Source organism: Xanthomonas sp. D-36-1 (assembly GCF_017746155.1).
Lineage (GTDB): Bacteria > Pseudomonadota > Gammaproteobacteria > Xanthomonadales > Xanthomonadaceae > Xanthomonas > Xanthomonas cissicola.
Map to the genome: position 1 here is coordinate 1 of NZ_JAGHWR010000069.1, position 57,671 is coordinate 57,671.

The window sequence follows — 57,671 nt, forward strand, 5'->3', positions numbered from 1 at the left end:
TGTGAACCGGGAAATTCCCGCGGAAAGCGCCAGAAATGGCGAAATTCCGAAGTTCCAAAAGCCACTCTTCGGAACGACGCCACCTTCCGCCCTGTCAGGTCTCGTTGTTCAGACCTTCCTTAAAAGTGCTGGTGACAACAGGGCAGCGTTCGCATCTACGCGCCAGCTGGTTTCATGGAGCACGCAGTTTCGGAGAACGTCTATGCGGGCAATGCGATGACCCGCCGTGCCCAGTACATGTACGGCGCATTGCTACCCAAGAGCGCACAAGGCCAGGTGGGTGCTGGACTGGGCAAAACGACTTCGCGCGGGACCGTGGGGTTGATTGCACCAACCAACATCATTGGCTCCGGCACGCAGGCTGTGGAAAGCGTAATGATCGATGGCTTGCAATTCGACTTCCAGCTGACGCCGGGAACAGAGGCGCCGGCGGAGATGAATTTCTATGTGCCGAAGTATCGCGCTCTAGGCAATCGCAGAAAATGCAACTAGAACTCAGCATAACGTCCTCACCATACGAGGCGCGCAAGTTCGTGACCCCAAGGTGTGGTCCGAATATCTTGACCAGACCATCAGCCGCTACGCTGCACGTTCAGACGTGATGTTCGCCCAGCACCACTGGCCCACCTGGGGCAGTGCGGAGATCTCCACTTTCCTGTCCGACCAGCGGGACATGTACCGGTATATCCACGATCAGACCCTACGGCTGGCCAATCGTGGCCTGACGCCACTTGAAATTTCCGACACCCTGAAGGAGTTGCCCGAGCCATTGGGCAAGCGCTGGTACAGCCGCGGATATTACGGGACGCTTTCCCACAACGTCAGAGCCGTTTACCAGCGCTATCTGGGTTACTACGACGGTAACCCTGCCAACCTCAACCCGCTGCCTCCCGCGGACGTCGCGCGACGCTACGTTGATTTCATGGGGGGGGAAACAGCGGTGCTGGAGAAGGCCCGCCGCTCCTACGATGCAGGTGATTACCGCTGGGTTGCCGAAGTGGCCAAACATATTGTGTTCGCCAACCCGGATTCACGTGAAGGCCGAGCGCTTCTGGCCGACGCATTGGAACAGATGGGATACCAAAGTGAGGCGGGTACGTGGCGCAATGCCATGTTGATGGGAGCACTTGAGTTGCGCGACGGCGTGCCAAAGGGCGGCGCCACGACGGCCTCACCCGATGTGTTGCAGGCAATGACGGTTGGCATGCTGTTTGATTACCTTGCCATCCGCCTGGATGGACCTGCCGCGGCGAAGGCAGGAGATGCCACCGTCGCCTGGGTCATCCCAGAATCCCGGGAGAGCTATCTCGTCACGCTGCGCTCTGGTGCGCTCTCTTACCGCCCGCTCACCGATCAGGACCGGGCAGACGCGACGGTGGAGTTGCCACGAAGCGCGCTCAACCAACTTGTCATGGGCGTGACGCCGGCACGCGAGTTGTTCGGCGGGTCGACAGTAAAGCTGCGGGGTAAGCGGGCTGCCGTAGAGAAGCTGTTTGCGAACGTGGAATCTTTCGATGTCATGTTTAACATCGTCACTCCATGAGCAGGCTTACCCATCGTCCGGCCATGCTCGCCGTTGCGCTCATAGCTGCCGGGCTGCCCGGCCATGCCTGCGCCGATGGAGCGCGTGACTGGGAGAACGTTCCGGTGGATACCACGCTGTTGTTCGTCTACTACACTTACTCCCGCAACGAGATCGCATTCGATCCCTCACTTCCGGTCGATGGCGCGCAGATCGAGTCCCAACTTGGCCTCTTGCGTTACGCACGTACTTTCGCCATGGGCGATCGCATTGCAGGTGTGCAGCTCCTGGCCCCGTACGGCGAGGTGAGCGGCAAGATAGGCGGCACACCGCTGCGTACGTCCGCGTCCGGGATGGGCGATGTCACCGGTGTCTTCCTGGTCAACGTCTTCGGCGCACCTGCGCTCACTGCGCAGGAATTCCGGACATGGGAAGCGGGCGCCTACCTGACCGCGTCACTTGCGGTCACTGGCCCCACCGGCTCCTATGACCGGGATGCGATCCTCAACCTGGGGAAGAACCGCTGGTCCTACAAACCCCAGTTGGCATACGGAGTGCCATTGGCTGAGGGAACGCTTCTGGCCGTCAACGGCAACATTCAATTCTACGGTGATGCCGACAATCCGGGAGAGTCTGCGCTGGAGCAGAAACCGCTTTATGGTTTGGACATGCACCTGAGCACGAATGTAGGCAGCCGGATGTGGCTGTCGATAGACGCGAACTACGCGCATGGCGGAAGGTCGGGCTCCGGCGGCATTTGGAAGGACAACGGACAACGCACGCTAAAGATGGGCGTGAGTGGCAACTATGCGTTTTCGCCGAGGGTGGGTCTGAGCGTTTCAGCCAGTCGCACCGTTGTCAGACGAGATGTCACTCCGGCAGCGACCAATGTGTCGGTCAACTGCAGCGTTGTTTTTTGAAGCTGCGCTCGTCTCCTAGCCGGTGAAGGGTGTTGCAGATCCGCTTATAGGTTGGAAGACCAGGGCACGCTTACAGCAACACGTCAGGCAGCCGTTGAGGTGAAGAAGCCGCCCAAGCGGGCGGCTTCAGGTCACACAAGTGCGCTGCGCGCTCAGCCGCGATAGCGGCAGCCGGAGGTGCAGGTCTCGTGCACCACGATCTCGCTCAGCTGCGGCAGCGCCGGCTTGAGCTGCTGCCAGATCCAGATCGCCAGGCGCTCGCTGGTGGGGTTTTCCAGTCCCTCGATCTCGTTGAGGTAATGGTGGTCCAGGCGGTCGTAGATCGGCTGGAAAGCGGCCTTGATGTCGCCGAAATCCATGATCCAGCCGGTTTCGGCGCCGGGTTCGCCGCTGACATGCAGCTCGACGCGAAACGAATGGCCGTGCAGGCGCGCGCATTTATGCCCAGGGGGCACGTTGGGAAGCCGGTGCGCGGCTTCGAGGGTGAAGACTTTGAAGATATCCATGCGCGACATTGTAAGTGGGCCGGGCCGTATGGAGCCCACGCCACGCGCAACGCTGCAGTACTTTTCGCATTTTCAAGCGATGGCGACCGCTTGCACGCGATAGTTCAGGGCAGCACCGGGCCAGCTCCGATGCGCTGGCAAGCGTCTCCGTGTGTCAGCGTGTGTCACCGTAACGCATATCTGTATGCAGATATGTAATTTTTGTTAGTAAAGCGTACATGGCCCACTGCACGGCCCCCTGTTCATGGATGCCGTGCGTGAAGCGCCCTATGCCTTATCTGCTGTCTGTTGCCGTGTTTTCGGTGCTGATTCCGCTTGCACATGCCGACGAGGCAACACCCGCCACCGGCAAGACCCTGGCCACCGTCAGCGTCACCGGTTCCAACATCAAGCGCAGCGACAGCGAAGGCCCGAACCCGGTGCAGGTGATCGACCGCCAGCAACTGGAGCAGTCCGGCAAGGTCACCGTGGCCGACGCGCTGCGTTCCATCTCGGCCAACACCGGCAACGCCACCAACGAGACCACCAACAACGGCTGGGCGTCGGGCTCGGCGGGCATCGGCCTGCGCGGGCTGTCGCAGAAGAACACGCTGGTCCTGCTCAACGGTCGCCGTCTGGCCAATTACGGCTTTCCCGCCAATGGCCTGGGCGACACCTTCGTCAATCTCAACGCGCTGCCGCTGGTGGCAGTGGAGCGCATCGAAGTGCTCAAGGACGGCGCCTCGGCGGTGTACGGCTCAGACGCGGTGGCTGGCGTGGTCAACATCATCACCCGGCAGGATTTTCAGGGCGCCGAACTGGGCCTCAGCGGCGGTACCTCCGATCAGGGCGGCATGGACACGCAGCGCGCCAAATTCATCGGCGGGATCGGCGACCTGGACAGCGACGGCTACAACATCCTTTTCAGCTTCGACGCCTACAACCGCGACCGTCTCGATCAGGACCAGCGCGCACTGACCCGCTCGGGCATCTATAGCGATCTGCCGGGCGGGCGCTGGAACGGCTGGTCGGCCAAAGGCGCGCGTTACCTGGTCGGCGGCCGCTCGGTGCCGATGCTCGATGCGCAGGGCAACTGCCCCGCCGGTACGGTGCTGACCGCCAGCGCGCCGATCGACGGGCTGGCCGGCGACACCTGCGGCTTCAACCAGGCGCCGTTCACCACGCTGATTCCCTCCACCAAGCGCTATCAGGCCTACACCAACGCCACCTTCCGGCTCAGCGATTCTGTCGAAGCGTTCGGCGAAGCGCTCTACAGCGAGGTCAAGGGCGTGTCGATCTTCGGCTCCAGCCCGTACTTCACCTTGGAAGGCGGCCGCTTTGCGTTGAACGCCAGCACCGGCCTGGCCGAGCCGGTCTCCAACCTGCTGCCGGCTTCCAGCCCCTACAACCCGTACGGCACGGCGGTGCCGATCGAATACACCTTCTTCGACCTGGGCCAGACGGTCAAAACCAATCGCTCGCAGTCCTACCGCTTTCTCGGCGGCGTGCGCGGCACCACCGAACGCTGGGATTGGGAGGCGGCGGCGTTCGCCGCACGCAGCACCGAGCACGAAACCGTGTCCGGCGGTTTTGCCAACCGCTTCACCTTGGCACAGGCGTTGGCCGACGGCAGCTACAACCTGCTTGATCCAGCGGCCACACCGCAGGCGGTGATCGATGGCATCAACCTCGCCACCTTGCGGCCTGCGCAATCGACCTTGCGCGGTGTCGATGCCAAGGTGTCGGGCAATCTGTTCGAGCTGCCAGCCGGCAGCGTCGGATTCGCCGCCGGTGCCGAGTGGCGGCAGGAAGAACTGGTGTCGCGTAATCCGCTGCAGATCGATCAGGGCCTGCAGATCCGCCCGGCAATTGCTGCGGTGGACGGCGAGCGCAAGGTGTCGGCGCTGTATGCCGAAGTCAACGTACCGCTGCTGCCATCGCTGGAGCTGCAACTGGCCGGGCGTGGCGATCACTACAGCGATTTCGGCGATGCATTTTCGCCCAAGGCCAGCTTGCGCTGGCAACCGCTCGATGCAGTGCTGGTGCGCGCGGCGGCCTCGCGCGGTTTTCGTGCGCCGTCGCTGTCGGAGAATGCGGCCAGCACCAATATTTCCTACGGATCGGTGGTGGATCCCTACGATCCGGATGTGCCGGGCTCGCGCCAGAACCCGACCTTTTTCACTGTCGGCAACACCGCGCTCGACCCCGAGCGCACCCGCAGCTACAACCTGGGCGTGGTGTTGTCGCCATGGGCAGAGACCAGCCTGAGCGTGGACTGGTACAAGATCGAACTGGACAACCTGATCGGCACCGGCAACAACGCCACCATCGTGCAGAACAATCATCCGGCCGATGTCGTGCGCAACGAGCGCGGCACCCTGGTGGCGGTGTACAACCGCTATCAGAATCTCAGCGAGCTCAGCACCTCCGGCATCGATGTCGAATTGCGCCAGCGTTGGCGCACCGAGGCGGCCGGCAACTTCGGGCTCAACACGGCCTACACGCATGTCCGCGATTACCGTCGCCCCACCGTGGTCGGTGGCCCGCTGCAGGATTACGCCGGCAGCAATCTCGGCCCGTCGCTGCCCCGCAACAAGGCCACCACCACGTTGGACTGGAATCTGGGCAGCATCAGTGCCGCGTTGACCTGGTACTACACCGGCGGCTACGACCAGAAGGCCAGCGCGGCAGCGAGCGCCGTGCAGTCGCGCGTGGGCGACTACAACCAGTTCGACCTGTATCTGGGCTACACCGGCATCGACGCGCTCACGCTGTACGCCAAGATCGAGAATCTGGCCGACAAGCAGCCGCCGGTCGATGCATCCTTTCCGGGGATTCGCGCGCCTTACGACTTCACCCAATACGACTTGCGCGGGCGCTATTTCACGGTGGGGGTGGATTACCGGTTCTGATTCGCGCACGTAGCGCCGATGCGGGCGATGGCGCGTTGCCGGTAACGCCGCCATCGCGCCATCGCCCGCTGCACCGTCAGGTTCGCGACTTTGGCCATGCGATGGTGGCCTGCCTGCCATCGCTTTGAACGACTAACCGCGCTTGGCCCCAAACACGTTCTTCAAGGACTCACGATGACTTCTTCGCAGCATGCCTGGCTGATCGCCATGGCCCTGATCACACCTTCTCTTGCAGCACAACCGGCTGCACAACCTGCAACGCAAGCGGCCGCGCTGCCCGGTTACGACGCCGCGGCCGCCCAGGCGCAACGCGCGCTGGAGGCACGCTTCGACGACGGGCTGAAGGACGCCGATTATCGTGGCTGGTTGAAGCAATGGTCGTCGGCGCCCAATCAGGTGGGCGCGCCGCACAACCTGGAAAACGCCCGCTATCTGCAAACGCGCCTGCGCGACTACGGCTGGGATGCGCGGATCGAAACCTTCGAGGTGCTGTGGCCGTCGCCCAGGAGCTCGCAGCTGGAATTGCTTGGCCCCAAGCCCTATGTCGCACGCTTGAAAGAGCCGCCCCTGGCAGGCGACAACACCTCCACGCAGACCGAACACGTGCTGCCGCCGTACGTGATCTATGGCGGCAACGGCGATGTCACCGGCGACCTGGTGTACGTCAACTACGGCATTGCCGAAGACTACGAAGCGCTGGCGCGCAACGGCGTGGATGTGCGCGGCAAGATCGTCATTGCGCGCTACGGCAAGGGTTGGCGCGGGCTCAAGCCGCGGCTGGCGCAGGAGCATGGCGCGATCGGAGCGATCATCTATTCCGATCCGCGCGATGACGGCTATTTTCAGGATCAGGCCTATCCCTATGGACCGGCGCGCAATCAGTGGAGCGTGCAACGCGGCTCGGTTGCCAACTTCGCCATCTACCCAGGCGATCCGCTGACGCCGGGCGTGGGCGCAAGCAAGGGCGCCAAGCGCCTGAAGATCGAACAGGCCGGCAGCGTGTTGAAGATCCCGACCCTGCCGATCAGCTGGGGCGACGCACAGCCGCTGCTGGCCGCGTTGGGCGGCCCGGTAGCACCGGAAGACTGGCGCGGCGCATTGCCGATCACCTACCGCATCGGCGGCGATGCAACCGCACGCGTGCATCTGAAGGTGGATGCCGACTGGGGCAGCCAGACCATCTACAACGTCATCGCCACCTTGCGCGGCAGCGAATATCCAGACCAATGGGTCGTGCGCGGCAATCACCGCGACGGCTGGGTGTTCGGTGCGGCCGACCCGCTATCGGGCACCACCGCGCTGCTGGCCGAAGCCAAGGCGATTGGCGAGCTGGCCAAACAGGGTCAGCGTCCCAAGCGCACGCTGGTGTACGCCAGCTGGGATGGCGAAGAAGCCGGCCTGCTCGGCTCCACCGAATGGGCCGAGCAACACGCCGACGAGCTGCGACGCAAAGCGGTGCTGTATGTCAACACCGACGGCAATGGACGCGGCTTTCTCAACGCCGGCGGCAGTCACGCGTTGCAACGCCTGGTCAATAGCGTGGCGGCCGACGTGCAGGACCCGGACAGCGGCGTAAGCGTGCTCGAACGTCAGCGCGCGCGTGCGCGCATCGACGCACTGGCACCCGCCGCCAAGCCGGCGCAGAAGGACATCGCAAAAACCGCTGCGGCCGGCGGCGACATTCCGCTCAAGGCGCTCGGTTCGGGCAGCGACTACAGCCCTTTTCTGCAGCATCTGGGACTGGCCACGCTGGATCTGGGCTACGGCGGGCAGGGCGGAGGCAGTGGTGTCTATCACTCGCTGTACGACTCCTACGATTATTTCGCACGCTTCATCGATCCGCAGTTCGCCTATCTGCCGTTGTTGTCGCAAACCGTGGGTCGTACGGTCCTGCGCGTCGCCAACGCACCGGTGTTGCCGCAGCGTTTCGGCGACTTCGCCGATGCGGTGGCCGGTTATGCGCAGGAGCTCAAACAACAGGCAGACAGCGACCGCACTGCGGCGCGCACGCAGGCCGAGTTGCTGCAGGCCGGCGCCTACGCGGCGGTGGATAACCCGAACCGGCCGCAGCGTGCGCCCGAGCCGAAAGCGGCGGTGCCGCAGATCGATTTCGCTGCACTGGATCAGGCGATCACGCGCCTGCAGGGCAGTGCCAAGCGTTACGACACCGCACTGGCCGCACGCGGCGGCAAACTGGATGCGCACGTACGCAGCAAGCTCAACGCCTCGCTGCAGCGCATCGATCAAACCCTGCTGGCCGAGGCTGGTCTGCCGGGCCGGCCGTGGTACCGCAATCTGATCTACGCCCCCGGTCTGGCCACCGGCTACGAGGTCAAGACCTTGCCCGGTATCCGCGAAGCGCTGGAAGACCGCCGATGGGAGGACCTGAGCCGGTACATCGTGCAGACCGCCGCAGTGCTGGACCGCTACCGCGAGGCGATCGATCGCAATACTGCGCTGATCGAAGGCTAACCTGGCGCAGCACGGCACGACTGGCAGCGATGACGCCACGGCCGCCAGGCGTGGAGGATGCGTGTTGTACGCGACCGGGTTCGCCACAGCGCAGTTGCTGCGGTGTGCCCACGAAAAAGCCGCCCCGAAGGGCGGCTTTTCAGTTCAATGCCAACCTGGCGCCGGATGTGCCGGCGCGCAGGATTCAGCGCGTACCGCTCGGACGCTGACCACCACGACCACCATCGCGCCGGCCTGCACCCGCGCCAGTGTTGGCCTGACGCGGCCCGTTGCTGCGCTGGCCACCGGGCTTCTTCGGGCCGGCATGCGCGTGCGCCTGACGCGGTGCATCGCCGTGCGGACGACGGGCGTGGCTCTTGCGCGGCGCGCGATCGCCACCCGGCTGCTCGGCACGACCCGGCGCGCTGTTGCCCCAGCGGATCGGGGTCTGCGGCTCGTAGCCCGGCACGTCGCGGATTTCCACATCGCGGCCCAGCATGCGCACGATCTGGCGCAGCAGCTTGGCTTCGTCCTGCGCCACCAGCGAAATCGCCTCGCCGGTTGAGCCGTTACGGCCGGTGCGGCCGATGCGGTGCACGTAGTCCTCGGCCACCATCGGCAGATCGTAGTTGATGACCTTCGGCAGCTGATCGATATCGATACCGCGCGCGGCGATATCGGTGGCCACCAGCACGGTCACGCGGCCGGCCTTGAAGTCGCTCAGCGCACGCATGCGCTGACCCTGGCTCTTGTTGCCGTGGATCGCCGCGGTCTTGATGCCGGACTTCTCCAGGAACAGCGCCAGCTTGTCGCTGCCGTGCTTGGTACGGGCGAAGACCAGGGTCTGCTCGCGGCTGTCCTGCGCCAGCAGGTGCAGCAGCAGGTCGCGCTTGCGCGCGCCGTCGACCGGGTGCACGCGGTGGGTGATGCTCTCGGCCACGGTATTGCTCGGGGTGACCTGGATCTGCATCGGGTTGCGCATGAACTCCAGCGCCAGCTGCTTGATGTTCTCTTCGAAGGTCGCCGAGAACAGCAGCGTTTGACGATCCTGGCGCGGCAACTTGGTCAGGATGCGCTTGATGGAGGGCAAGAAGCCCATGTCGAGCATGCGGTCGGCTTCGTCCAGGATCAGCACTTCGATGCCGGACAGGTCCACGCTGCGACGTTCGATATGGTCGATCAGGCGGCCCGGGCAGGCGATCAGCAGGTCCACGCCACGACGCAGCGCATCGAGCTGGTTGCCCATGCCCACGCCGCCATAGATCACCGCGCTGGGAATGCGCAGGTACTTGCTGTAGCCGCGCAGGCTGTCGTGCACCTGGGTGGCCAGTTCGCGGGTGGGGGTCAGGATCAGCGCGCGCGGCTTGCGCGGGCCGTTGACGGTCTGCGGCGCGGTGCCCAGGTGTTGCAGCAGCGGCAGGCCGAAGGCAGCGGTCTTGCCGGTGCCGGTCTGCGCGCCGGCCAGCAGGTCGTGACCGGCCAGGACCAACGGGATCGCCTGCTGCTGGATCGGGGTGGGGGTTTCGTAGCCCTGCTCGGCCAACGCGCGCAGCAGGAAGGGCGCAAGGCCCAGGGATTCAAAAGACATCAGGAAGCTCCAAGTAAAGCGTCGCCGCCAAGCCAAGCCCGGAGCGCAAACGCATTGCAGATGCAAGAAAGTGAGGCTCGGAGCGTTCCCGTGAACCGCGCTGCGAGATGGTGGATCAACCCGATCAAGAAACGATGGGTTTGTCGGCACCACGAAAGGCGTCGGGTGGAGCGGGCGAGCGGATCGATCGATCCTGGCCTCGCCGGCTGTCCCTAAGGGAAACGGACGGCCGCATGCAGACCCGGCAAGTGTACTCGCGTTTGGCGCGCTGCACAAAACCGCGGTTTCGCGGTTGTGGTCACGGTCAGTTGTTTCAGTTGCAACCACTGTTGCGGCAGGCCGTACAATCGTCCGATCAGCCACAGCACAGGATGGTCATGAAGCTAGGTTCCCTGAAGGAAGGTGGTCGCGACGGCTGCCTGGTCGTGGTCGCGCGCGACCTGCGCACCGCCGTGCGCGCCACCGGCATCGCGCCCACCCTGCAGCGCGCGCTGGAGGACTGGAGCAATGTGGCGCCGCGCCTGAATGCCTTGTCGGCCTCGCTCAACGACGGCAGCGCCGATGGTGTGTTCGATCTGGATGTGCAGGCCTTGGCCGCCCCGTTGCCGCGCGCCTACGAGTTCGTCGACGGCAGCGCCTACCTGCCCCATGTGGAGCGGGTGCGCCGCGCGCGCAATGCCGAAGTGCCGGAAAGCTTCTACACCGACCCGCTGATGTACCAGGCCACCAGCGCCGGCTTCTACGGCCCGCGCGATGCCATCAAGGTGATCAGCGAGGACTACGGCATCGACCTGGAAGCGGAGATTGTGGTCGTCACCGACGATGTGCCGATGGGCGCTTCGCCCGAGCAGGCAGCTGCGCACATCCAGTTGGTCGGGCTGGTCAACGATGTCTCGCTGCGCAACCTGATTCCGGCCGAGCTCGCCAAGGGCTTTGGGTTCGTGCAATCCAAGCCGCGTTCGGCGCTGTCGCCGGTGTTCGTCACACCCGACGAGCTGGACGATGCCTGGCGCGACAGCAAGCTGCATCTGCCGCTGGTGACGCACGTCAACGGTGCCTGGTTCGGCGCTCCCGAAGCCGGCAACGACATGCAGTTCGACTTCGCCCAGTTGATCGCCCACGCCGCCAAGACCCGTCCGCTGTCGGCCGGCACGATTGTGGGCTCGGGCACCATCGCCAATCAGGACACCACCCTGGGCGCCTCGTGTTTTGCCGAACAACGTGTGGTGGAGACCCTGCGCGATGGCAAGCCGAGCTCGCCGTTCATGGCCTTCGGCGACGTGGTGCGGATCGAGATGTTCGATGCCGGCGGCGCCAGCATCTTCGGCGCGATCGAGCAGCGCGTCGAGCGGCAGCCGCTGCCATGACCTGGGGCGTAGCGACGGCGGGCGGTCGCATATGAGCGCGGCCCTGGAACTGTTTTCGTACTGGCGCTCGAGCGCGGCCTATCGCGTGCGCATCGGTCTGGGGCTGAAGGCGCTGGACTACATCGCTCACCCGGTGCATCTGGTGCGTGACGGGGGCGAGCAGCACGCGCCTGCCTATGCGCAACTCAATCCGCAGGAACTGGTGCCGACGTTGCGGCATGGCGCTGTGGTGATCGCGCAGTCGCTGGCGATTCTGGAGTATCTGGAAGAGGCATTTGCGGACACCACGGCGTTGCTGCCGCGCGCGCCTGAAGAACGCGCCCGGGTGCGCGCACTGGCGCAGCTCATCGCCTGCGATGTGCACCCGCTCAACAACCTGCGCGTCCTGCAGGCGCTGGAGCGCGAGTTCGCGCTGGAGGGCGCACAACGCCAGCAGTGGACACGGCTCTGGATGGCGCGTGGCTTTACGGCACTGGAAACGCAGCTGGCGCGTGATGCGCAGACCGGGCGCTTCTGCCACGGCGATGTACCGGGCCTGGCCGATTGCGTGCTGATTCCGCAGCTCTACAACGCGCACCGTTTCGAGGTGGATCTGGTGCCATATCCGACCCTGCGGCGCATCGAGCAGGCCTGCCTGCAGTTGCCGGCCTTCGATGCGGCGCGCCCGGAGATGCAGGCCGACGCGGTGGCCTGAGGGAAGGCTGTCACAGCCCTCATCCGCCCTTCGGGCACCTTCTCCCGTCACACGGGAGAAGGGCAGGCGGGCACCCATCCGGTTCGGGCTGTCGGCACCACGCCAGGCCGACGTCGGAACGTATGTTCGAAGGCTTCGAAACCGACACCCAAAAGCACTACGCGGCCGCCCATCTTTCCCTTCTCCCGCACACGGGAGGCCGCCCACCTTTCCCTTCTCCCGCAGGAGGGAGGCCGCCGATCTTCTCTTCTCCCGCAATCGGGAGGCCGCCGATCTTTCCCTTCTCCCGCAAGCGGGAGGCCGCCCATCTTTCCCTTCTCCCGCAGGCGGGAGGCCGCCCATCTTTCCCTTCTCCCGCAGGCGGGAGAAGGTGGCGCGCAGCGCCGGATGAGGGCGCTGGTCGCATCGGCATCGCGAACGAGGGGCGCGTCGCAGAGTCGCCCTGAAAGGGCCAGCAGCCCCGGCGCCGCGAGATCGCCGCTCGTTGCCGCCGAACCGATTAAATGAACCCGTGACTGATCTTCGGTGCCGCGGCCGCTTCGTAGTCCGCGTATGGGTCGTGCTCGCCGGAGCCGCCTTCGGAAAGGCGGAACTTCAGGGCCAGGCCGTCGCGCGAGTCGGCAGCGCGCAGCGCTTCTTCCTGCTCGATTTCGCCCGACTTCACCATCCGGAACAGGCATTGGTCGAAGGTCTGCATGCCTTCTTCCAGCGACTCTTCCATCGCCTGCTTGACCTCGTGCACCTGACCGCGGCGTAGCAGGTCGCGGATCATCGGCGTGTTGAGCAGCACTTCGGTGGCCGGTCGACGACGGCCGTCCACGCCCTTGACCAAACGCTGGGAGATGACCGCGCGCAGGTTCAGCGCCAGGTTCATCAACACGTTCTTGTGCGCGCTCTCCGGGAAGAAATTGAGGATGCGCTCGATGGTCTGGTCGGCATTGTTGGAGTGCAGCGTGGCCAGGCACAGGTGGCCGGTTTCGGCAAAGGCGATCGCCGCCTCCATGGTTTCGGCGTCCAGGATCTCGCCGATCAGAATCACGTCCGGCGCCTCGCGCATGGCGTTCTTCAGCGCGCTCTGGAAGGCGTGGGTGTCCAGGCCCACCTCGCGCTGGTTCACGATCGACATCTTGTGCTTGTGCAGATATTCGATCGGGTCCTCGATGGTGAGGATGTGCCCGGTGGTGGTGCTGTTGCGGTGGTCGATCATCGACGCCAGCGAGGTCGACTTGCCCGAGCCGGTCGAACCCACCACCAGCACCAGCCCGCGCGGGGTCATGATGACGTCCTTGAGCACCTGCGGCAGATTGAGCTCTTCGATGCTGGGAATCCGGCTGCGAATGGCGCGAATCACCATGCCCACCTCGCCGCGCTGCTTGAACACGTTCACGCGGAAGCGGCCAGCGTCCGGCAGCGCAATGGCCATGTTGAGCTCGAGCTCGCGCTCGAACTGCGGCACCTGGCCTTCGTCCATCAACGAGTAAGCGATTTTCTTGACCATCCCCGGCGGCAACCCCGTATTGCCGAGCGGGTAAAGCTTGCCTTCGATCTTGATGTACACCGGCGCGCCGGTGGTCAAGAACATGTCCGAGGCATTCTTTTCGGTCATCAGCTTCAGGAAGTAGCCGATATCCATGCGCAATGGTTCCCCAACAAACAGCAGCGTCTCGTTGCAAGTCCGCCGCAGGCTTCCGACAATGGCCGTGCTCGAGACTTCTCGCTACGGCTCCCCTAATGACGGCTAGCTTCGCATACTTGCGGCGATCCCTGTATGGCATCGCCTGTTTCATGGTTCTTTCCTCTCCGGCTGCCGCCCAGGTGGCACCGGAGCTCACCGCCGCCGAACAGGCCGTGCAACGCGCCACCCAGGCCGATGCCGACCAATACGCCCCGGATCTGGTCAACCTGGCGCGCCAGGAATTGATGCAGGCCCAGCAGGCGCAACTGGACAAACGCCAGCGCAAGCAGGTGCCCCAGATCGCCTTGCGCGCAGCCGCCGACGCCGACCTGGCCAAGGCCCGCAGCGAAGAAGCGGTGGTCACCGCGCAACTGGAACAGCGCAGGAAGGAAGTGGCGCAGTTGCAGAACACCCTCAATACCGGGGAGGGCGGCCGATGACACTGCGCCCCTTGCTGTATTTCGGTGTGTTGAGCCTGGTCACGTTGCCGCCGCTGGCGATGGCGGCCAAGGACGACCCGCAGGCCGACGCGCTCAACCGGCGCCTGGCCGCGCTACAGAACGACCCGCAGACCAATGATCTGGCGCGCTTTGAGCGGCTGCAGGCACAGCAAAGCGTGGCTGCGCTGGCCGAAGCCAAGCGGCGCGACCGCGACGAGCTGGTGTTTCTGGCCGACCGCCGGGTCGAAATCGCCGAACTCACCGCCCGTACCGCGCTGGCGCGGCGCGAGCTGGACCGCCTGGAAGGCACGCGCAACGACTTGCTGATCGAAGCCAGCCGCCGCGACGCGGCACGGGCGCGCCAGGAAGCCGAACGCTTGCGCGTACAGGCGCAGATCCAGACCGAGGCTGCCGAGCAGGCACGCCAGGCCGCCGAACAGGAAGCGCTCGCCCGCCAGGACGCCGAGCTGGCGTTGACCAGCGTGGCCGGCAAGCAGACCGCCAAGCTCAACGCGGCCCAGCAGAAGGCGGTGCAGCTGGCGCATGAGGAGGCCGAGCTGGTGGCCGGGGCCAAGCTGCCGGCGGCCAAGTTCGACAGCCGCGGCGAAGTGTTTTCCCTGGGCAGTGGCGCCTTCGGTGGCAAGGCGGCGTTGTCCGGGGATGCCGCCGGGCAGGCCAAGGCATTGGCCGAATATCTGAACATCGGCAAGAAGGGTCGGGTCAGCATCGTCGGCTTCGACACCGATGCAGCCATTGCCAGGAAGCGTGCCGAAGCGGTGCGCGATGCCTTGGTGGCAGGCGGAGTGTCGGCTTCGCGGTTGCAGGTCAGCGGCACCAAGGGCGCGGCCAGTAAGGCCCGCGCGGCCGAGGTCGTTGTCGCGCCCTGATGTCGATTGTTGCAAGTGATTGGAAGTTAAGGTCTTTTAACCCGGGCATGACGCCTGGTTGAACCGCGGTCACTGATTGAGGCAGGGAACGGCAAATGCGGCCGTTTCGGTCTTGAACCCCCTCCGCGACCGGCGTAGGGTCGTACCTCCGGGTAGCAACTTCGCCGCCCGGGAAGTACGGAGGGCCGGGTCAGTGATGCAGAGGCACGCAACGAGACAAGAGGGTGGAGTGGTTGTCGGTGGTTCCGCCCGTGTGTCGGCCTTTGCAACGCGTTGGTCTTCCATCCCCAAGCTGCGCCCCGTGCCTTCGCTGGCCGGGGCGTTCTTGTTTTAAGTGAAGGAGGTAACGCCATGTTCGAAGGGCAACCGCAGACCGAAATCGACGCATTGATGAAGTCCGATCCCCAGTTCAAGCAGCTCTACCAACGCCACAAGCTATTGAACAAGAAATGCATGGATGCCGAACTCGGAGTGCTCCCGATCGACGACGTGACCTTGGGCCAGATGAAGCGCGAGAAGTTGCAGGCCAAAGAAAAGCTCACCCGCATGTACGACCAGCTCACCCACTGATCCTTCCCCACCGTTAGAACAAGTTCACCGTCGCGGGCGGTGGCGGCCTCCTCGTCGGCTTGCCACCGTCCGCGTCTTTATGTGTAGCGCTAGGTCTCCTGGCGAAGAGCGCATCGGTGGCCGGTTGAGCCTGTTTGTTCATCGGCCTGCGCAATCGGTTCAATGCTGAATGAGCATTCCCCGGCGGTTCGTCGGATAATGACCGGTCTAGCCCGCGTGGCGCAGCGACGATACTCCGATGGCGATTCATTCCTCCGTACTCGAACTGATTGGCAACACGCCGATCGTCAAGGCCCAGCGCCTGGACACCGGCGTCTGCGAGCTGTTCCTCAAGCTGGAGGCGAATAATCCGGGCGGATCGATCAAGGACCGCATCGGTCTGTCGATGATCGAGGCGGCCGAGCGGCGCGGCGATCTCAAGCCCGGCGCTACCCTGGTGGAGGGCACTGCCGGCAACACCGGTCTGGGCTTGGCCCTGGTGGCGCAGCAGAAGGGCTACCAGTTGATCCTGGTGGTGCCGGACAAGATGAGTCGCGAGAAGATCTTCAATCTCAAGGCCATGGGCGCCAACGTGGTGCTGACCCGCTCGGATGTGGCCAAGGGCCATCCCGAGTACTACCAGGACTTGGCTGCCAGGATCGCAGCCGAGACCCCTGGCGCCTACTTCATCAACCAGTTCGGCAACCCGGACAACCCGGCCGCGCACGAATTCGGCACCGGCCCGGAAATCCTGGCGCAGATGGACGGCCGGCTGGACGCCATCGTGTTCGGCTGCGGCAGCTCCGGCACCATGACCGGCCTGTCGCGCGCCTTCGCCAGTGCCTCGCCGCACACCGAACTGGTATTGGCCGACCCGGTCGGTTCGATCCTGACCCAGTACATCGAAGAAGGCACGGTCAGCGAGAAGTCCGGCAGCTGGTTGGTCGAAGGCATCGGCGAGGATTTCCTCCCGGATATCTCCGACTTTTCGCGGGTCAAGAAGGCCTATTCCATCAGCGACGCGGAAAGCTTCCATACCGCGCGCGAGCTGCTGGCCAAGGAGGGCATCCTCGGCGGCTCGTCCACCGGCACCCTGCTGGCCGCTGCGCTGAAGTATTGCCGCGAACAAACCACGCCCAAGCGCGTGCTGGTGTTCGTCTGCGATACCGGCAACAAGTATCTGTCCAAGATGTACAACGACTACTGGATGCTCGACAACGGCTTCCTGGAGCGCCCGCAACACGGCGATCTGCGCGACCTGATCCTGCGCCCGTACAACAAGCGCGACACCGTGGTGGTGGGCCCGAAGGATCTGCTGACCACCGCCTACCAGCGCATGAAGTTGTACGACGTGTCGCAGTTGCCGGTGATCGACGACGGCGAACTGGTGGGCATCGTGGACGAAAGCGACGTGCTGCTGCATGTCTATGGCGACGAAGCCCGCTTCCGCGACCCGATTTCCACGGCCATGGTCAGCAAGCTGGATCGTCTGGACGTGGCTTCGCCGATCGAAGCGCTGCTGCCGGTGTTCGACCGTGGCCAGGTCGCCATTGTCATGGACGGCACGCAATTCCTTGGCCTCATCACCCGCATCGACCTGCTCAACTATCTGCGCCGCCGCGTGCAGTGACCCCGCTCCGCCGCGCGCTCGGATGAGACGCGCGGCACGGGCCATTCAGACCTGCTTGTTACAATCGCCCACTTTTTCGGGAACCTCCATGTCCAATCGCACCACTCATAGCCATGACGGCGAGCGCGCGCTGTCGCTCGCAACGCTGGCGATCCATGGAGGGCAGTCGCCAGATCCGAGCACCGGCGCGGTGATGCCGCCGATCTATGCGACGTCCACCTATGCGCAGTCCGGCCCCGGCGAGCACCAGGGTTTCGAATACTCCCGCACGCATAACCCCACGCGTTTTGCCTACGAGCGTTGTGTTGCTGCGTTGGAAGGCGGTACGCGCGCATTTGCGTTCGCCTCCGGCATGGCTGCCACCTCGACGGTGATGGAGTTGCTGGATGCCGACAGCCACGTGGTGGCGATGGACGACCTGTACGGCGGCACCTTTCGCTTGTTCGAGCGCGTGCGTCGCCGCACTGCCGGTCTGGATTTCAGCTTCGTCGACCTGACCGACCCGGCTGCGTTCGAGGCGGCGATTCGCCCCGATACCAAGATGGTGTGGATCGAGACCCCGACCAACCCGATGCTCAAGCTGGTCGATATCGCTGCCATTGCCGAGATCGCGCGCAAGCGTGGCCTGCTGATCGTGGTCGACAACACCTTTGCCTCCCCGATGCTGCAGCGCCCGCTCAGCCTGGGTGTGGACATCGTCGTGCACTCGGCCACCAAGTATCTCAACGGCCACTCGGACATGGTGGGCGGTATCGCGGTCGTTGGCGACAACGCCGAGCTCGCCGAGCAGATGGCGTTCCTGCAGAACTCCATCGGCGGGGTCCAGGGCCCGTTCGACAGCTTTCTCGCCTTGCGCGGCCTCAAAACCCTCCCGCTGCGCATGCGTGCGCACTGCGAAAACGCTCTGGTGCTTGCGCAATGGCTGGAAACCCACCCTGCGATCGAAAAGGTCATTTATCCTGGCCTTGCCTCGCACCCGCAACATGCGCTCGCGAAAAGCCAGATGTCCGGCTTCGGCGGCATCGTCTCCATCGTCCTCAAGGGCGGCTTCGACGCAGCCAAGCGTTTCTGCGAGAAGACCGAATTGTTCACCCTGGCCGAATCGCTCGGCGGCGTGGAAAGCCTGGTCAACCATCCCGCCGTCATGACCCACGCCTCCATTCCCGTGGCCCGCCGCGAGCAGCTCGGCATCAGCGATGCGCTGGTGCGGTTGAGCGTGGGAATTGAGGATGTGGGGGATTTGTGGGCGGATTTGGAGCGGGCGCTTGCATCCGGATACTGACGGCGTAAGCCGACCCGGTCGTATTCGCGCTTGGGTTACCGCCTGTATGCGCTACGTTCTACTGCGCCCGTACTTGAAGAAGCTGGTCATGCGTGGTCTTTCGTTAACGCCGGGTTTGCTTCTGGCAATCAAGCGCTTTGGCGTACGCATCGGACTGGCGCAGTCGATGGGGCCTGGTCATATAACCATCAATGGGCGCCGTCGTGGTTCCTGGCAATCCGACATGCTGTCGGCGCGAGGTGCCCGTATCCATGAACAGTTGTGCAAGGCCATCGTCAAACGTGGAGGTTGAATCTTGCGCATCGTGATCGATCTTCAGGGGGCGCAGACGGCAAGCCGGCATCGCGGTATCGGCCGCTACTCCTTGGCACTGGCCGACGCTATGCTGCGCCAGTCCAGAGGCCACGAGTTCTGGATCGTTACCAATGCGGATATGCAGGCGCCGGAACTTGGCCAACTGGCAGCGTTGCTGCCGCCAGAGCGCATGATCTGCTTTCATTCGGTGCAACCGGCCTGTTGGCAGGATCCGGCAAATCGCTGGCGTCGCATTGCATCCGAGCAGACCCGTGAGTCCTTCATCAGGGCGCTGCAGCCCGATGTCGTGCACGTGTCTAGCCTGGTGGAAGGCGCGCAAGATTATGCGGTCACCTCGATTGGGGCTCGCCAATCGTCTCCGTTCACGGCAGCGACGTTGTATGACCTGATACCTCTTCACGACCCTGCGTACCTACAGGCAGTTTGGGCCCGTATGTGGTACACGGACAAGATGGCGTCGCTGCAGCGCGCCGACCTGCTGCTCACCATCTCCGACTATGTCAAGCAGGATGTGGAGGAGCGCCTGCCGGTATCGCCAGAACGCGTCGTCAATATTTCATCGGCCGCGGCCGACATCTTCAGGCCGATCGCTGTCAATGACGAGCTCCGTCATCGCTTACGGGTTGATTATGGCATCCACGGCGACTATCTGATGTGCAGCGGGGCAATGGATCCGCGCAAGAATCTTGAGCGACTGCTTGCCGCCTATGCGATTCTTCCAGAGTCGACCCGTGCGCGATATCAGTTGGTCATCACGGGTCATGTCACCGCTCTAGAAAACGATCGGATGATGCTGGTCGCTCGTCGTCTTGCGATTGCGTCCGATCGCCTTGTCCGGGTTGGACAGGTGAGCGACAGTGCTCTGGTCGAATTGTACTGCGCCGCTACGCTGTTCGTTTTTCCCTCGTTGCAGGAGGGGTTCGGCTTGCCGGTTCTTGAAGCCATGTCTTGCGGCACAGCTGTGATCGGTTCTGGAATGAGTAGCATCCCGGAAGTGATCGGTCGCGATGACGCTCTGTTTGATCCTACAAATACCACGGAGATGGCGGCAGCCATCCAGCATGTCATCGAAACGCCGGATTTCTTACGTGATCTGCGCGAATATGGTTTGTTACGTGCGAGGGCATTTTCCTGGGCGTCCAGCGCTTCGCGTGCGTTGGATGCGTTCGAACTACGAGCTGATCACGCGCATATGCGATTTGGCTGGAGTGCCGGACTGGATCAAGCGGATGCAGAGCGCGAGCGTGTCATCGAGGCGCTTGTTGACGCGCGCGCTGAGTCCGGGCCTGTCAGTGATGAGGACTTGGTCAAGGCTGCGGCAGCGATGGCTGCAAATGAAGATGTTCTTCGTGCCGTACTGCGTCATAGCGAGCCGTTACCCAGCAAACCGTCATGGCGAATCGAGGGGCCTTTCGATAGCAGCTACAGCCTGGCGCTGGTTAATCGGGAAGTGGCACGTGCATTGGATGCCCAAGGCTTGCAGGTGGCGCTGCATTCAACGGACGGTGCAGGTGATAGCGTCCCGGACGCACGCATCTTTTCCGCCGACCCTGCGATTGCACGTCTGCATGTTGCGGCAGCGTCGCTTCCTGCACGCAAGGTTGACGTCAGTAGCCGCTTGCTCTATCCACCTCGCGTGGCCGATATGGATTCTCGGTTCAACCTCCTGCATGCGTACGCGTGGGAGGAGTCGGAACTTCCGACTCCTTGGGTAGAAGACTTCAATGAGTTTTTGCAGGGCGTCTCGGCACTATCCTCCCATGTAAGGAAGGTTCTCATCGATAGCGGTGTGGGGCTGCCGACATCGGTATGCGGCGCCGGAGTAGATCATTGGGACCGCATTGCAGATGGGGAGGATTTCCCGATACAGGCGCGCAGCTTTCGTTTTCTGCACGTGTCATCGGGCTTGCCGCGCAAGGGCGTCGATGTGTTGCTCCAGGCTTATGGAGATGCATTCACCGATGAAGATGATGTGTCGCTGGTCATCAAAACTTTTGCCAATCCGCAGCAAGACGTCCACCGGTTACTGCAGGATTTGAAGTCAGCGCATCCTCGTTTTCCCGATGTGGTGATCATTGAGCGCGATCTCAGTGGCTCACAATTGAAGAGCGTGTACTCGCAATGCCAGGTCATGGTCGCCCCGAGCCGGGCGGAGGGATTCGGCTTGCCAATGGCCGAAGCCATGATCGCTGGCTTGGCGGTGATCACCACCGCCTGGGGGGGGCAGTCCGACTTCTGTACGCCGGAAACTGCATGGCTGATCGACTACGAATTTGCTTATGCCAGAACGCTTTTCGACATGCCGCTCTCTGTATGGGCTGAGCCGTCGCGAGCTCATCTTTCGGCTCTTCTGTGCGAACTGGCGCAAATGCCGGCGGATATACGCATGCGCCGCGTCGACTCAGGGCGAAGGCTATTGCGTCGCAACTTCAACTGGCATGACGTTGCCTTCAGATTAATTAAGTTTTCCAGAGATGTGCATGAAAGGCCACTCGATTCTTGCCACCCTTCCGTCGCATGGATAGGCTCCCTGCAGTCCGAGTGCCAGGGCGTTTCCGATATTGAGGCCTGGATTAGCCAGGGCTCGTATCGAGTCATGGCACTGACCGCAGAAGGCGGCGACGATCTTGTTCCGGTGTCCGCTGACATACGCTGCTGCTGGAAGCCGAATTCGACAGCTGCGGCAGACGAATTGATAGCCGAGTTGGACGGGCTGGACGCCACAGCGGTAGTCGTCCATTATCATCAAAGTCTTCTCCCGCCCGGGCAGCTTGAGAAACTTCTTGCCTATCTGCATGGTAGCCGTTCTACCACGCTACTGATTCTGGAAAACCCATCCCTTATTGGGGAGTGGCCGCAGCATTTACTGGCGCAGTTGAGGATGTGTAGGCGTGTGATCGTGGCTGATGTGTGCGGAATGAATATGCTTAAGCGGCACGGGGTGGTCGATTGCGCAGTCATTCTCCCTAGAGATGCGGCTGAGGAAAAGAAGGCTGCGACTGGGGTTCGCTTCTGGAACATGTTGAGTGCCATTGTATGGCAAGAGTTTATCGATAGGCGTGATGTCTCCGCAGAGGAAACGGCGGCAGTCGCGCAGGAGCAGTGCTGTGCATTAGTGCAGCATCCAGTTAATCAGGGCTCTGCACCTAGTGCGGGTTTTCCTGTCGTAGAAAGGTCATCCACATGAAGGACATGCTGCGCGCTCTTTGGGCGTACAGATATTTCATCTTCTCATCGATAAAGAATGAGTTAAGGATTCGCTTTGTGCAAAGCAGGCTCGGTGGTCTATGGATGATCATCCATCCGCTGATGCAGGTTTTGATATTTGCCTTGATCCTTTCTGAGGTTCTTTCAGCGAAGCTTCCTGGCATAGACAATAAGTACGCCTACGCGCTTTATTTGATGGCTGGAACATTGGGTTGGAACCTGTTTGCGGAAACGATTGGGAAATGTGTCAGCCTGTTTATTGATAGTGGCAACCTGATGAAAAAGATGGCGTTCCCACGAATATGCCTGCCTTTCATCGCAGCAGGCACTACGTTGATGACCAATCTGCTCCTGCTGGTTGCGATTTTCGTTGTCTTCGCAGCGCTCGGGCACTTTCCAGATCATCACCTGATCTGGCTGCCTGCACTGATCCTGACCACGCTACTTCTTTCCCTGGGGGTCGGCCTCATCCTGGGTGTATTGAATGTCTTCATGCGCGATATCGGCCAGGTAGTGCCCGTTGTGCTGCAGGCGCTGTTCTGGCTGACTCCTATCGTATACAACATTAATATCCTCCCGGACGCAGTACAGCGTTGGTTCAAGTACAACCCGCTTTATCCGCTCGTGACGAGTTACCAAAATGTGCTCGTATACGGTAAGCCCCCATTGTGGGGTGATATCTTTGAACTGGTTTTGGTATCCCTTGTTCTTCTGGTGGTCGCACTCGTGATGTTTCGGCGTGCCGGCCCTGAAATGGTGGACTCGCTATGAGTGGTATGCTTTCGGTGAGTAATCTTGGAAAAGCCTATCGCAAATGGGGGAGCGAGTGGGCGCGGGTTGCCTCATGGTTCGGTATCCGCGTAAAGCCGGCCGAAGAACATTGGGTCATACGCGACATAAGTTTTTCTATAGGCCCCGGCGAGACTGTGGGTATAGTTGGCCAAAACGGCGCGGGTAAAAGCACGCTTCTCAAACTCATTACAGGGACGGCCCATCCTACCGAGGGGCAGGTTTCACGCGCTGGTCGAATTGCAGCGATTCTTGAGCTTGGAATGGGTTTCAATGCCGAGTTGTCTGGGCGTGAGAACGTGTTTCATTCTGCCGGCTTGATGGGCTATAGCCAGGAGCAGATAGAAGCGGTCATGCCTGAGATAGAGGCATTTGCCGAGATTGGCGAGTATTTCGACCAACAGGTGAGGACTTATTCAAGCGGCATGCAAATGCGTGTCTCGTTCGCCGTTGCAACCGCATTTCGACCCGATGTTTTGATCGTCGACGAAGCACTTTCGGTAGGTGATTCATATTTTCAACATAAATCCTTCAAGCGTATCCGCGAGTTTCGCGAAATGGGTACGACTTTGCTGATCGTGTCCCACGATGCTTCCGCCATACAGGCGATCTGTGACCGTGCCATTCTTTTGGACGGCGGGAAAATTGTTCGAGACGGCGCGCCGGACGATGTCATGGATTATTACAACGCGCTTATCGCAGAGCGCGAAAATGCTTCCCTTATCATTCGAAAGCACGAATCAGGAAGGGACCAAATCGTTTCGGGAACCGGGGAGGCGATTGTCGATCAAATAGGTTTATACGATCATGATGGCAATCCCGTCGAGATGATTGATGTCGGGCAGTGCGTGGAGCTAAGGATAAAAGTGCGCGCAGTGGCTGACATCGCACGGCTTGTCCTTGGCTATATGATCAAGGATCGTTTGGGTCAGCCAGTTTTCGGCACTAACACTCATTACACGAAGCAGCATCTGGACACCGTAAGCGCCGGTATGCTCGTAAATTTCAAAATCAAATTCGATGCCAACCTAGGTGCGGGAAGTTATTCGGTCTCTACCGCGCTAGTTAGCACGGAAACGCATTTGGTCAATAACTACGAGTGGAGAGAGCTTGCTCTAACCTTCACCGTTGCCAATATAAGCAAGCCCGATTTCGTCGGGACTGCATGGGTGCCACCACACATCGAGATCGTTAGTTGATGTCTACGTTTGTCAGTTACGCTCAAAATTTCGAAGATGTCATGCTGTGGCGTGCGCTTCAGAATGTTCAGGATGGATTTTACGTAGATGTGGGCGCTCAGCATCCATTGCGTGACTCCGTTACCCGTGCCTTCTACGAGCGTGGGTGGCGTGGTGTCAATATCGATCCGGTAGCATCATGGCATGGACTTCTTTGTGTTGACCGTCCTCTGGACACAAATCTGCGTGCGGCCATCGGTAGCGATACCGGTGTAGCGCTGTTCTACGAGGTCGCGGACACCGGTCTTTCCACGATGGACGCCCAGTTGGCTGCCGAACATTCGGCGAATGGCTTGAAAGTGCTGGTCGAAAGCGTGCCGGTGCGCACGCTGGATTCGGTCCTGGCCGAGTACGCGAAGGGGCCGGTTCATTTCCTGAAGGTAGATGTCGAGGGCGCTGAAGTTCAAGTGCTTCAGGGATTGACACTGGCTGTGCACCGCCCCTGGATCATTCTGGTCGAAGCGACGCTCCCGAATAGTCAGGTAGATGTTTCCGCGCAATGGGAGCATTTCCTGACCGATGCCGGCTACGAATGTGCTTACTTCGACGGGTTGAATCGCTATTATATAGCGCAGGAACATTTGGATCTGCGCAAGCACTTCGCTACGCCTCCCAACTTCTTTGATAAGTTCGTTCGCCACGTTGATTGGGAACGTGCAGAGATGGCACGGAGGTTGCAGGAAGAAGTTGCATTGCTTAAAGAGCAGCAGCAGGCCCTCGTCACTTTAGAAGAAAAGATTGAAGCGTCCGAAGAGAAGATCCAAGTCTTACAGCTAGCTAACGGTAGGCTCATCGAGGAGCAGAAGCTGCTGGTCAATCAGCTGCAGCAGTTGCAAAACGAGCGTCATCAGCTGTCGGATCAATTGTCGGATCAAGGCCGTTTGCTGGCGCTCATACTGTCATCACGCAGTTGGAAGATTACAGCTCCATTGCGGAAGCTAACAGTAACCCTGGGTGTTGCCCGGAAGCTGGATCTTTCGTCTGGCGCCGCTGTTGAGACAGTGTCGGCTCTTGGAGTTCCAGCGGAAGATCGTTTGCTGGAGCTAGCAAGTGCTTACTCTCCCGAAAGGATGTCGATTGGCGTTAGCGAGCCAGCGGTAACCAGTGCCGCAACAAGCTTGCGCGTCGACGTTGTGGTTGATGAGCTAAGGAGGATGATCCTTCCACCGCGGGAAATGCCCGCTCCCTTACGCAGACTGCCTGGCGTTTCTCTTATTAGCAAGCCTGTCTTGAGAATCTATGAGCGTTTGTTTAGAAAGCAGGCTTTAATCAATGCGCGTATCATCGAAGTGCTTGAGCTTTTGAAGAACGCCAGAAACTAAATCGACTGTTTCTAACAGTTCATTGGAAGGTCTCCGTGCCACTCATTCGTATTCATCAATTTCACTCAGGATCTGCCTACGGCGATGCGGTAACGAACTCGATGCTGCTGCTGCAGAAGCAACTGCGTGCATTGGGGTTCGACTCCGAAATTTTTGTTGAACATTTGGATCCGAGGCTTGCGGGACAACTGCGCCAGCATACAGATTTACCGGTTTGTCTTTCTCCGCAGGACATTTTGATCGTGCAGCATTCGATGGGGCACGATCTTCTTGATTGGGTCCTGTCGTTGCAGGCGCGAAAAGTCTTGATGTATCACAACATTACGCCTGCCAATTTCTTTTCCGTAGGATCGGCATTCCATCGCTACTCGTTGATTGGTCGAAAGCAACTGAAGCAAATTCAGTCGGCAGTGGAAGGTGCCGTTGCTGTATCCGATTACAATGCGCGCGAGCTCAGGGAAATTGGATTCGAACGGGTCGACGTGCTGCCCATTCTAGTGCGCGACGATCACTACGCTGGAGTTCTCGCTCCGAGATGCCTGGAGGCTTCGGTAGGACGCCCATGGACCGTTCTATTTGTGGGAAGGATTTGCGAGAACAAGGGACATCTGGAGCTCGTAGAGGCTGCCAAGTCGTGGTTGGAGAGTTATCCGGCATTTCCAATCCAGTTTGTCTGCGTGGGCAGCCATGAGATTGGTTCGGAGTTCTATTCCGATGTGCATGCACGCATTGCTTCCTTCGGCTTGTCCGGTATCGTCAGGTTCACCGGAAAGATCACGGATGAAGAATTGCTGGATTGGTATGCGCGTGCCGACTGCTATCTCAGTCTCAGTCGACACGAGGGATTTGGAGTTCCCCTGATCGAGGCAATGCTCTGTGACCTTCCAGTCATCGCGCTGGATGCCGCCGCAGTTGCCGAAACGATGGGTGGGGCAGGAATCCTTCTGCCGGATGCCGATCCGCAACGCGTCTCACGCGAGTTATTCCACTTGATGAGGAGTCGGTCGCGGCGTCGCGAGATAATCAACGCGCAACGGATTCGAGCGGATAATTTCCGCAGCAACAACATGAGGGTAATTCTTGGCGATATCCTGGAGCGTATGGGCATTAGATTGCCTGCGAGCCCGGAGTTGGCAACCGGTATTTCCACAGCGACGGAAGTGCGAATTGAAGGGCCATGTGATTCCAGTTATAGTCTCGCGATAGTCAATCGCGAACTTGGGCTGGCATTGGATGACGCTGGCGCGCAAACATGTCTGTTCTGTACCGAGGGCCCAGGTGACTATCAGCCTTCGGAACAGGCCATTGATGCTCTTGAGCCGCGTGTGCGCGTACTGTTGCAGTCTGATGCTCCGGGATCGATACCTGACTTGGTCATCAGAAATCTGTATCCGCCACGCGTTCGTGACGCGCGTGGCCAAGTCAATGCTGGTTATTTCTTCTGGGAGGAGTCTTCATTCCCGGCCCAGTATGCAGCGGACTTCAACATTTCTCTCGACGTGTTGCTAGCGCCATCTAGGTTCGTCATGAATGTTTGGCGCAACTCAGGTGTCAACGTTCCAATTCATTACGTTGGGACAGGCGCCGATCATATCCTTGATCAGGCCGCGGAGCAGCTGCCTACTGCTTTGCCGGAGGGCTATCGTTTCCTGCATATCTCCTCCTGCTTCCCACGCAAGGGTCCGGATGTGTTACTTCGCGCTTGGGGGCGAGCCTTTGCTGGACGTAAAGATGTACATCTTGTCATCAAGACGTTCTCGAACCCGCACAACGAAGTGCCGGGTTTATTGAAAGAACTTCGCAAAAACCAGCCCGATTATCCACCCGTCACCTTGCTGCTGGATGAGTACACGCCGGGTCAATTGCGGAATTTATACAGGGAATGCGATGCGTACGTCGCCCCATCGCGCGGTGAAGGATTTGGACTGCCTATGGCAGAGGCCATGCTGCATGACCTTCCCGTAATCGCGACGGGCTGGGGGGGGCATTCCGAATTCTGCACGGAACAGACCGCATTCCCTATCCGCTACCAACTCAAACCGTCGTCTAGCCATGTTGCAGGCAGTGACTCCTCGCTGTGGGCGGAGCCCGACGAAGATCACTTGGTTGAACTGCTGCGTCAGGTGCAAGGCGGACAGTTTGAAGGAACTGCCGCCAGAGTTGCTAATGCGCATGGCCTGATAAAGCGGGAGTACAGTTGGGAAAGCGTTGCCCGTCGCGTGACTTCTGCGAGCGCGGCGGTCAGGCGGCGTGCGCGTGATTTTTCCTTGGAACCGCTACGGCTAGGCTGGGTATCCACCTGGAACGAGACTTGCGGAATAGCCACCTACTCTCGCTACTTGCTTGAGAATCTACCCCTGGATGAAGTTTCTATCAACATCTATGGCCGTATAGGCACGTCGCGACCGGATGGCCGTTTTTCTCTGAACAATCAGTGGTCCGATGCAAGCGAGGCTTCTCTTGAGCGCCTTGCGGATACAATCCTGGCTGACAACATCGAAGTTGTGGTGTTTCAGTTCAACTTTGGCTTCTTCAATGTAGATGCGCTTGGAGCATTGACGTCTCGCCTCGAGAAATCCAATGTGCGCGTTCTCTTGGTGCTGCATTCCACCAAGGACGTGGACAAGGCAGATTTCAAGGCGACTTTGCGAGATGCCAAGGGCGTTGAGTCCGCTACTCGGATACTCGTTCACTCGCTTGACGACTTGAATCGACTGATTGATTACGGTTTGGGGGGCAATGCAGCGATATTCCCCCACGGAGCAATGGACGGGGTTCGCATAAGTAGGCAGGAGGCACGTGACCGCCTTGAGGTTGGCCGCGATGCAAAGATTATTGCCTCTTATGGCTTCATGCTGCCGCACAAGGGGCTTCCCGAATTAGTTGAAGCATTTGCTGAGCTTAGTCGTAAGGAGCCAAACGCATATCTGTTCATGATCAATTCGCTTTTCCCCGACCCGATATCCGAGAAGTTGCGCGATAAGCTTCTTGCTCGAATCGAAAGGCTTGGCATTCGCGAAAAGGTTAGATTTTTTACTGAATTTCTTCCTGAGCAGACCGGTCTCAACCTGCTACAGGCCGCGGACATTGTGGTTTTTCCATATCAGGATACCGCCGAATCGGCAAGTGGCGCAGTGCGCTTTGGTCTGGCGGCGCATCGCCCGGTAGCCTGCACTCCATTGGGAATATTTTCCGACTTGGAAGGTCAAGGGCTACGATTCCGAGGGTGCACGCCTGAGGAGCTTGCACAAGATCTGCGACAATGGCTAAACGACGATAATATCGAGAGTGTGGTGCAGGGACAGGATGAGTGGATCAAGGTTCGAAGCTGGCCACGACTAATGATACGCCTGCTCGATATGTCGCGGGGGCTTGTATTGGATCATGACGCCATCTCAGAACAGAACGCTTAAACATTTAGGAATGAGAAAATTTTATGCGCGTTGCAGTCATTACTGGAATCACTGGGCAAGATGGAGCTTATCTTAGTCGGCTCCTGCTCGATAAGGGATACATCGTCTACGGGACTTATCGACGTACAAGTTCGGTGAACTTCTGGCGAATCGAAGAGTTGGAAATTCGCGATCATCCCAATCTGCATCTGGTCGAGTACGATCTCACGGATCTGGGGGCGACAATTTCTCTGCTAAATAAGGTACAGCCAGACGAGGTTTACAACCTGGCTGCACAGAGTTTCGTCGGGGTGAGCTTCGAACAGCCAAGTACTACGGCTCAGATCACCGGCGTAGGGGCCCTCAATGTGCTCGAGGCGATCAGGTTGGTCAACCCAAAGATCCGTTTTTATCAGGCATCGACCTCGGAGATGTTCGGCAAGGTGCAGGCTGTGCCGCAGAAGGAAGATACGCCGTTCTGGCCGCGCAGTCCTTACGGCGTCGCCAAGCTCTACGCGCACTGGATGACGGTCAATTACCGCGAGAGTTACGGAATCTTTGGAAGCAGCGGAATCTTGTTCAATCATGAGAGTCCGCTTCGGGGCCGTGAATTCGTTACTCGAAAGATCACTGACACGGTAGCCAAGATCAAGCTCGGAAAAGTAGACGTGCTGGAGCTGGGTAACCTGGATGCCAAGCGCGATTGGGGTTTCGCGGAGGAATACGTTGAAGGCATGTGGCGGATGCTGCAAGCAGCGCAGCCGGACACATTTGTTCTTGCTACGAATCGGACCGAGACGGTGCGTGATTTTGTGAGCATGGCATTCAAAGCAGCTGGAATGAATGTTGAGTTCACTGGAAACGACGAGGACGAGATTGCTGTCGATGTTGCGACCGGCGCCACGGTCGTACGAATCAACGCTAAGTTCCATCGTCCGGCTGAGGTGGATCTGCTGGTGGGCGATGCAAGCAAGGCTCGGGAGGTCTTGGGCTGGCAGGCAAAGACAACACTGGAGCAGCTTTGTCAGATGATGGTGGACGCCGATCTACTGAGGAATCAACGTGGCGCTTCGTTCTGATCGTCTCGGCCGGGTTCTGGTCACGGGTGCCTCTGGATTCACCGGCCGTTATCTGACTCAAGCCCTCGCAGAAGCCGGATACAGGGTTATCGCCTGGGGGTGCACATCAGATCACGAGGTGGATATCAATCAACGAGATCAGGTGCTGGATGCCTTGATGCAGTCGCCGCCCGACTACGTCATACATCTTGCAGCTGTAGCTTTCGTCGACCACGACGATGTTGATGAACTTTATAGAGTGAACGTGCTGGGTACCAGGAATTTACTTGAAGGCCTGGCAGCGCTTCCGGAACGGCCATTGCACACGCTGCTTGTCAGTAGCGCCAATGTGTATGGGAATGTGGAAGGCAGCATTGACGAGGGATTCCCTCTGGCGCCGCAGAATGATTACGCGGTAAGCAAGGTGGCTATGGAATACATGGCGAGGATATGGACGCAGAAGCTTCCGATCACGTTCGTGCGACCGTTCAACTATACAGGTGTAGGCCAGAATGAAAAGTATCTGCTACCAAAGATAGTCGGGCACTTTCGTCGGAGGGAGCCTGCCATCGAGTTGGGGAATCTTGATGTCGTCAGGGACTTCAATGACGTTAGGAACGTGGTCGAAGCCTATGTCGCGCTGTTATCTTCAGTGGGGCAGGGAGATGTATTCAACGTATGTTCTGGAGTCGAGACGTCGCTGGCTGATGTCATAGAGATGATGGAGTGTATCTCCGGCCACAAGCTCGATGTGCGTATCAATCCGAAATTTGTACGCGCTAACGATGTGAGGCGTCTCGTGGGCGATGGCTCCCGGCTTAAAGAGTTAGTCGGCACAGTTGCAGCCAGGCCTCTTGAGAGCACGCTGCGATGGATGTTTGAAATGACTGGAGAAGACGAGATGACCAGGAATGATCGGCGTGGAAGTTAATTATTTGCTGGCGCGTATCGCGCAATGGTGGACGAACCCTCGCCATCAGCGTTGGCTCCTATTCACTGTCGGGGCATTCCTGGTCGTCAACCTGGTTGTCCTCATCGGCTATCTTTTTGTCGGATACCAGAACTATTTCCATACCGATGCTTCGACAAAGAACTTGCTTGCTCAGGAAATTCTCGAGACCGGCCATTTCTTTCCTCCTGATTGGAATTACGCGAACAGGGATCTAATGGTCGTTTTTGGGCAGGTTTTTATCCTGCCTCTGCTTGCTTTTCTGCCGAACAATTTTTTGTTGCATGCCATTTCTGGGCTCATATTCTCTCTGGCAATTCTGGTGGCGCTGTGGAAGCTTACCGGGCTGGTTGCCAATGAGCGCTGGCTACGGGTTTGTACGTTAGCAATCATTGCCGGCGGAATATCAACGGCCTTTGCCGAGAATATCTTCGGGCAGGTGGCATACGGTGCAGTTTTGTTGTTGAGTATCGTTGTCATTCTGTTGGCTTGGAAAACCATGTTGAGCGAGGGGCACTCTTTATTCTGGAATGCTTCCCTGCTGATGATCGTTGTGACGCTTGCGACATGGAATAATCCGCAGCGGGCCCTCATCTCTTATGTGATACCACTCATCGGTTCTGCCATTGTCCAAGCGATCTCCGTTCTTTCTCTGGCGAACGTTCGGCAGCGCCTAATTCCAGTGATATGGCTGCTGGCCACGACTTTGGTCGGTACCGTTGTTGGCTCGGTACTCAGCTCATGGATCATCTCGCAGGTACAGAATAGCAATGGTGTCGCTTCAGCTCGTTGGTTGAGCTACGACGATGGCGTTCATAACCTTGTGGAATCCGTTCAAGGCGTCATGGCGATGTTTGGCGGGATGCCGGTTGCAGGAAGCGATGTTCTTTCTGTGGAGGGGATCTATCAGGCGGTGAGATTGGTATGTGCCGTGATTCTGGTGGTTCTGGTGCCTGCTGCCATCTATCGTCGGGTATTTGAACAAAACGCCGCGGGCAGATTCGTAGCAGTCTTCACTGCATTGCAGGGTCTTTCCTGCCTCTTCCTGTTTGTCGCTACGACAATCCCGGACATGAGCGATCCGGTGACTTCCTCGCGCTATCTGGCACCTTCTGTAATCCTTGGTCTTGTCCTGCTTTATACCTCTACCTTTACGGTAGCCAGCGCATGGCGTGGTGCCCTTGTGGGGGTTACGATGCTGGTGCTGATCAGTAATAATGTGATGCGGCCGAACAAGGAGGCTATGCCGCTAAGGAATCATCAGGTCGATCGGGCAGCGATAGTGGAAGCGCTACGCGCCAACGGTTTGAAGTACGGATATGCAACTTACTGGAACTCTGGCTTGTATACGGTACTGAGTGGACAGGATTCGAGAATTCGCCAGGTTCTGATCATAGACGGGCTGCCAATTCCGATGCGTCACCTTGGCTCAAACCGATGGTATGAAGCTGATGCGTGGAGCGGCCCAAGTTTCTTGCTTTTGGATAAGGTCGAGGCCGAGAAAGTAAACTGGGATGCAATGCGGCTCCGGATCGGTGCTGTTGAAAGGCGTATCCCGATTGGTAAACTGGTTGCTTACGTCTATCCAAGCAATATTGCAGCAAAGCTTCCGAACTGGAGTCGTGAGTTCAAGTATCCTGTGACTTATCCGGCTGTGCCCGGGGCGATGTACAATCAGGGCCATTGGGACGATTCTAAGAAAGCTGTCGTCAGCAAGATAGGCGAGTCAGGTTTTATCGCGTATGGACCTTACATCCATCTTCCCAAGGGGAAGTATCGAGCGGAGTTTGCGCTTGCCGCGTCCGGGGTTTCACAGGGTACGGAAGTTGCTATGATAGATGTGGTAAGCAATAGCGCGACATTCCAACTCGCGAAAATGTCGGTCAAGGCTAGTGCCGAAAACAGGTATTCTTTGGAATTCACGCTGAATCGCCAGGCTGAAATCTTGGAAATCCGCACGTTCGCGACTGGGATGGGTGAACTGGAGTACAGAGGGGTAACTCTGATTCCTCTGTCCGCTAATGCTGAGTAACGTCGTGGTTACACGGCAACGGCGGCTTTTCGGCCGCCGTTGCCGTGCATGGCTCGGATCTGAAGGGAATGCTGAGTACTATAAGGAGGCCAGCGCCACGTTGGCTGATTCGAGAATTTTATCCATATGCTCTTCGACACCTACCCAGAGCGGCATCCGGACTAGTCGCTGGCTGACGTCTTCAGTTACAGCAAGATCGCCGTGGCTTCGTGCAATGTCTTTGCCTCTAGGGGCGGAGTGAAGAGGAACGTAATGGAATACGGAAGATACACCCAACTCTTTGAGTTTTTCGATGAAGCGAGTGCGTGACTCAAGATTGGGCATCAGCAGGTAGTACATGTGAGCATTGTGAGCGCAGTATTCTGGAATTACCGGGCGTCTTAGCGTTCCGGCAGACTCATGTTGCTGTGCCCAGGCATGGTATCGATTCCAAATCGAAAGGCGACGATCGGTGATTGCCTGTCCATGGTCCAGCTGAGCGCTGAGAAATGCGGCGATCAATTCGCTTGGCAAGTATGAAGAACCCATGTCAACCCATGTGTACTTGTCGACTTGGCCGCGTAGAAAGCGGCTGCGATTGGTGCCTTTTTCACGAATGATTTCGGCACGTTCCGCGCTGCTTGCATCACGTATAAGTAGTGCGCCCCCCTCGCCAGAGATCACGTTCTTGGTTTCGTGAAAACTCAGGCAGCCATAGTCACCAATGCCGCCCAATGGGCGTCCTCGATAGGTCGAGTAGATGGCCTGTGCAGCATCTTCGATTACTGGCAGGCCATGCCGTGCTGCGATGTCCATGATGGTATCCATCTCGCACGCCACGCCCGCGTAATGGACCACGCATATGGCCTTGGTGCGCGAGGTGATCGCAGATTCGATTTGCGCTTCGTCCAGGTTGAGAGTGTCCGGTCTGATATCTACGAAGACGGGCACGGCTCCCCGTAGCGCGAACGCGTTGACGGTGGAGACAAAAGTGAATGATGGAAGGATCACCTCATCGCCAGGTTTCAGGTCCAGCAGGAGGGCAGCCATTTCGAGTGCGGCAGTACACGAATGTGTAAGCAGCGCTTTGGGGACCGCGCAGATGTCCTGCAATTGTTGGTGACACTTTTTGGTAAACGGACCGTCGCCGGAAAGATGACCTGCGCGATGAGCGGCTGCAATGTTTTCCAGCTCGACGCCAGTCATGAATGGTTTGTTGAACGGGATCAAAAAAAATCTCCGGGTAATCCTAGCGGACGCACTCTAGGATGCAGTGTGTGTAAGGGACATAGAGCAGATCTGTGCGTATCTGGTATTCGACTTGAGAAAAATGCTGGCTGGCTATACCAGCATAGCTATCGGGCGTGCGAATGTTCTGTCCGCGATCTTTCAAGACAAGCTTTCGTGCGATAGGAGACTGATCAGGTATCAACGTCCCGTCCATCGATATGAATCGTCCACCTGGTTTGAGCCGTTCGTAAGCTGTTTGAATCAGCTTGGACGCAATTTCATCATCCAGATGATGTAGCACTCCCATCGCCAGAACGAGATCTGCAGACGGTTCACCGCTTGATGGGCGATAGTCTGCGATATCCATGCATTCAAACGTTCCCCGATTGGGATGGTTCCGCCTTGCTGATTCTACATAGGACATCGACAAGTCGAAGCCGTGGTAGTCAATGCCTTGAGGCAGATGAGAGAGCAGTTCTCCAGTCCCGCAGCCGATATCCAGCACTACATCCCCAGGCTTGGCGCGAATGTGATCGTTGGAAAAGTGCTTTCGGGCCTTTTCTGCACCTAAGGCAGTTTGCAATAGGTTGTACATACTTGGCGCCGAGAGAATAGCGTGCAAACCATCCGTTTTTTGAGCCATTTTACGCTCCAGCTGATCGTGATACTACGATGACTCCTGCAATGATTAGAATCGTTCCGGAAATCTTATGCCAGTCCATGGTCTCGCGAAACATCCATATAGAGAGAATTGCAACGATTGGGAAGCTCAGGGACGTGAAGGGATAGGCTTTGCTGAGCGGCATCCTGCCGATGGCTGCCATCCAGCACAGCGACGCCCCGAAAGCGGCTGCAAAGGCGCTGATCACCCAAGGGTTGAGCAACAGCAAGATGATGCCACGCCAGTTGCTACCTGCAATAGTAGCGTCCGGGTTCAAGCCAACTTGCCATTTCAAAGTAAGCTGACCATAGATCGTGAGCAAAATTGTCAAAGCGATGAATACGTAGCTCATAAGATCAGCGGGGACCATGTGTTGTAAGGGGAGGCCCTAATGCCAAAGTCGATGGCATAATGTGATAAGTGTCATAAGCGTTGAATAGCGCGAAGCCTAGGCGCGCCCACACTTGTTGCACGCGGTAGTTCCACACCTGAGTACTGATGATCAGCTCCCTGCAGCCTCTATCGTAGGCGTGTGCGGCGATCCAGATCAGCCCTCTGGTATAGATTCCCTTTCCCGCATGCGCAGGGTGAACTGCATTCAGGACTACCTCGCATTGCCGAATCCGGCTGTCGATTGAGCATGTTAGAAAGCCGGCCGCTTCGGTTCCTGATGTTGCCAAGCAGGTAAAGCGGTCTGTCTGGCCCGCGGCCAGATAGGCACATGCCCACTCAATGTATCCCTCCAGAATCTGCTCTGCTGGCAGTCTGCGATTGGCGTTATAATGGCTGCGGTAACCCACGAAGCCGTCGCGGGCAATACGTTGCAGCTCCGCTACATCAGAAGCATCTGCGAGCCGAAACACGACCTCGGCTTCACCAACAGGTGCTGACCACTTGTCGACGGGCAGTGGCAGGCGGTAGTAGACGAGCGTGTCTGCATGGAGTATCTGAAAACTGCTCTCTGCCAACGCCGAGACAGTCGCGTGAGAGCCGGCAGGCACGCGGAGTACGGTGATGTCCAGTCTCTGGTCGCTGATCGAGTTAGCAATGTGAGCAGACATCTCGATATCAGACTCCAATCGAGCCCGCCCGATTCTCAGTCCAAAACGATCTGTTTCTATTTCTGAAAAAATGACCTGCTCACTCACGGGCGGTGTCCCGTGATGGTAGAGATGACGTAATGAGGCCGCTGTTTTGCGCTGCTGAAGATGCGCCCTACATACAGTCCCAACACCCCGACGCTTGCCAGGATTGCGCTTCCGATGAGCCACACAGAAGCTATGATGCTCGTGAATCCTGCTACCTGAGTGTCACCAACCCAGTAGCGAGAAATGCTGAAGGCGACGACTCCAATCGAAAGTAGAGCGAATATCAAAGCTGCCCCAACCACCAGGCGAAGTGGCTTGTCCGAGTAGGAGAGTGCAATGCTGGCGGCAAGCCTTAGAAGGCGGCGCAACGTGTAGCCGCTGTCCCCTGCATCTCGCGCTTCGTGAGTGACCGGCACATGTGCAGTCTTCAGGCCCGTCCAGCGTACTAGCATCGGAAGAAATCTTTCCTGCTCAGGCATGGCAACGATGACGTCGACGGTCTTTCTGCTGTATGCACCAAAGTTTGCAGTCGTGTGGTCGTATGTTGCACCTGTCAACCACCCAAGGAACTTATAAAAAGCGAAGGATCCTGCGCGTTTGAGCGCCTTGTCTTGACGTTGCACGCGTTGGGCTAGCGCAATCTCGGTGTCGCCGCGCAAGGCGGCAAGCAGATTGGGTATTTCTTCCGGGCGATCCTGGAGGTCGCAGTCCATGACGATGACCTTGAAGCCTTTGGAGATGCCAAGCCCTGCAGTTATCGCAGCATGCTGCCCAAAATTTCTGCTCAGACGAACTCCAATGACAGATTCGCGGTGCTGGGCGATTTCGCTGATGCGCGACCAGGCCCCATCGGGGCTTGCATCATCCACTAAAATGATTTCGTAACTTGAAGTTATCCGAGCAAGCGCTTGTTCGACACGCTCTACAAGATGCTCGAGGCAGTCCTTGCAGCCGTAGATAGGCGACACGACCGACACCTCTGGCCTCGTTGCTGGGGACAGAGGTGCCGCAGGCGACCGTGATTCAAACATGGCAGGCAAGTGTTCCCCCTAAAATTTTGGGCGGCGCCCGAATGAATTGGGCGCCCGCAAGAATTCAGTTCTGAAGCCGAATGTCATAACTCCTTCGGCGTCGCAATCAATGCTTAAAGAGCGGCTTCAAGCTCCGGCAGCAGCGTAAACAAATCCCCCACCAGCCCAATATCGGCGATCTCGAAGATCGGCGACTCCGGGTCCTTGTTGATCGCCACGATCGTGCCGGCGTCTTTGATGCCGGTCAGATGTTGGATGGCGCCGCTGATGCCGATCGCCACGTAAAGCTCCGGGGCGATGATCTTGCCGGTCTGGCCGACCTGCAGCTCGTTGGGCACGTAACCGGCATCCACTGCCGCGCGCGAGGCGCCCACGGCGGCACCGAGTTTGTCGGCCAGGCTGTAGATGTGCTGGAAGTTCTCGGCCGAGCCGACGCCGCGACCACCAGAGACCACGCGCTTTGCGCTTTGCAGGTCGGGGCGGTCGGAGCTGCCTGCTGCCAGGCCGACAAAGCGGGTATGGGTCGGCAGCGCGACCTCCACGGTGGCCGACTCAACCGTCGCGCTTCCACCGCCGGCAGCTTCCGGCCACGATGCACTGCGCACCGTCGCGACCACGATCTGGTCGGCCGGTGCCCTGACGGTGATGATGGCGTTGCCTGCGTAGATCGGACGCTTGAAAGTGTAAGCGTCTTCGACCGACATCAGATCGGAGATCTGGTTGACGCCGAGGAGCGCAGCCACGACCGGCATCAGATCCTTGCCGAACGTGGTGGAGGGGCCGAACACGTGCGTATAGCCCTGGCCGGCCAGCTGGGCGATCTGGGGGCCCAGCACCTGCGCAATGGCGTGTTCGTTGGCCGCATTGGCCACCGCCAACACGCGGCTGACGCCGGCCAACTGCGCCGCCTGGGAAGCGATCGCGGTCGGGTCGGCTGCCAGCACAACCACATCAATGGATTCGGCCGAGATCGCCAGCGCAGCGCTCAGCGTCTTGGCGGTGGCAGCGTTGAGCTGGCCGTTAAGATGTTCGGCAACAACGAGAACCTTGGCCATTACAGCAACCCCTTCTGCTTGAGTGCGGCCACCAGCTCGGCGGCGTCCTTGACCATCACGCCGCGGCTGCGCTTGGACGGCGCGGCGTAGTGGGTGGTGGTCAGGCTGTCATGCGCGTCGACACCCAGGTCGGCAAACGCCAGCGTTTCCAACGGCTTGCTCTTGGCCTTCATGATGTCCGGCAGCTTGATGAAGCGCGGCTCGTTCAGGCGCAGATCGGTGGTGACCACCGCCGGCAGGTCCACTTCCAGCGTCTCCAGGCCGGCATCGACCTCGCGCGTGACCGTCGCCTTGCCACCGGCAACCACGAGCTTGCCGGCAAAGGTGGCCTGCGGGCGGCCCCACAGTGTGGCGAGCATCTGGCCGGTCTGGTTGGCATCGTCATCGATTGCCTGCTTGCCCAGGATGACCAGGTCCGGCTGTTCCTTCTCGACCAGCTTGAGCAAAGTGCGCGCGGCGGTCAGCGGCTGGATGGCCGCGTCGGTGACCACGTGGATGGCGCGATTGGCGCCCATGGCCAGGCCGTTACGCAGGTGCGCAGCCGCATCGGCCGGCGCCAGGGTGGCGACCACGACTTCCGTGGCAATGCCGGCATCGCGCAGGCGCAATGCTTCTTCCAGGGCGATTTCGTCGAACGGGTTGGGCGAGAGCTTGACGCCCTCGGTCACCACGCCGGAGCCATCCGGCTTGACCTGAATGCGGACGTTGTAGTCCACCACGCGCTTGTAGGCGACGAGGATTTTCATCGTGTACGAGATCCTTCAGCTATTGCGGGAAGGCCCGGCCGCGGCGGCAGGCACGGGAGTGGGGGCATTCTAACCGGGGTAGAGCTACCATGCGATGGCGTATGGATGGTGCGGTGCGGGAATGGGCCTGCGAGGGCGACTTCGACCGCTGTTGCGCGCAACGTATATCCTGTCGGGCTTGAAATTGAGTGCGGCGAACGCGCGATCAGGAGATAGGCAGTGGCAACTTGGTTAGTGACCGGCGGAGCGGGCTTCATTGGCGGCAACTTCGTGTTGGAGGCGGTCGCGCGTGGCGTGCGCGTCATCAACCTGGATGCGCTCACTTACGCAGGCAACCTGAAAACCCTGGCGTCTTTGGAGGACAATCCGAATCACGTCTTCGTCAAAGGCAATATCGGCGACGGAGCGCTGGTGGATCGTTTGCTGGCAGAGCACCAGCCTGACGCAGTTCTGAACTTTGCCGCCGAGAGCCACGTGGACCGCTCGATTGATGGTCCGGGTGCGTTTATCCAGACCAATGTCGTCGGTACCCTGGCCCTGCTTGAATCCGTGCGGGATTACTGGAAGGCGCTGCCGCAGGAATCCAGGCATGCGTTTCGCTTCCTGCACGTGTCGACCGATGAGGTGTACGGCACCCTGGGAGAAACCGGAAAATTCACCGAAACCACGCCCTACGCTCCGAATTCGCCTTACTCCGCATCCAAGGCCGCATCCGACCATCTGGTGCGGGCGTTTCATCATACGTACGGCCTGCCGGTGTTAACGACCAATTGCTCGAACAACTACGGCCCCTACCATTTTCCCGAGAAGTTGATTCCGCTGGTCATCGCAAAGGCCTTGGCAGGGGAGCCACTACCCATGTACGGGGATGGAAAGCAGGTGCGCGACTGGCTGTTTGTCAGTGACCACTGCGATGCGATTCGCACAGTGCTTGCAAAGGGGCGGGTTGGGGAAACCTATAACGTCGGCGGCAATGCCGAACGGCAAAACATCGAGGTGGTGCGTACGATCTGCGCGCTCCTAGATCAACAACGTCCGCGCTCCGATGGTCAACTTCGTGCCAGCCAGATCACGCACGTGACCGACCGGCCCGGCCATGATCGCCGCTATGCCATTGATGCCAGCAAACTCCGGAACGAGCTCGGGTGGCAACCGGCTTATACCTTTGAGCAGGGCATTGCACTGACAGTGCAGTGGTATCTGGATAACCAAGCCTGGGTGCAAGGAGTGTTGGACGGTAGCTATCGGTTGGAGCGAATCGGGGTCGCAGCGTAACGCAGTCATCGTCACGGCCCGCGGACACGGCGGGCGCCAAAGGATATACCCATGACACAACGCAAAGGCATCATTCTGGCTGGCGGATCGGGAACACGCCTGTATCCGATTACCAAAGGCGTCAGCAAGCAGCTGCTGCCAGTCTATGACAAGCCGATGATCTATTACCCACTCAGCGTGCTGATGCTGGCTGGTATCCGTGAAGTGCTGATCATCAATACGCCACACGAACAGTCATTGTTTCAGACGCTGCTTGGCGACGGTGAACAGTGGGGCATGCATATCCGCTACGCGGTGCAGCCCAGCCCTGATGGGCTGGCTCAGGCCTACTTGATCGGGCGCGACTTCATCGATGGCAAGCCCAGCTGCCTGGTATTGGGAGACAATATCTTCCACGGACATGGCCTGACGGACACGTTGCGACGTGCTGATGCGCGTCAACAGGGAGCCACCGTGTTCGGCTACTGGGTCAATGATCCTGAGCGCTACGGGGTGGCCGAGTTCGATGCTCAGGGCAAGGTAATTGATATCGAGGAAAAGCCCCTGCAGCCACGCTCGAATTATGCGGTCACCGGCCTCTATTTTTATGATGCCAGGGCTTGCGAGTACGCTGCGCAGCTGAAGCCTTCCAGCCGGGGAGAGCTGGAGATTACCGACCTCAATCGGCGCTACCTGGAAGCAGGAGACCTGCACCTGGAGCCGCTTGGACGTGGATACGCCTGGCTGGATACGGGAACGCATCAATCCCTGCACGAGGCATCCAACTTCATCGAGACGATCCAGATGCGGCAAGGGCTGCAGGTGTGTTGCCCGGAAGAGATCGCCTTCGCCAAAGGATGGATCGATGCTTCCCAACTGGAGCAACTGGCCGCCCCCTTGCGCAAGAATGCTTATGGTCAATACCTGCATTCGCTCGCACAACGTGGAGTGGTTCCTTGAAAGTCATCGATACATCCCTGCCTGGTTGCTTCGTCATTGAGCCAAGAGTCCTGGGCGACGAGCGGGGTCAATTCTTCGAAGCCTGGAATGCCGAACGCTTCGACCAGCACGGATTTTCCGCGCGGTTCCTGCAGAGCAATATCTCCACTTCGACCAAGGGCGTGCTGCGAGGTCTGCACTACCAATGGCCACGGCCGCAGGGGAAGTTGGTCAGCGTGCTGGAGGGCGAGGTCTACGATGTGGCGGTGGATATCCGGCGCGGATCACCGTACTTCGGTCAGTGGACTGCCGCCATCCTGAGCGCCGAGAACAATCGGCAGTTCTGGATTCCGGAAGGTTTTGCGCATGGCTTTGCAGTTCTGTCCGAACGTGCGGTCTTCAGTTACCTGTGCACCGACATCTACGTCCATGACGCCGACGCAAGCGTGCGCTGGGACGACGCCACCATCGGTGTGGATTGGCCGATCAGTTCGCCAATTCTGTCTGCAAAGGATAGGGCTGCGCCGTTTCTTGAGGATATCGCCGAAGAGCGCCTGCCGGTTTATCAGGGATGACCACGCTGGTGATTGGTGCCAGCGGGCAGGTGGGTACCGAGTTGCTGCGGGTGCTGGCGCCGCTGGGTACCGTCGTGGCTGCGTCCCGCTCAGGGCAGTTGGCCGATGGACTCCCCTGTGAGCGGATCGATCTGAACGAGCTTGCGTCGCTGGACCTGGCATTAAATAGGGTGCGGCCGGCGTTAGTGGTCAACGCAGCCGCCTATACCGCCGTCGATCGTGCCGAGCAGGAGCGCGATGCGGCCTTCCGCGCCAATGCCGAAGCGCCCGGCGTGATAGCGCAATGGTGCGCGCGCGCCGATGTGCCCTTGGTCCATTATTCGACCGACTATGTCTTCGATGGGCAGGGCACGCGCCCCTACCTGCCGGACGACGCCACCGCGCCGCTCGGCGTGTACGGGCAGAGCAAACTGGCCGGCGAGCGAGCGGTGCAGGCGGCTGGCGGCCGTCATCTGATCTTCCGCACTGCCTGGGTCTACGCGGCGCATGGACACAATTTCCTGCGCACGATGCTGCGTGTGGGCGCCGAGCGCGATGTGCTGCGCGTGGTTGCCGACCAGATCGGCACGCCAACGCCAGCGGCGTTAATTGCCGACATCACGGCGCACGCGCTCCGCCAGCCGGGCGAACCTTCCGGCTTGTGGCATCTGACCGCCGCCGGGCAGACCACCTGGCACGGTTTCGCCGAAGCCATCTTCGCCCAGGCGCGCGCGCGCGGCCTGCTCGCCCGCACGCCGCGCGTGGAGGCGATCGGCACCGCCGACTATCCCACGCCGGCCAAGCGCCCGGCCTATTCGCGTCTGGACACTCACAGCCTGCAGGACACTTTCGGCATCCGCCTGCCGGACTGGCAGGATGGACTGAGCCAGGTGCTGGACACGCTGGCCCAACGGTGAGCCTGGTCGGTGGTGCCATCGATCGGTGCGGCTTCAGCACCGACTCATAGCTTGCACTTCGCTTCGGCTACCATCAGGGCTGATCCGCGCCGTACCGGCGAGCTGCTCCGCGCAGGTCGCGGCCGACGTGGATGTGCCGCTGAAGCGGATGCAACGCACGACGCATCCGCTGGATGCATGCAGGTGTGCGCTGTATCGCATCAGTCGGCACCGTGCAGGTTTTCGCGTGTCCCCCAGCGGGCGCGCCAGCCCCATTGCGGGCTCGGCCGCACCGTCATCACGCCATGGCCTGCATGCAGCGCGCTGCATCCTCCCCCATCCAATGTCGCAAGGAATTCCAATGAAGATCGCTGTCGCGGGTACCGGCTATGTCGGTCTGTCCAATGGCGTGTTGCTCGCCAAGCACCATGAAGTGGTGGCGCTGGACATCGTCGAGTCCAAGGTCAAGTTGCTCAACGAAGGCCGCTCGCCGATCGTCGACAAGGAACTCGAGGCCGCGCTGGCCCAGGGGGGCTTGAATTTCAAGGCCACCCTGGACGCCAACGAGGCGTTTGCCGGCGCGGAGTTCGTGATCATCGCCACACCCACTGACTACGATCCGGACACCAACTATTTCAACACCGGGTCGATCGAGGTCGTGATCGCCAAGGTGCTGGAGATCAATCCGCAGGCGACCATGGTGATCAAATCCACCATTCCGGTCGGCTACGTCGCCAAGGTGCGCGAGCAGTTCGGGACCGACAACATCATCTTTTCGCCGGAATTCCTGCGCGAAGGCCGGGCGTTGTACGACAACCTGTATCCGTCCCGGATCATCGTCGGCGAACGTTCGGCGCGCGCGGAGACCTTCGCGCGGCTGTTGCAGGAAGGCGCGCTCAAGCCCGATGTGCCGGTGTTGTTCACCGAGCCGACCGAGGCCGAGGCGATCAAGCTGTTCGCCAATACCTACCTGGCGATGCGTGTGTCCTACTTCAACGAACTGGACACCTACGCGCTCACCCATGGGTTGGACAGCCGCCAGATCATCGAGGGCATCTGCCTGGATCCGCGTATCGGCAGCCACTACAACAACCCGTCCTTCGGCTATGGCGGTTACTGCCTGCCCAAGGACACCAAGCAGCTGTTGGCCAACTACCAGAGCGTGCCGCAGACCATCATCCGGGCGATCGTCGATTCCAACACGACCCGCAAGGACTTCATCGCCGCCGACGTGCTGCGACGCAATCCCAAGGTGGTCGGCATCTATCGGCTGATCATGAAGGCCGGGTCCGACAATTTCCGTTCGTCCAGCATCCAGGGGGTGATGAAGCGCCTCAAGGCCAAGGGCGTGGACGTCATCGTGTACGAGCCGACGTTGAACGATCCTGAGTTCTTCCGCTCGCGCGTGGTCAACGACCTGGAGGCCTTCAAGCGCGAGGCCGACGTCATCATCAGCAACCGCATGGCCGAGGCGCTGCAGGACGTGCAGGGCAAGGTGTATACGCGCGACCTGTTCGGCGACAACTGAGCCAGACCGGCGCCGAGTCCTGGCGGGTGGGATGCCACCGGCCAGGCCACCCATGAAGCTCACGGCGCTGCTGCGCTATTTGCCGCCCCACGCAGCTAACAGCGGTGTCGAACTGCGAGCGATGCAGCTGCGTTGCCCGCACGCACCTGTGTGCGAGATCGCCAATGGAGGCATGCTACCTCTGATCTGCGCGCGCAGCGTGCCGCCATAAAGTGGGCCATGGATAACGCAGGACGGCGGCCATAGGCCGCCGTCGATATTGCAGTCTACGTTGAGACGCGCGATTAAGCGCGGCCGTAGGTGTCTTCGAAGCGCACGATATCGTCTTCGCCCAGATAGCTGCCGGACTGCACTTCGATCAGTTCCAGCGGCAGCTTGCCCGGATTGCGCAGGCGATGGGTGACGCCCAGCGGGATGTAGGTGCTCTGGTTTTCGGTCAGCAGCAGGACTTCTTCGCCACGGGTTACTTCGGCAGTGCCACTCACCACGATCCAGTGTTCGGCGCGGTGGTGATGCATCTGCAGGCTCAGCACCGCACCAGGTTTGACGGTGATGCGCTTGACCTGGTGCCGCTGGCCCATGTCGATGGAATCGTAAGCACCCCATGGACGGTAGACCTTGCGATGCCAGGTGGCCTCGGAACGGCCAGCGGTCTTGATCTGGCTGACGACGTCCTTGACCTCCTGCATGCGGTCGCGGTGGCCGACCAGGACGGCGTCCGGCGTTTCAACGACCACCACATCCTCAAGCCCCACCATGGCGATCAGGCGCGAGCCGTACGCGTAGGTGTTCTGGCAATCGAGCTGGATCACGTCGCCATGGTGCGCATTGCCTTGCGCATCCTGGTTGGAGACATCCAGCAGCGAAGACCACGAACCGACGTCGTTCCAACCCGCATCCAACGGCACCACGACCGCATCGGCGGTCTTTTCCATCACTGCATAGTCGATCGAATCCGACGGGCTGGCGGCGAAGGCGTCCTTGTCCAGACGGGTAAAATCGGCGTCGCGCTTGCCGTTTTCCCACGCCTTCTGGCACGCATCGGCGATGGCCGGATGGAATTTGCGCAATTCTTCCAGGTAACGCGACGCACGGAACAGGAACATGCCGCTGTTCCAATAGTACTCGCCGCTTGCCAGGTAGCTTTGCGCGGTCGCGAGGTCAGGCTTCTCGACGAAGCGCTCGACCGCGCTGGCAGCAGTCCCGGCACCTGCCTTGATATAGCCATAGCCGGTTTCAGGCGCGGTTGGCTTGATGCCGAAGGTCACCAGTTTGCCCTGTGCCGCCGCTTCTGCGGCCACCTTCACTGCCGCCTGGAATGCAGCTTCGTTGCCGATCACATGATCGGAAGGCAGCACCAGCAATAGCGGATCGGCGCCATCGCGGGTTGCTTCCAGCGCTGCAACGGCAATCGCCGGCGCCGTGTTGCGTCCCTTGGGTTCCAGAAGGATGGCCGAAGGCTTCACGCCCAACTGCTGCAGCTGCTCGGCGGCCATGAAGCGGTGTTCTTCGTTGGCAACCACGATGGGGGCGTGGCCCGCGACGGGAGCCGCGCGCAGCCAGGTGGACTGCAGCATGCTCTTGTCGCCGACCAGCGGCAGGAATTGCTTGGGATAGGACTCGCGCGACAGCGGCCACAGGCGCGTGCCGGAGCCGCCGGACAAGATAATGGGTAGGACGTCGCTCATGGGCGGGGGAAACTCCAGTGCGTCAAAGGTGGGGGAGAATGGTAGATCAGCCGCGCAGCAGGTTAGAAATTTCCTGCGTACGCGTTTCCAGCAGTGCGGCATCACCGCGCGTTTCCACGTTCAGGCGCAGCAGCGGCTCGGTGTTGGAGCTACGCAGGTTGAAACGCCATTGGCCAAAATCGGCGCTGATGCCGTCGGTGTAATCCAACTCCGGCGACAGCGAGGCGTAGTGCTCCATCACGCGGGCAACTGAGGCCTTGGCATCGGCCACCTTGAAGTTGATCTCGCCGCTGCAGGGGAATTTCTGCATGCGCGCTTCGACCAGATCGGCCAGCGAACGACCCGACTGCGACACCAGCTCGGCGATCAGCAGCCACGGAATCATGCCGGAGTCTGCGTAGGCGAACTCGCGGAAATAATGGTGTGCGCTCATCTCGCCGCCGTAGACGGCATTTTCGCTGCGCATCTTTTCCTTGATGAAGGCGTGGCCGCTCTTGCACAGCACCGGAATACCACCGGCTTCTTCGACCTGCTCGACCGTGTTCCAGGTCAGGCGGGGGTCGTGTACGACCTTGCCGCCCGGCTGTTTGGCAAGGATGGCTTGTGCCAAAAGGCCAACCAGGTAATAGCCTTCGATGAAGCGGCCGGTGTGATCGAAGAAGAAACAACGATCGAAGTCGCCGTCCCACGCAATACCGAAATCGGCGCCATTGTCCTTGACCGCCTTGGCGGTGGCGTCGCGGTTTTCCGGCAACAACGGGTTGGGGATGCCGTTGGGGAAATTGCCATCGGGCTCATGAAACACGCGCACGAACTCGAACGGCAGATGCGGCGCAAGCAGATCGACGATCAGCCCGGCGCCGCCATTGCCGGCATTGACCACCAGCTTGAGCGGCTTGAGTGTGCTGCGGTCCACGTAGCTGAGCAGGTGCTCCAGGTAGGCCGTCTTGTCGGTGCGGCTCTGCTCACTGGCGGTGGGCTCGCCTGGCGCTGCGGTATCGGCCGCGACCGTGTCGCGGATGGCGAACAGACCGGTGTCCGAGCTGATCGGTCGCGCTTGCTCGCGGACCAGCTTCATCCCGTTGTAGTCCATCGGGTTGTGACTGGCGGTCACCATCACGCCGCCGGCGGCCTTGAGGTAATCGGTCTGGAAATAGACTTCCTCGGTGCCGCACAGGCCGATGTCGATCACGTCACGGCCACTGGCGCGCAGGCCGGCCGACAGCGCTTCCTGCAGCGCCGGGCTGGCCAGGCGCACGTCATGGCCCAGGACCACCGGCCCTTGATCCAGCTGCGCCGCCAGCGCCACGCCGATGCGGCGGGCCAAGTCCTCGTTGAGTTCATCCGGCACACGGCCGCGAATGTCGTAGGCCTTGAAGGCGGGTAGCGTCATGGGCAAATCCTGAAGTGGGGGACGCCCGAGTTTAGCGGCTGCGCCGTGTCTTGGGTGTGGCGGAATTGCGACCGGGGACAGGGAACAGTCAGCGGATAGAATGGGCGCTTCACATCAGCGAGGTGAGGGCGGTGATGCGCAGCGAAGGACGTGGTGCGGCAAGCGGCAAACGCTATGCCGATGCCAAGGCAGCACTGAGCGGGGTACTGGCCAATGGTCAGACCCTGGCGGTGGGCGGCTTTGGGTTGTGTGGAATCCCGGAGGCATTGATTGCAGCCGTGCGCGACAGTGGGATCGGCGGGTTGACCGTGATCTCCAACAACGCTGGCGTCGACGGATTCGGGCTTGGTCAATTATTGGCCACCCGGCAGATCCGCAAGATGATTTCGTCCTACGTGGGCGAAAACAAGGAATTCGAACGCCAATACCTGGCGGGCGAACTCGAGCTGGAGTTCAATCCGCAAGGCACCCTGGCCGAGCGTTTGCGCGCCGGTGGCGCGGGCATTCCTGCGTTTTACACCGCCACCGGCTACGGCACGATCGTGGCCGAGGGCAAGGAAACGCGCGAATTTGACGGCAAGCATTACGTGCTTGAAACCGCGTTGCAGGCCGACGTGGCGCTGGTCAAGGCATGGCGCGCCGATACCGCCGGCAACCTGGTATTCCGCAAGACCGCGCGCAATTTCAATCCCGCCTGCGCCATGGCCGGACGCGTGTGCATCGCCGAGGTCGAGGACATCGTGGAGCTGGGCGTCATCGATCCGGATCAGGTGCATCTGCCCGGCATTTACGTGGACCGCCTGGTGCTCAACGCCACGCCGGAAAAACGCATCGAACAGCGCACCGTGCGCGAAGGACAGCAGTGATGGCCTGGACCAGAGACCAGATGGCCGCACGCGCGGCGCGCGAACTGACCGATGGCGCCTACGTCAACCTGGGCATCGGCTTGCCGACGCTGGTCGCCAACCACATCCCCGACGGCGTCGATGTGTGGCTGCAGTCGGAGAACGGCCTGCTTGGCATCGGCCCATTTCCTGCCGAAAACGAAGTGGACGCGGACCTGATCAATGCAGGCAAGCAGACCGTGACCGCCCGCGCCGGTGCCAGCTATTTCGGGAGCCACGATTCGTTCGCGATGATCCGTGGCGGCCACATCGACCTTGCCATTCTCGGCGCGATGCAGGTCACCGAGCGCGGCGACCTGGCCAACTGGATGGTGCCCGGAAAGATGGTCAAGGGCATGGGCGGTGCAATGGATCTGGTGGCCGGCGTCAAGCGCGTGGTGGTGTTGATGGAGCACGTCGCCAAGGATGGAAGCCACAAGATCTTGCGCGAATGCGACCTGCCACTGACCGGCGTCGGCGTGGTGGACCGCATCATTACCGATCTGGCGGTGTTCGATGTCACTGCAGAAGGATTGGTGCTGGTGGAACATGCCGATGGAGTGGAGCTGGAGGAACTGCGCAACAAGACCGGCGTTGCATTCATCGCCGCTTAAATAGCCAGGGGCCTGTCAGGCCCCTGGTTTTTAGAGATTCTGGTAGTTCGGACCCGAACCACCCTCCGGTGTGACCCAGGTGATGATTTCGTACGGATCCTTGATGTCGCAGGTCTTGCAGTGCACGCAGTTGGCCGCGTTGATCTGCAGGCGCTTGCCGGAGGGGCTGGCGGTGTCCGCGACCATTTCGTAGACGTTGGCCGGGCAGAAGCGCGTGCAGGGGTTGTCGTATTCCGTCACGCAGCGGGTGGCGCACACATCGGTGTCCAGCACCTTCAGATGCACCGGCTGGTCTTCATCGTGCTCGGTGGCGGCGAAATAAACGGCTTGCAAGCGGTCGCGGGGGGCCAGGTCGCGGGTGACGTAGTCGCGCTTGGGCTGCTCGTACTCGCCGAGCTTGTGCAGCGCCGACCAGTCGGGTTTGTTCTTCAGCGTCCACGGCGAAGCGCCCTTGAGCGCGGTTTCCCAGGCCGCGTTGAGCAGGCCGAACCACAGGCCTTTCTTGAAACCTGGCTTGATGTTGCGGACTTGTTTCAGCTCGGCCATGACGTCGGAGGCGCGCAATGTGGCATCGAAACCCTGCGGCGCCAGCTGCGACTGCACCAGGTGTTCGGCGGCCAGCATGCCGCTGCGAATCGCCTGGTGGGTGCCCTTGATCTTGGGCACGTTCAGCAGGCCGGCGGTGTCGCCAATGAGCAAGGCGCCGGGCATGTCCACTTTCGGCAGCGATTGCCAACCGCCACTGACCAGTGCGCGGGCACCGGCAGACAAGATGCTGCCACCTTCCAGCAGCGGCTTGATCATGGGGTGGTTCTTCCATTGCTGGAAGGCTTCCCACGGCTGGTAGGTCGGGTCGCTGTAGTCCAGCCCGCTCACATAACCGAGCGCAATCTGGTTGTTGTCCAGGTGATACACGAAGCTGCCGCCGTAGGTACGGTTGTCGGCTGGCCAGCCAATGGTGTGCACGATCTTGCCGGGCGTGACGCGGCCTTCCGGGACCTGCCACAGTTCCTTGATGCCGATCGAATAGCCTTGCGGGTCGCTGTCGGCGGTGAGGTCGAAGCGCTTGAGCAGCCGCTTGGTCAGGTGACCACGCGCGCCTTCGGCAAGCACGGTGACCTTGGCACGGATATCGATGCCGGCGGTGTAGCCGGGCTTGTGCGAGCCGTCTTTTGCAATACCCATGTCGCCAATGCGCACGCCCACCACCTGGCCGCTGTCGTCGTGCAGCGTTTCGGCGGCAGCGAAGCCGGGGTAGATCTCCACGCCCAGCGCTTCGGCCTGCGGCGCCAGCCAGGCGCACATCGCGCCCAGGCTGACGATGAAGTTGCCATGGTTGCGCATGCCCGGCGGAACCACCGGGAACTTGCGCGCGCTGTCCTTGCCGAGGAACCAGAATTCGTCGTTGGTGGCCGCCACGCAGATCGGCGGCGGACTGTCGCGCCAGCCTGGCAGCAGTGCATCCAGCGGGCCGGGCTCGATCACCGCACCGGACAGGATATGCGCACCGATGGTGCTGGATTTTTCGATCACGCAGACGCTGATGCTCGGATCGAGCTGCTTGAGCCGGATCGCAAACGACAGCCCGGCCGGACCGGCACCGACGGTGACGACGTCGTATTCCATGACGTCACGCTCGACCGCCTCTGACGCGTGTGCGCCCACTCCCGCTTCCGACATTGCTCCGCTCCCGTTGGCTCGATGGCTGTCGCGCATTTTCCGGGATTGCATGTGACGGCGGCAAATCGCGTCGATTCATCCGCAGTGCGCAGGCCTGCGTGCTAGCGTTTCCGGCATGAGGATTCGGGTGGCATTGCCGGGAGCGGAGATCAACTGGTGGCGGGGTTGGCTGCAGCCTGCGCAGGCCGATGCGCTGATGCAGGCGCTGCTGGCGCAGGCGCAGTGGGAGGTGCACCGCATCCGGATGTTCGGGCGCATGGTGGATTCGCCGCGCCTGAGCAGCTGGGTCGGCGATCCGGAGGCGAGCTATCGCTACTCGGGCACACGGTTCTCGCCACAGCCGTGGCTGGACGTGCTGCAGCCAGTGCGTAGGCGGCTGGAGGACGAGACCGGTCACCGGTTCAACAGCGTGCTGGTCAATCGCTACCGACGTGGCAGTGACGCGATGGGCTGGCACAGCGACGACGAGCCTGAGCTGGGCGCGCAGCCGTTGATTGCCTCTGTGAGCCTGGGAGCCACGCGGCGCTTTGCGTTCAAGCACCGCGACGATGCGGCCTTGAAGCAAACGCTGGAGCTGGGCCACGGCGACCTGTTGTTGATGGGCGGTGATACCCAGCGCCACTACAAACACGCGTTGCCGCGCACCGCCAAGCCGGTCGACGAGCGCATCAATCTGACCTTTCGTCAGATCGCGGTGCGCGTGTCCCAGTGATCGGCGCCAGCAACGCGTAGCGCGCTCGCCTGGGCGGTGGCCTGGTGGGCGTGTCGGCCGCAGCTTGCGTGGGCGCAATCAGCAGCCCAGGTCAAACGATGAGTGGATCGAGTGCGCGGTGCCCTCACCGCTTGCGGCACACGCCGTGAACCCAATCCATGGGGACCGTTGGCGGCATCCATGCCGCCAACGGTCCCGCAAGCGGCGAGGACACCGCACCAGGAAGTTCATGAGTGACTTGATTGAAGAGCGAGGACGCCCCGCCCAGGCAGTCGACTGGCCGCTGTGTTGAAGACGAGGAGACCGCGTCGAGTAGCCGTAGCTGCTTTTTTGAAAGCTGTGCGCACCGACCATCTCAACTGCTTGCCCGCTTACCGTCGCGGGAGCCTTGGCGGCATGGATGCCGCCAAGGAGCTTACATGGACGTATTTGCAACCGCTCCAGGTCTGTCGCTTTCGCTTACAACGAACGCGGCAAGTGCTGGCTGTCCTGCTGACCGGTGGTCAGGGTCCAGCCGACCAGCTCGGTGGTGAGCTGGGTCAGCGCCTGCTCGAAAGCCACTGCGACTGCGGCGGTATCGGTGCCGGTGGAGGGGCGGGCGACCAGGAAGGTACGCGAGGCGACTACGCGTTGATCGGCCGAATGCAGCAGTTTGGCGTTGAGCTCGATCGTGGCCGAGGGCAGCGACTGGCCGGCGTAATCGGATTCGAAGCGGCGCAGGTCGATCGCCAGCTTGTAGTCGGAGCGGATGCCGGTGCCGATATGGGCCACCGCGGCAATCTTGCCGGAGTCTTCGAACGCGCGCACCACGCTGTCTTCCAGCATGTCGGTGGCGGGCTGTGCCCAACCAGCGCCGTGGTATACCTGCAGTTCGCCAGGGCTCGGGCGCACATTGATGCGCGGGCTGTCGATGACGCGGGCGGCGCTGGGCTTGGCCACCACCAGCTGCCAGGTCACCTGTGGCCACGCCGGGTTCGGGGTCACCCGCACGGTGGGCGCATAGATGGTGGCCGGCTTCTGGTCGCCGCCGGTCAGGACCGAGCAGCCGCCCAGCGCCAGCAACGAGACGCACAGCAAGGGACGCAACAGGCGCATGGCAGTCATTTCGGTTCGAACTCCTTGGGTGCGTCGCGGCCAAGCAGGTAGCGCGCAGGGTTGTTGTCCAGTTTGTCGCTGACCCGGCGCAGGTCGCGGATCAGGCCACGCAATTCGGTCAGTGTGGGGCCGAGCTGGCCCAGCCCATCATTGGCAAAACTATTGATGGCCGCGCGGTTCTCGCCAAGGATGTTGTCGGCGTTGCCGGCCGCCGAGTCCAGCTTGACCAGGGTGGCATCGAGTTTTTCCAGGATGCCCGGCAGCTGCTGCACCAGGTTCTGATCCAGCCGCTTGATGGTGCCGTTGGTGGTGGTCAGGGTGGTGTCCAGATTGCGCGCGGCGTCGCGCGCGCTGACGATCAGCGCCTGCATGCCTTCGTCGCGATCGGCAATGCCGCCGCTGATCTTTTCCAGGTTCTGCAAGGTGGCCGAAATGCTGGCCACGTTCTTGTCCGAGAGCATCTGGTCCATGCGCTCGACGATGCGGTTGGCGGTGTCGGTGATGTTCTGCAGCGCCGATGGCGTGGTCTGGATGATCGGCGCATCGCTCTTGTCGATGGTGGTCAGCGCCGGCGCTTCGGGCGTGCCGCCGGAGAGCTGGATGATCGACGGCCCGGTCAGGCTGGTGATCGCCAGCTTGGCGCGGGTGTCGCTCTTGATCGGCGTGGTCGAATTGACGCGCACATGCGCGACCACCTGCCGCGGGTCGTTCGGCGCCAGGGTCAACTCGGTGATCGAGCCGACCGCGATGCCGTTGTACTGCACCGGGCTGCCGACCGACAGGCCGGTCACCGCCTCGCGGAACACCACCCGGTACTGCTGCCAGGTGCGGTCGGAGGAATATTTGGCGGCCCAGAGCCCGAAGAGCAGCAGGGCCAGGCCGGCCACGATGGTGAAGGCGCCGATCAGGACGTAATTGGCTTTGGTTTCCATGCTCAGGCGGTCTCGGTGGAATCGGTCTTGGCCGCGCGCGCAGCGCGGGCGCGCGGACCGTGAAAATAGTCCTGGATCCAGGGGTGATCGATCTGCTCGACCTCGGCCAGCGGCGCGTTGGCGATCACCTTGCGATCGGCCAGTACCGCGATGCGGTCGCAGATGGCGTACAGCGTATCCAGGTCGTGGGTGATCAGGAACACGGTCAGGCCCAGGGCCTGCTGCAAGGTGCGGATCAAACGGTCGAAGGCGGCCGCACCGATCGGGTCCAGCCCGGCGGTGGGCTCGTCCAGGAACAGCAACGGTGGATCCAGCGCCAGCGCGCGCGCCAGGCCGGCGCGCTTGCGCATGCCGCCGGACAATTGCGAAGGCAGCTTGTCCAGCGCATCGGCGGGCAGGCCGGCGAGCTTGATCTTCAGCAGCGCCAGTTCGAAATACCAGCGCTCGGGAAACTCGCCATGGTGTTCCTTCAGCGGCACCTGGACGTTTTCACCCACGGTCATCGACGAAAACAGCGCCCCGTCCTGAAACAGCACGCCGGTGTTGCGGGTGATGTGCTGGCGGTCGGCGAACCGGCCCGAGCGCGCGTCCGCGCCCAGCACCTGGATGCTGCCGGCGTCGGGTTCGCGCAGGCCCAGGATGCTGCGCATCAGCACCGACTTGCCGGTGCCCGAACCGCCGACCACGCCGAGGATCTCGCCGCGACGCACATCCAGATCCAGGTCTTCGTGCACGGTCTGGCTGCCGAAACGGTTGGTGAGCCCGCGCACGGAGATCGCCAGCTGTTCGTCGTCGGCCTCTGGGACGGGATTGGGAACTTGGGATTCGGGATTGGTCACGGCACAGCTCTCCGAAATGTCAGGCTGCCAGCGGCGCTTGTGCCTTGCACGAATCCCGAATCCCGAATGTCGAATCCCGGCTCCATCACCACCCCATCTTCATGAACCACAACGCCGCAATCGCGTCGAGGATGATGACCAGGGAAATCGTCTGCACCACCGAGGAGGTGGTACGTTCGCCCACCGATTGCGCGGTGCCGCTGACCTTCAGCCCTTCCAGGCAGCCGATCAGGCCGATCACCAGCGCAAACAGCGGTGCCTTCGAGAGTCCGACCAGGAGATGCCGCAACTGGATGGTGTCGTGCATGCGCGCCAGATACATCTGCGGTGGAATATCCAGGTCGAATGCGCCCACGGTGACGCCACCGGCCAGGCCGGCGATCATCGCGATGAAGGTCAGCAGCGGCAGGGTGAATACCAGCGCGAGCAGGCGCGGGATCACCAGCAGGTTGATCGGGTCCAGGCCCAGGGTGCGGATCGCGTCCACTTCCTCGCGCGATTTCATCGCACCGATCTGCGCGGTGAAGGCGCTGGCGGTGCGGCCTGCCAGCACAATTGCCGTCAGCAGCACCGCGAATTCGCGCAGGAAGGCGATGGACACCAACTCCACCACATAAATTTCCGCACCGAAGTCGCGCAGGATGGTCGAGCCCAGGAAGGCGATCACCGCGCCCACCAGATACGACAGCAGTACCACCAGCGGCACCGCGTCCAGGCCCACCTGCTCCATGTGATGCACGGTGGAGGTCAGCCGGAAGCGCCGCGGCTCGTGGATCAGCCGCATGATCTTGACCAGGTTTTCGCCCAGAAAACTGTTCAACTCCAGGATGTCCTGGCCGACGCGGTGGGTGGCCCGACCCAGGCGGTCGAGCGCGGCGACGAAGCCGTAATCGCGTTTGGGCTTGGGGCGCTCGTCGTTGAGTTCCTCGATGGTGCACAACAGTGCCTGGTGCTCATCGCGAAAATCGATCGCGTCTTCCTTCAGGCCCATGCGGCCGGCAAAGCGCAGCAGCTGCAGTACGCCGGCCGAATCCAGCTGCTGGATGCCGCGCGCGTCGATGCGGCGCACCCCCTCGGGTACGGCCTGCAGCAATTCTGCCTGGGGCAGGGCGGTCGCCAGGACCCAACTGCCAGCGAGGCGGACCTGTGCCTGATCCTGCGAGTCTTGTTCGATGCGTGGAGGTTGCGGTTTGATCATGGGTGGCCTGTCCGTGGCGCCAGCATACAGGGCCAATGTGAGCGACGGATGGGGACGCAACCGCAGCGGTGTGCCGATGGCCGTCAATCAGGGCGCCGGCCACGCGCGCTGCGGCATACACTGGCGGCCTCGCCGGACACGGCGTTTCTCCGATCCGACCCGCCACGCATGTCCGCTGCCACCGTTGTCCTTCCGTCCGCCAGCGCCACCTACGCCCAGCGCGTCGCCTTCGTGTCCGAAATCGCCGGGCGCCTGCATTCCTATGGCACCACCGCGCAACGGCTGGAAGCAGCGGTGGTGGGGTTGTCGCAGAAGCTGGGCCTGGACTGCGAGCCCTGGTCCAACCCCACCGGCATCATCCTGAGCTTCAGCGACCCGACCAAGGCGATCGGCTCCAGCGATATCACGCGGGTGATCCGCCTGGCCCCGGGCGAGAACGATCTGTACAAGCTCATCGTGGCCGACTATGTGGCCGACAGCGTGGCCAACGGCCGCATGAGCATCGGGCAAGGACACACCGCCTTGCGCCGGCTGGACCGCGAGGTGGACCGGCGCGGCAAGACCCTGCAGGTGCTGGCGTTCGGGCTGGCCGCCGCCGGCGTGGCCGGGCTGTGGAAGCTGCCGTGGCTGGATATCGCCACGGCCGGGGCGATCGGCATGTCGATCGGCCTGCTCACCCAGTACACCGACAAGCGCGCTGCCAGCAAGGAAGCCGGCGAGGCGCTGGCCGGCCTGCTGGCCGGGGTCGTGGCGGCGCTGGTGGCCTCCCTGCTGTGGCCCTTGAACCTCAATACGGTGATCATCGCCTCGCTGGTGGTGCTGCTGCCAGGCATGTCATTGACCAATGCATTCAACGAGCTGGCCAGCCAGCACTGGGTCTCCGGCACGGCGCGTCTGGCCGGCGCGGTCACCACGGTGCTCAAGCTGACCGTGGGTGCGGTCATTGCGGTGACGCTGACCCAGCTGGTTGGCCTGCAACCCCAGGTGGCCGCGTTGCGGCCACAGGCCGGCTGGGTGGAATGGGCCTCGTTGGTGGTGGCCGCTTATGCGTTTGCGGTGCTGTTCAAAGCCAATCGACGTGATTATTTATGGATCATGGCGGCGGCTATGTCAGGTTATGTCATTGCGCGTTATGCAGGACATGCCTGGGGCGGCCCGGCCGGTGTATTCGCCTCTGCAATGGCATTGACCGCCGCGGGAAATTTATTCGGGCGCGTGGTGCACAAGCCCGGTGCGCTGATCCGGTTGCCCGGCATCATCATGCTGGTTCCCGGGAGCGTCAGTTTGCGTGGCTTTTTGACCCTGGTGCAGCAACAGGATGTCAGCGTCGGACAAGCCGCACTCTTGGCAGTGACCAATATCGTTATGGCATTGATGGCCGGATTGCTGTTTGGCAATCTGCTCATTCCGGCCCGCAAGAATTTATAAGGGCAAACACCCCGCAATAAAAACGCCGGCATGGCCGGCGCTCTTATTGGTTCGAATCAGGCAGCCTTGGACTTCTTGGCGGCGCGCTTGGTGACGGCCTTGCGCGGCGAGGCCTTCTTTGCGGTTGCTTTTTTCGCACCGCCGACCTTGCTGATCAGGAAGTCTTCCACCTTCTTGCCGGCGGCGGTCAACTCGGCCAGCCAGCGCGGCTGCTTGCCACGGCCGGTCCAGGTTTCCTGGGCGTTGGCGGGGTTGCGATACTTCGGCGGCACCTTGCCCAGCTTGCGCCCGGCACGCGGACCCGGCTTGCCGGTACCCGCCGGACGGCCCGGGCCGGCACTGGCAGAAGCGCCAAACAATTCTTCGATGGAATAACCCTGGGCTTTTGCAGCGCGGACCAGCTGCGTGCGGACCTTGGCGATCGGCGCGCGCTTGGCAACCACGGTCTGCTGCTTCTTTGCATTTTTGATCAGGGCGCTCAACTGCTTGGCCGACAGGCCACTAAGATCGATCGACATCACTGCTCCAAAAGATGAGAGAAAAAGAATGCCGGTCCATGGCAGCGGTGGCCATCATAAAGTGAGAAAACCGGTGTGACAAATGCGCCGAAATAATTCGGCGCTTTGTGTTCATCCATTTGAAGCCGATACCCGGGGTTTGATCAATGCCCCAGGCGGGAGAATAACCCTGCTTTATCCAGGCTTTCCGCTGCATCGGCGGTACGGGCGCGATATTCAAAAGTGCCAGCCGCCAATCCACGTTCCGAGACCACTACCCGATGCGGAATGCCCAGCAGTTCCATATCGGCGAACATCGCGCCCGGGCGTAGTCCGCGGTCGTCCAGGGCGGCATCCAGGCCGGCGGCAAGCAATTGGTCCAGCAAGGCCTGGGCGGCGGCGAGCACCTGTGGGTCCTGCTTGGGATTGATCACGCAGACCACCACCTGCCACGGCGCCATCGGCGCGGGCCAGATGATGCCGGCATCGTCATGGTTCTGTTCGATCGCCGCGGCCACGATGCGCGAAATGCCGATGCCGTAGCAGCCCATCTTCATCACCGCCGCCTTGCCACCTTCGTCGATGACGGTGGCTTGCAGCGCCTGCGCGTACTGGCTGCCAAGCTGGAATACATGGCCCACCTCGATACCGCGAGCCAGGCGCAGTTCGCCGCCATCGGCCGCGCGTTCGCCTTCGACCACGTTGCGCACATCGGCCACGGTCTGCGGTTCGGGCAGATCGCGGCCCCAGTTGACGCCGACCAGGTGGGCGCCGGACACATTCGCGCCGACCACAAAATCGGCCAGTGCGGCGACATCGCGGTCGGCCACCACGCGCACCGGGCGTGCGGTGTTGACCGGGCCCAGGAAGCCCGGCTCGCAGCCGAGGTGTTCGCGGATTTCGCTTTCGTTGGCCAGGCGGTAATCGGCCAGTCCGGGCACCTTGGCCAGCTTGATCTCGTTGACCGCGTGATCGCCACGCACCAGTACCAGCACGAAGCCGGCCTGCGTCATCACCGCCACCGACTTGACCGTGCGCTGCAGCGC

The 57,671-nt window shown here is 60.9% G+C and carries 49 protein-coding genes (1 of these 49 running past the window's edge); 30 read left to right on the plus strand and 19 right to left on the minus strand.

The genetic code is table 11. The features are described 5' to 3' along the window. Positions 1 to 174: 174 nt before the first annotated feature. Genes J7367_RS17395 through J7367_RS17405 form a run of 3 tightly spaced genes read left to right on the plus strand, consistent with a single transcriptional unit; the run spans position 175 to position 2,442 of the window. Entirely contained in the window at positions 175 to 492 is a 318-nt protein-coding gene (locus tag J7367_RS17395) for an MBL fold metallo-hydrolase (protein WP_057662836.1), read from the plus strand. 52 nt (positions 493 to 544) lie between these two features. After that, positions 545 to 1,543 (plus strand): alkyl sulfatase dimerization domain-containing protein, encoded by a 999-nt coding sequence (locus J7367_RS17400; RefSeq protein WP_139792825.1) that lies wholly within the window; start codon positions 545 to 547, stop codon positions 1,541 to 1,543. Beyond that, on the plus strand, positions 1,540 to 2,442 hold the full coding sequence (locus tag J7367_RS17405) for a transporter (protein ID WP_057662844.1): 903 nt from the start codon (positions 1,540 to 1,542) through the stop codon (positions 2,440 to 2,442). Before J7367_RS17400 ends, J7367_RS17405 begins: the two co-directional genes overlap by 4 nt. Positions 2,443 to 2,594: 152 nt before the next feature. Here J7367_RS17405 and queD read toward each other — a convergent pair whose 3' ends face one another. Continuing rightward, positions 2,595 to 2,948, minus strand: coding sequence for a 6-carboxytetrahydropterin synthase QueD (gene queD, locus J7367_RS17410; protein ID WP_003484074.1), 354 nt, complete (start codon positions 2,946 to 2,948; stop codon positions 2,595 to 2,597). Between the two features lie 269 nt (positions 2,949 to 3,217). Between queD and J7367_RS17415 the strand changes: the two genes are divergently transcribed. Together J7367_RS17415 and J7367_RS17420 are read left to right on the plus strand one after the other, a co-directional pair. Beyond that, a complete protein-coding gene (locus tag J7367_RS17415) occupies positions 3,218 to 5,839 on the plus strand; it encodes a TonB-dependent receptor (protein WP_057662847.1) in 2,622 nt (873 codons plus the stop codon). 174 nt (positions 5,840 to 6,013) lie between these two features. After that, entirely contained in the window at positions 6,014 to 8,311 is a 2,298-nt protein-coding gene (locus J7367_RS17420; RefSeq protein ID WP_057662850.1) for a transferrin receptor-like dimerization domain-containing protein, read from the plus strand. A 184-nt stretch (positions 8,312 to 8,495) separates the two neighbouring features. Here the strand turns inward: J7367_RS17420 and J7367_RS17425 are convergent, their stop codons facing one another. After that, entirely contained in the window at positions 8,496 to 9,878 is a 1,383-nt protein-coding gene (locus J7367_RS17425; RefSeq protein WP_003484084.1) for a DEAD/DEAH box helicase, read from the minus strand. 308 nt (positions 9,879 to 10,186) lie between these two features. On the opposite strand from J7367_RS17425, the gene J7367_RS17430 reads away from it, so the two are divergent. After that, positions 10,187 to 11,245 (plus strand): fumarylacetoacetate hydrolase family protein, encoded by a 1,059-nt coding sequence (locus J7367_RS17430; RefSeq protein ID WP_174232353.1) that lies wholly within the window; start codon positions 10,187 to 10,189, stop codon positions 11,243 to 11,245. Positions 11,246 to 11,276: 31 nt separating this feature from the next. Then, entirely contained in the window at positions 11,277 to 11,939 is a 663-nt protein-coding gene (gene maiA / locus J7367_RS17435) for a maleylacetoacetate isomerase (RefSeq protein ID WP_022559990.1), read from the plus strand. A 499-nt stretch (positions 11,940 to 12,438) separates the two neighbouring features. Here maiA and J7367_RS17440 read toward each other — a convergent pair whose 3' ends face one another. Beyond that, positions 12,439 to 13,572, minus strand: a complete 1,134-nt coding sequence (locus tag J7367_RS17440; RefSeq protein WP_003484093.1) for a PilT/PilU family type 4a pilus ATPase — start codon at positions 13,570 to 13,572, stop codon at positions 12,439 to 12,441. 98 nt (positions 13,573 to 13,670) lie between these two features. On the opposite strand from J7367_RS17440, the gene J7367_RS17445 reads away from it, so the two are divergent. From J7367_RS17445 to J7367_RS17510, 14 genes are all read left to right on the plus strand, one after another. After that, positions 13,671 to 14,054 carry a DUF4398 domain-containing protein gene (locus tag J7367_RS17445; protein WP_005914753.1) on the plus strand — a complete coding sequence of 128 codons (384 nt, stop codon included), beginning with the start codon at positions 13,671 to 13,673 and terminating at the stop codon, positions 14,052 to 14,054. Continuing rightward, positions 14,051 to 14,941: a hypothetical protein gene (locus J7367_RS17450; protein WP_057662854.1), complete on the plus strand. Its 891-nt coding sequence runs from the start codon at positions 14,051 to 14,053 to the stop codon at positions 14,939 to 14,941. The genes J7367_RS17445 and J7367_RS17450 overlap by 4 nt, the downstream gene beginning before the upstream one ends. 351 nt (positions 14,942 to 15,292) lie before the next feature. Then, the gene (locus J7367_RS17455; RefSeq protein WP_003484103.1) at positions 15,293 to 15,511 is read left to right on the plus strand and encodes a YdcH family protein; all 219 of its coding nucleotides are present in this window, start codon (positions 15,293 to 15,295) and stop codon (positions 15,509 to 15,511) included. A 238-nt stretch (positions 15,512 to 15,749) separates the two neighbouring features. Then, positions 15,750 to 17,120: a pyridoxal-phosphate dependent enzyme gene (locus J7367_RS17460; protein ID WP_022559988.1), complete on the plus strand. Its 1,371-nt coding sequence runs from the start codon at positions 15,750 to 15,752 to the stop codon at positions 17,118 to 17,120. An 88-nt stretch (positions 17,121 to 17,208) separates the two neighbouring features. Further along, positions 17,209 to 18,402: a cystathionine gamma-synthase gene (locus J7367_RS17465; protein ID WP_057662855.1), complete on the plus strand. Its 1,194-nt coding sequence runs from the start codon at positions 17,209 to 17,211 to the stop codon at positions 18,400 to 18,402. A 73-nt stretch (positions 18,403 to 18,475) separates the two neighbouring features. Further along, on the plus strand, positions 18,476 to 18,694 hold the full coding sequence (locus J7367_RS17470; protein ID WP_244667837.1) for a hypothetical protein: 219 nt from the start codon (positions 18,476 to 18,478) through the stop codon (positions 18,692 to 18,694). A 12-nt stretch (positions 18,695 to 18,706) separates the two neighbouring features. Next, positions 18,707 to 21,904: a glycosyltransferase gene (locus J7367_RS17475; protein WP_254894411.1), complete on the plus strand. Its 3,198-nt coding sequence runs from the start codon at positions 18,707 to 18,709 to the stop codon at positions 21,902 to 21,904. After that, entirely contained in the window at positions 21,901 to 22,695 is a 795-nt protein-coding gene (locus J7367_RS17480; protein ID WP_081027935.1) for an ABC transporter permease, read from the plus strand. The genes J7367_RS17475 and J7367_RS17480 overlap by 4 nt, the downstream gene beginning before the upstream one ends. Continuing rightward, positions 22,692 to 23,912 carry an ABC transporter ATP-binding protein gene (locus tag J7367_RS17485; RefSeq protein WP_057662859.1) on the plus strand — a complete coding sequence of 407 codons (1,221 nt, stop codon included), beginning with the start codon at positions 22,692 to 22,694 and terminating at the stop codon, positions 23,910 to 23,912. Before J7367_RS17480 ends, J7367_RS17485 begins: the two co-directional genes overlap by 4 nt. Next, positions 23,912 to 25,273: an FkbM family methyltransferase gene (locus J7367_RS17490; protein WP_057662862.1), complete on the plus strand. Its 1,362-nt coding sequence runs from the start codon at positions 23,912 to 23,914 to the stop codon at positions 25,271 to 25,273. The genes J7367_RS17485 and J7367_RS17490 overlap by 1 nt, the downstream gene beginning before the upstream one ends. Positions 25,274 to 25,308: 35 nt before the next feature. Further along, complete coding sequence (locus tag J7367_RS17495) at positions 25,309 to 28,686, plus strand: glycosyltransferase (RefSeq protein ID WP_139792829.1); 3,378 nt, start codon at positions 25,309 to 25,311, stop codon at positions 28,684 to 28,686. A 23-nt stretch (positions 28,687 to 28,709) separates the two neighbouring features. Next, on the plus strand, positions 28,710 to 29,744 hold the full coding sequence (gene gmd / locus J7367_RS17500; RefSeq protein ID WP_057662867.1) for a GDP-mannose 4,6-dehydratase: 1,035 nt from the start codon (positions 28,710 to 28,712) through the stop codon (positions 29,742 to 29,744). Further along, positions 29,728 to 30,654, plus strand: coding sequence for an NAD-dependent epimerase/dehydratase family protein (locus J7367_RS17505; protein WP_209028958.1), 927 nt, complete (start codon positions 29,728 to 29,730; stop codon positions 30,652 to 30,654). Before gmd ends, J7367_RS17505 begins: the two co-directional genes overlap by 17 nt. Then, on the plus strand, positions 30,635 to 32,704 hold the full coding sequence (locus tag J7367_RS17510; RefSeq protein ID WP_057662881.1) for a hypothetical protein: 2,070 nt from the start codon (positions 30,635 to 30,637) through the stop codon (positions 32,702 to 32,704). Before J7367_RS17505 ends, J7367_RS17510 begins: the two co-directional genes overlap by 20 nt. A gap of 78 nt (positions 32,705 to 32,782) precedes the next feature. On the opposite strand, the gene rffA is transcribed toward J7367_RS17510, so the two are convergent. The 7 genes from rffA to J7367_RS17545 form a co-directional block, all read right to left on the minus strand. Continuing rightward, a complete protein-coding gene (gene rffA, locus J7367_RS17515; RefSeq protein ID WP_081027936.1) occupies positions 32,783 to 33,913 on the minus strand; it encodes a dTDP-4-amino-4,6-dideoxygalactose transaminase in 1,131 nt (376 codons plus the stop codon). 19 nt (positions 33,914 to 33,932) lie between these two features. Further along, on the minus strand, positions 33,933 to 34,556 hold the full coding sequence (locus tag J7367_RS17520) for a class I SAM-dependent methyltransferase (protein WP_081027937.1): 624 nt from the start codon (positions 34,554 to 34,556) through the stop codon (positions 33,933 to 33,935). 1 nt (position 34,557) lies between these two features. Next, positions 34,558 to 34,926, minus strand: a complete 369-nt coding sequence (locus J7367_RS17525; RefSeq protein WP_057662950.1) for an EamA family transporter — start codon at positions 34,924 to 34,926, stop codon at positions 34,558 to 34,560. A gap of 4 nt (positions 34,927 to 34,930) precedes the next feature. Beyond that, positions 34,931 to 35,722, minus strand: coding sequence for a GNAT family N-acetyltransferase (locus J7367_RS17530; protein ID WP_139792831.1), 792 nt, complete (start codon positions 35,720 to 35,722; stop codon positions 34,931 to 34,933). Next, a complete protein-coding gene (locus J7367_RS17535) occupies positions 35,719 to 36,630 on the minus strand; it encodes a glycosyltransferase family 2 protein (protein WP_057662953.1) in 912 nt (303 codons plus the stop codon). Before J7367_RS17535 ends, J7367_RS17530 begins: the two co-directional genes overlap by 4 nt. Before the next feature lie 176 nt (positions 36,631 to 36,806). Beyond that, positions 36,807 to 37,748 carry an electron transfer flavoprotein subunit alpha/FixB family protein gene (locus J7367_RS17540; RefSeq protein WP_057662894.1) on the minus strand — a complete coding sequence of 314 codons (942 nt, stop codon included), beginning with the start codon at positions 37,746 to 37,748 and terminating at the stop codon, positions 36,807 to 36,809. After that, positions 37,748 to 38,494, minus strand: coding sequence for an electron transfer flavoprotein subunit beta/FixA family protein (locus J7367_RS17545; protein ID WP_057662897.1), 747 nt, complete (start codon positions 38,492 to 38,494; stop codon positions 37,748 to 37,750). Before J7367_RS17545 ends, J7367_RS17540 begins: the two co-directional genes overlap by 1 nt. Before the next feature lie 219 nt (positions 38,495 to 38,713). On the opposite strand from J7367_RS17545, the gene rfbB reads away from it, so the two are divergent. From rfbB to J7367_RS17570, 5 genes are all read left to right on the plus strand, one after another. Beyond that, entirely contained in the window at positions 38,714 to 39,769 is a 1,056-nt protein-coding gene (rfbB, locus tag J7367_RS17550) for a dTDP-glucose 4,6-dehydratase (RefSeq protein ID WP_057662900.1), read from the plus strand. Positions 39,770 to 39,820: 51 nt separating this feature from the next. Then, positions 39,821 to 40,708 carry a glucose-1-phosphate thymidylyltransferase RfbA gene (gene rfbA, locus J7367_RS17555; protein ID WP_005913450.1) on the plus strand — a complete coding sequence of 296 codons (888 nt, stop codon included), beginning with the start codon at positions 39,821 to 39,823 and terminating at the stop codon, positions 40,706 to 40,708. After that, the gene (rfbC, locus tag J7367_RS17560) at positions 40,705 to 41,262 is read left to right on the plus strand and encodes a dTDP-4-dehydrorhamnose 3,5-epimerase (RefSeq protein ID WP_016851441.1); all 558 of its coding nucleotides are present in this window, start codon (positions 40,705 to 40,707) and stop codon (positions 41,260 to 41,262) included. The genes rfbA and rfbC overlap by 4 nt, the downstream gene beginning before the upstream one ends. Beyond that, a complete protein-coding gene (rfbD, locus tag J7367_RS17565) occupies positions 41,259 to 42,158 on the plus strand; it encodes a dTDP-4-dehydrorhamnose reductase (protein ID WP_057662903.1) in 900 nt (299 codons plus the stop codon). The genes rfbC and rfbD overlap by 4 nt, the downstream gene beginning before the upstream one ends. A 340-nt stretch (positions 42,159 to 42,498) precedes the next feature. After that, a complete protein-coding gene (locus tag J7367_RS17570) occupies positions 42,499 to 43,665 on the plus strand; it encodes a nucleotide sugar dehydrogenase (protein ID WP_057662908.1) in 1,167 nt (388 codons plus the stop codon). 284 nt (positions 43,666 to 43,949) lie between these two features. Here the strand turns inward: J7367_RS17570 and J7367_RS17575 are convergent, their stop codons facing one another. Further along, positions 43,950 to 45,353 carry a mannose-1-phosphate guanylyltransferase/mannose-6-phosphate isomerase gene (locus J7367_RS17575; RefSeq protein ID WP_057662912.1) on the minus strand — a complete coding sequence of 468 codons (1,404 nt, stop codon included), beginning with the start codon at positions 45,351 to 45,353 and terminating at the stop codon, positions 43,950 to 43,952. Between the two features lie 46 nt (positions 45,354 to 45,399). After that, the gene (locus tag J7367_RS17580; protein WP_005913455.1) at positions 45,400 to 46,746 is read right to left on the minus strand and encodes a phosphomannomutase/phosphoglucomutase; all 1,347 of its coding nucleotides are present in this window, start codon (positions 46,744 to 46,746) and stop codon (positions 45,400 to 45,402) included. Positions 46,747 to 46,880: 134 nt separating this feature from the next. Between J7367_RS17580 and J7367_RS17585 the strand changes: the two genes are divergently transcribed. Continuing rightward, the gene (locus J7367_RS17585; protein ID WP_007962676.1) at positions 46,881 to 47,612 is read left to right on the plus strand and encodes a CoA transferase subunit A; all 732 of its coding nucleotides are present in this window, start codon (positions 46,881 to 46,883) and stop codon (positions 47,610 to 47,612) included. Continuing rightward, the gene (locus tag J7367_RS17590) at positions 47,612 to 48,244 is read left to right on the plus strand and encodes a CoA transferase subunit B (RefSeq protein WP_007962677.1); all 633 of its coding nucleotides are present in this window, start codon (positions 47,612 to 47,614) and stop codon (positions 48,242 to 48,244) included. Before J7367_RS17585 ends, J7367_RS17590 begins: the two co-directional genes overlap by 1 nt. Before the next feature lie 30 nt (positions 48,245 to 48,274). Here J7367_RS17590 and J7367_RS17595 read toward each other — a convergent pair whose 3' ends face one another. Then, positions 48,275 to 49,924: an electron transfer flavoprotein-ubiquinone oxidoreductase gene (locus J7367_RS17595; RefSeq protein ID WP_057662915.1), complete on the minus strand. Its 1,650-nt coding sequence runs from the start codon at positions 49,922 to 49,924 to the stop codon at positions 48,275 to 48,277. Positions 49,925 to 50,039: 115 nt separating this feature from the next. On the opposite strand from J7367_RS17595, the gene J7367_RS17600 reads away from it, so the two are divergent. Next, complete coding sequence (locus J7367_RS17600; RefSeq protein ID WP_022559972.1) at positions 50,040 to 50,636, plus strand: alpha-ketoglutarate-dependent dioxygenase AlkB; 597 nt, start codon at positions 50,040 to 50,042, stop codon at positions 50,634 to 50,636. 459 nt (positions 50,637 to 51,095) lie between these two features. Here J7367_RS17600 and J7367_RS17605 read toward each other — a convergent pair whose 3' ends face one another. The 4 genes from J7367_RS17605 to J7367_RS17620 all read right to left on the minus strand — a co-directional run bounded on the left by J7367_RS17605 (position 51,096) and on the right by J7367_RS17620 (position 54,700). Next, positions 51,096 to 51,740 carry an ABC-type transport auxiliary lipoprotein family protein gene (locus tag J7367_RS17605; RefSeq protein WP_022559971.1) on the minus strand — a complete coding sequence of 215 codons (645 nt, stop codon included), beginning with the start codon at positions 51,738 to 51,740 and terminating at the stop codon, positions 51,096 to 51,098. Further along, positions 51,737 to 52,663, minus strand: a complete 927-nt coding sequence (locus tag J7367_RS17610; protein WP_003484185.1) for an MlaD family protein — start codon at positions 52,661 to 52,663, stop codon at positions 51,737 to 51,739. Before J7367_RS17610 ends, J7367_RS17605 begins: the two co-directional genes overlap by 4 nt. 2 nt (positions 52,664 to 52,665) lie before the next feature. Next, positions 52,666 to 53,502, minus strand: coding sequence for an ABC transporter ATP-binding protein (locus tag J7367_RS17615; RefSeq protein WP_057662918.1), 837 nt, complete (start codon positions 53,500 to 53,502; stop codon positions 52,666 to 52,668). Between the two features lie 85 nt (positions 53,503 to 53,587). Then, on the minus strand, positions 53,588 to 54,700 hold the full coding sequence (locus J7367_RS17620; RefSeq protein WP_209028960.1) for an ABC transporter permease: 1,113 nt from the start codon (positions 54,698 to 54,700) through the stop codon (positions 53,588 to 53,590). Positions 54,701 to 54,868: 168 nt separating this feature from the next. Here J7367_RS17620 and J7367_RS17625 point away from each other — a divergent pair, with 168 nt between their 5' ends. Then, a complete protein-coding gene (locus tag J7367_RS17625; protein ID WP_057662925.1) occupies positions 54,869 to 56,128 on the plus strand; it encodes a threonine/serine exporter family protein in 1,260 nt (419 codons plus the stop codon). 56 nt (positions 56,129 to 56,184) lie between these two features. Here J7367_RS17625 and J7367_RS17630 read toward each other — a convergent pair whose 3' ends face one another. Next, positions 56,185 to 56,646: an H-NS family nucleoid-associated regulatory protein gene (locus J7367_RS17630; protein WP_007970417.1), complete on the minus strand. Its 462-nt coding sequence runs from the start codon at positions 56,644 to 56,646 to the stop codon at positions 56,185 to 56,187. Positions 56,647 to 56,789: 143 nt separating this feature from the next. After that, positions 56,790 to 57,671: the 3' portion of a proline--tRNA ligase gene (locus J7367_RS17635; RefSeq protein WP_042675183.1), read on the minus strand. The gene runs 813 nt beyond the window's last position; the window shows 882 of its 1,695 coding nt (coding positions 814-1,695); its start codon lies beyond the right edge, outside the window; it ends in the stop codon at positions 56,790 to 56,792.

What these genes read in the sequence shown, in the direction of transcription:
- J7367_RS17395 (WP_057662836.1), top strand. Translation starts at nt 175, where the DNA reads ATGGAGCACGCAGTTTCGGAGAACGTCTATGCGGGCAATGCGATGACC.
- J7367_RS17405 (WP_057662844.1), top strand. Translation starts at nt 1,540, where the DNA reads ATGAGCAGGCTTACCCATCGTCCGGCCATGCTCGCCGTTGCGCTCATA.
- queD (WP_003484074.1), bottom strand. Translation starts at nt 2,948, where the DNA reads ATGGATATCTTCAAAGTCTTCACCCTCGAAGCCGCGCACCGGCTTCCC.
- J7367_RS17415 (WP_057662847.1), top strand. Translation starts at nt 3,218, where the DNA reads ATGCCTTATCTGCTGTCTGTTGCCGTGTTTTCGGTGCTGATTCCGCTT.
- J7367_RS17420 (WP_057662850.1), top strand. Translation starts at nt 6,014, where the DNA reads ATGACTTCTTCGCAGCATGCCTGGCTGATCGCCATGGCCCTGATCACA.
- J7367_RS17425 (WP_003484084.1), bottom strand. Translation starts at nt 9,878, where the DNA reads ATGTCTTTTGAATCCCTGGGCCTTGCGCCCTTCCTGCTGCGCGCGTTG.
- maiA (WP_022559990.1), top strand. Translation starts at nt 11,277, where the DNA reads ATGAGCGCGGCCCTGGAACTGTTTTCGTACTGGCGCTCGAGCGCGGCC.
- J7367_RS17440 (WP_003484093.1), bottom strand. Translation starts at nt 13,572, where the DNA reads ATGGATATCGGCTACTTCCTGAAGCTGATGACCGAAAAGAATGCCTCG.
- J7367_RS17445 (WP_005914753.1), top strand. Translation starts at nt 13,671, where the DNA reads ATGACGGCTAGCTTCGCATACTTGCGGCGATCCCTGTATGGCATCGCC.
- J7367_RS17450 (WP_057662854.1), top strand. Translation starts at nt 14,051, where the DNA reads ATGACACTGCGCCCCTTGCTGTATTTCGGTGTGTTGAGCCTGGTCACG.
- J7367_RS17455 (WP_003484103.1), top strand. Translation starts at nt 15,293, where the DNA reads ATGTTCGAAGGGCAACCGCAGACCGAAATCGACGCATTGATGAAGTCC.
- J7367_RS17460 (WP_022559988.1), top strand. Translation starts at nt 15,750, where the DNA reads ATGGCGATTCATTCCTCCGTACTCGAACTGATTGGCAACACGCCGATC.
- J7367_RS17465 (WP_057662855.1), top strand. Translation starts at nt 17,209, where the DNA reads ATGTCCAATCGCACCACTCATAGCCATGACGGCGAGCGCGCGCTGTCG.
- J7367_RS17480 (WP_081027935.1), top strand. Translation starts at nt 21,901, where the DNA reads ATGAAGGACATGCTGCGCGCTCTTTGGGCGTACAGATATTTCATCTTC.
- J7367_RS17485 (WP_057662859.1), top strand. Translation starts at nt 22,692, where the DNA reads ATGAGTGGTATGCTTTCGGTGAGTAATCTTGGAAAAGCCTATCGCAAA.
- J7367_RS17490 (WP_057662862.1), top strand. Translation starts at nt 23,912, where the DNA reads ATGTCTACGTTTGTCAGTTACGCTCAAAATTTCGAAGATGTCATGCTG.
- gmd (WP_057662867.1), top strand. Translation starts at nt 28,710, where the DNA reads ATGCGCGTTGCAGTCATTACTGGAATCACTGGGCAAGATGGAGCTTAT.
- J7367_RS17510 (WP_057662881.1), top strand. Translation starts at nt 30,635, where the DNA reads ATGATCGGCGTGGAAGTTAATTATTTGCTGGCGCGTATCGCGCAATGG.
- J7367_RS17520 (WP_081027937.1), bottom strand. Translation starts at nt 34,556, where the DNA reads ATGGCTCAAAAAACGGATGGTTTGCACGCTATTCTCTCGGCGCCAAGT.
- J7367_RS17525 (WP_057662950.1), bottom strand. Translation starts at nt 34,926, where the DNA reads ATGAGCTACGTATTCATCGCTTTGACAATTTTGCTCACGATCTATGGT.
- J7367_RS17540 (WP_057662894.1), bottom strand. Translation starts at nt 37,748, where the DNA reads ATGGCCAAGGTTCTCGTTGTTGCCGAACATCTTAACGGCCAGCTCAAC.
- J7367_RS17545 (WP_057662897.1), bottom strand. Translation starts at nt 38,494, where the DNA reads ATGAAAATCCTCGTCGCCTACAAGCGCGTGGTGGACTACAACGTCCGC.
- rfbA (WP_005913450.1), top strand. Translation starts at nt 39,821, where the DNA reads ATGACACAACGCAAAGGCATCATTCTGGCTGGCGGATCGGGAACACGC.
- rfbD (WP_057662903.1), top strand. Translation starts at nt 41,259, where the DNA reads ATGACCACGCTGGTGATTGGTGCCAGCGGGCAGGTGGGTACCGAGTTG.
- J7367_RS17570 (WP_057662908.1), top strand. Translation starts at nt 42,499, where the DNA reads ATGAAGATCGCTGTCGCGGGTACCGGCTATGTCGGTCTGTCCAATGGC.
- J7367_RS17575 (WP_057662912.1), bottom strand. Translation starts at nt 45,353, where the DNA reads ATGAGCGACGTCCTACCCATTATCTTGTCCGGCGGCTCCGGCACGCGC.
- J7367_RS17580 (WP_005913455.1), bottom strand. Translation starts at nt 46,746, where the DNA reads ATGACGCTACCCGCCTTCAAGGCCTACGACATTCGCGGCCGTGTGCCG.
- J7367_RS17585 (WP_007962676.1), top strand. Translation starts at nt 46,881, where the DNA reads ATGCGCAGCGAAGGACGTGGTGCGGCAAGCGGCAAACGCTATGCCGAT.
- J7367_RS17590 (WP_007962677.1), top strand. Translation starts at nt 47,612, where the DNA reads ATGGCCTGGACCAGAGACCAGATGGCCGCACGCGCGGCGCGCGAACTG.
- J7367_RS17595 (WP_057662915.1), bottom strand. Translation starts at nt 49,924, where the DNA reads ATGTCGGAAGCGGGAGTGGGCGCACACGCGTCAGAGGCGGTCGAGCGT.
- J7367_RS17600 (WP_022559972.1), top strand. Translation starts at nt 50,040, where the DNA reads ATGAGGATTCGGGTGGCATTGCCGGGAGCGGAGATCAACTGGTGGCGG.
- J7367_RS17605 (WP_022559971.1), bottom strand. Translation starts at nt 51,740, where the DNA reads ATGACTGCCATGCGCCTGTTGCGTCCCTTGCTGTGCGTCTCGTTGCTG.
- J7367_RS17610 (WP_003484185.1), bottom strand. Translation starts at nt 52,663, where the DNA reads ATGGAAACCAAAGCCAATTACGTCCTGATCGGCGCCTTCACCATCGTG.
- J7367_RS17620 (WP_209028960.1), bottom strand. Translation starts at nt 54,700, where the DNA reads ATGATCAAACCGCAACCTCCACGCATCGAACAAGACTCGCAGGATCAG.
- J7367_RS17625 (WP_057662925.1), top strand. Translation starts at nt 54,869, where the DNA reads ATGTCCGCTGCCACCGTTGTCCTTCCGTCCGCCAGCGCCACCTACGCC.
- J7367_RS17630 (WP_007970417.1), bottom strand. Translation starts at nt 56,646, where the DNA reads ATGTCGATCGATCTTAGTGGCCTGTCGGCCAAGCAGTTGAGCGCCCTG.